General features: G+C 66.5%; 55 protein-coding genes and 6 pseudogenes (1 of these 61 cut by a window edge). 50 read left to right on the top strand and 11 right to left on the bottom strand.

What is annotated here, in order from left to right; genetic code table 11:
- Positions 1-1653 carry the 5' portion of a TonB-dependent receptor domain-containing protein gene (locus BMX36_RS17585; protein WP_218142208.1) on the bottom strand. Its footprint begins 888 nt before the window's first position, so 1653 of the gene's 2541 nt are visible here — the first part of the coding sequence; the start codon lies at positions 1651-1653; its stop codon lies beyond the left edge, outside the window.
- Between the two features lie 170 nt (positions 1654-1823).
- Here BMX36_RS17585 and BMX36_RS17580 point away from each other — a divergent pair, with 170 nt between their 5' ends.
- Entirely contained in the window at positions 1824-4049 is a 2226-nt protein-coding gene (locus tag BMX36_RS17580) for a glycoside hydrolase family 3 N-terminal domain-containing protein (protein WP_093067719.1), read from the top strand.
- Positions 4050-4071: 22 nt separating this feature from the next.
- Here the strand turns inward: BMX36_RS17580 and BMX36_RS17575 are convergent, their stop codons facing one another.
- Positions 4072-4668, bottom strand: coding sequence for a sensor histidine kinase (locus BMX36_RS17575; RefSeq protein WP_093067717.1), 597 nt, complete (start codon positions 4666-4668; stop codon positions 4072-4074).
- A gap of 134 nt (positions 4669-4802) precedes the next feature.
- Here BMX36_RS17575 and BMX36_RS17570 point away from each other — a divergent pair.
- Positions 4803-5635: pseudogene (locus BMX36_RS17570) on the top strand (IS3 family transposase); the annotation flags it as partial.
- A gap of 246 nt (positions 5636-5881) precedes the next feature.
- Here the strand turns inward: BMX36_RS17570 and BMX36_RS17565 are convergent.
- Positions 5882-7142 (bottom strand): annotated as a pseudogene (locus BMX36_RS17565) (IS110 family transposase).
- Positions 7143-7296: 154 nt separating this feature from the next.
- On the opposite strand from BMX36_RS17565, the pseudogene BMX36_RS17560 reads away from it, so the two are divergent.
- The 27 genes and pseudogenes from BMX36_RS17560 to BMX36_RS17425 form a co-directional block, all read left to right on the top strand.
- Positions 7297-7635, top strand: a pseudogene (locus BMX36_RS17560) (integrase core domain-containing protein); the annotation flags it as partial.
- A 31-nt stretch (positions 7636-7666) separates the two neighbouring features.
- Positions 7667-8140 (top strand): annotated as a pseudogene (locus tag BMX36_RS17555) (recombinase family protein); the annotation flags it as partial.
- A gap of 992 nt (positions 8141-9132) precedes the next feature.
- A pseudogene (locus tag BMX36_RS17545) lies at positions 9133-10380 on the top strand (Tn3 family transposase); the annotation flags it as partial.
- Between the two features lie 285 nt (positions 10381-10665).
- Positions 10666-10896 (top strand): hypothetical protein, encoded by a 231-nt coding sequence (locus BMX36_RS17540; protein ID WP_093067712.1) that lies wholly within the window; start codon positions 10666-10668, stop codon positions 10894-10896.
- Positions 10897-10898: 2 nt separating this feature from the next.
- A complete protein-coding gene (locus BMX36_RS17535; RefSeq protein WP_093067710.1) occupies positions 10899-11768 on the top strand; it encodes a DUF7146 domain-containing protein in 870 nt (289 codons plus the stop codon).
- A 37-nt stretch (positions 11769-11805) separates the two neighbouring features.
- Complete coding sequence (locus BMX36_RS17530) at positions 11806-16041, top strand: strawberry notch family protein (protein WP_093067707.1); 4236 nt, start codon at positions 11806-11808, stop codon at positions 16039-16041.
- A gap of 71 nt (positions 16042-16112) precedes the next feature.
- Positions 16113-16364 (top strand): type II toxin-antitoxin system Phd/YefM family antitoxin, encoded by a 252-nt coding sequence (locus tag BMX36_RS17525; protein WP_093067704.1) that lies wholly within the window; start codon positions 16113-16115, stop codon positions 16362-16364.
- Entirely contained in the window at positions 16364-16792 is a 429-nt protein-coding gene (locus tag BMX36_RS17520; RefSeq protein ID WP_093067701.1) for a type II toxin-antitoxin system VapC family toxin, read from the top strand. Before BMX36_RS17525 ends, BMX36_RS17520 begins: the two co-directional genes overlap by 1 nt.
- A 63-nt stretch (positions 16793-16855) precedes the next feature.
- Positions 16856-19042 (top strand): ParB/RepB/Spo0J family partition protein, encoded by a 2187-nt coding sequence (locus tag BMX36_RS17515; protein WP_093067697.1) that lies wholly within the window; start codon positions 16856-16858, stop codon positions 19040-19042.
- A 130-nt stretch (positions 19043-19172) separates the two neighbouring features.
- Positions 19173-20111: an ArdC family protein gene (locus BMX36_RS17510; RefSeq protein ID WP_093067695.1), complete on the top strand. Its 939-nt coding sequence runs from the start codon at positions 19173-19175 to the stop codon at positions 20109-20111.
- Positions 20112-20151: 40 nt separating this feature from the next.
- Positions 20152-20763 carry a DUF6927 domain-containing protein gene (locus BMX36_RS17505; RefSeq protein ID WP_093067692.1) on the top strand — a complete coding sequence of 204 codons (612 nt, stop codon included), beginning with the start codon at positions 20152-20154 and terminating at the stop codon, positions 20761-20763.
- A gap of 44 nt (positions 20764-20807) precedes the next feature.
- Positions 20808-21002, top strand: a complete 195-nt coding sequence (locus BMX36_RS17500; protein WP_093067689.1) for a hypothetical protein — start codon at positions 20808-20810, stop codon at positions 21000-21002.
- Entirely contained in the window at positions 20993-21559 is a 567-nt protein-coding gene (locus BMX36_RS17495) for a thermonuclease family protein (protein WP_093067687.1), read from the top strand. Before BMX36_RS17500 ends, BMX36_RS17495 begins: the two co-directional genes overlap by 10 nt.
- 49 nt (positions 21560-21608) lie before the next feature.
- Positions 21609-22256: a DUF7007 domain-containing protein gene (locus tag BMX36_RS17490; protein ID WP_093067684.1), complete on the top strand. Its 648-nt coding sequence runs from the start codon at positions 21609-21611 to the stop codon at positions 22254-22256.
- A 64-nt stretch (positions 22257-22320) separates the two neighbouring features.
- Positions 22321-22803, top strand: a complete 483-nt coding sequence (locus BMX36_RS17485; RefSeq protein ID WP_093067681.1) for a hypothetical protein — start codon at positions 22321-22323, stop codon at positions 22801-22803.
- A 59-nt stretch (positions 22804-22862) separates the two neighbouring features.
- Positions 22863-23162, top strand: a complete 300-nt coding sequence (locus BMX36_RS17480; RefSeq protein ID WP_093067678.1) for a CCDC90 family protein — start codon at positions 22863-22865, stop codon at positions 23160-23162.
- A gap of 82 nt (positions 23163-23244) precedes the next feature.
- Entirely contained in the window at positions 23245-23886 is a 642-nt protein-coding gene (locus BMX36_RS17475; RefSeq protein WP_093067675.1) for a hypothetical protein, read from the top strand.
- 13 nt (positions 23887-23899) lie between these two features.
- A complete protein-coding gene (locus tag BMX36_RS17470; protein ID WP_093067672.1) occupies positions 23900-24196 on the top strand; it encodes a hypothetical protein in 297 nt (98 codons plus the stop codon).
- A 15-nt stretch (positions 24197-24211) separates the two neighbouring features.
- Positions 24212-24523: a hypothetical protein gene (locus tag BMX36_RS17465; protein WP_093067669.1), complete on the top strand. Its 312-nt coding sequence runs from the start codon at positions 24212-24214 to the stop codon at positions 24521-24523.
- A gap of 69 nt (positions 24524-24592) precedes the next feature.
- The gene (locus tag BMX36_RS17460) at positions 24593-25096 is read left to right on the top strand and encodes a hypothetical protein (RefSeq protein WP_093067666.1); all 504 of its coding nucleotides are present in this window, start codon (positions 24593-24595) and stop codon (positions 25094-25096) included.
- 51 nt (positions 25097-25147) lie between these two features.
- Positions 25148-25846, top strand: a complete 699-nt coding sequence (locus tag BMX36_RS17455; RefSeq protein ID WP_093067663.1) for a hypothetical protein — start codon at positions 25148-25150, stop codon at positions 25844-25846.
- A 6-nt stretch (positions 25847-25852) separates the two neighbouring features.
- On the top strand, positions 25853-27145 hold the full coding sequence (locus BMX36_RS17450) for a hypothetical protein (protein ID WP_093067660.1): 1293 nt from the start codon (positions 25853-25855) through the stop codon (positions 27143-27145).
- A 71-nt stretch (positions 27146-27216) separates the two neighbouring features.
- On the top strand, positions 27217-27756 hold the full coding sequence (locus BMX36_RS17445) for a hypothetical protein (protein ID WP_093067657.1): 540 nt from the start codon (positions 27217-27219) through the stop codon (positions 27754-27756).
- Positions 27757-27845: 89 nt separating this feature from the next.
- Positions 27846-28130 (top strand): hypothetical protein, encoded by a 285-nt coding sequence (locus BMX36_RS17440; protein WP_093067655.1) that lies wholly within the window; start codon positions 27846-27848, stop codon positions 28128-28130.
- A gap of 47 nt (positions 28131-28177) precedes the next feature.
- Positions 28178-28696 (top strand): hypothetical protein, encoded by a 519-nt coding sequence (locus BMX36_RS17435; RefSeq protein WP_093067652.1) that lies wholly within the window; start codon positions 28178-28180, stop codon positions 28694-28696.
- 21 nt (positions 28697-28717) lie between these two features.
- Positions 28718-29944, top strand: coding sequence for a helicase HerA domain-containing protein (locus BMX36_RS17430; protein WP_093067649.1), 1227 nt, complete (start codon positions 28718-28720; stop codon positions 29942-29944).
- On the top strand, positions 29941-31179 hold the full coding sequence (locus BMX36_RS17425) for a hypothetical protein (protein WP_093067646.1): 1239 nt from the start codon (positions 29941-29943) through the stop codon (positions 31177-31179). The genes BMX36_RS17430 and BMX36_RS17425 overlap by 4 nt, the downstream gene beginning before the upstream one ends.
- A gap of 13 nt (positions 31180-31192) precedes the next feature.
- Here BMX36_RS17425 and BMX36_RS17420 read toward each other — a convergent pair whose 3' ends face one another.
- Entirely contained in the window at positions 31193-31615 is a 423-nt protein-coding gene (locus BMX36_RS17420) for a GNAT family N-acetyltransferase (protein WP_093067643.1), read from the bottom strand.
- Between the two features lie 106 nt (positions 31616-31721).
- Between BMX36_RS17420 and BMX36_RS17415 the strand changes: the two genes are divergently transcribed.
- Complete coding sequence (locus BMX36_RS17415; protein ID WP_093067641.1) at positions 31722-32129, top strand: response regulator; 408 nt, start codon at positions 31722-31724, stop codon at positions 32127-32129.
- A gap of 193 nt (positions 32130-32322) precedes the next feature.
- Complete coding sequence (locus tag BMX36_RS17410) at positions 32323-32517, top strand: hypothetical protein (RefSeq protein ID WP_093067828.1); 195 nt, start codon at positions 32323-32325, stop codon at positions 32515-32517.
- Here BMX36_RS17410 and BMX36_RS17405 read toward each other — a convergent pair.
- Positions 32482-32976, bottom strand: a complete 495-nt coding sequence (locus BMX36_RS17405) for a hypothetical protein (RefSeq protein WP_093067638.1) — start codon at positions 32974-32976, stop codon at positions 32482-32484. The two genes, BMX36_RS17410 and BMX36_RS17405, sit on opposite strands and share 36 nt — an antisense overlap.
- Positions 32977-33134: 158 nt before the next feature.
- Between BMX36_RS17405 and BMX36_RS17400 the strand changes: the two genes are divergently transcribed.
- On the top strand, positions 33135-33455 hold the full coding sequence (locus BMX36_RS17400) for a hypothetical protein (protein WP_093067635.1): 321 nt from the start codon (positions 33135-33137) through the stop codon (positions 33453-33455).
- Between the two features lie 46 nt (positions 33456-33501).
- Here the strand turns inward: BMX36_RS17400 and BMX36_RS17395 are convergent, their stop codons facing one another.
- Entirely contained in the window at positions 33502-34059 is a 558-nt protein-coding gene (locus BMX36_RS17395; RefSeq protein WP_093067825.1) for a Ros/MucR family transcriptional regulator, read from the bottom strand.
- Positions 34037-35041: a hypothetical protein gene (locus BMX36_RS17390; RefSeq protein ID WP_143058607.1), complete on the bottom strand. Its 1005-nt coding sequence runs from the start codon at positions 35039-35041 to the stop codon at positions 34037-34039. The genes BMX36_RS17395 and BMX36_RS17390 overlap by 23 nt, the downstream gene beginning before the upstream one ends.
- Before the next feature lie 66 nt (positions 35042-35107).
- Between BMX36_RS17390 and BMX36_RS17385 the strand changes: the two genes are divergently transcribed.
- The 5 genes from BMX36_RS17385 to BMX36_RS17365 all read left to right on the top strand — a co-directional run bounded on the left by BMX36_RS17385 (position 35108) and on the right by BMX36_RS17365 (position 39555).
- Positions 35108-35404 carry a hypothetical protein gene (locus BMX36_RS17385; protein WP_093067630.1) on the top strand — a complete coding sequence of 99 codons (297 nt, stop codon included), beginning with the start codon at positions 35108-35110 and terminating at the stop codon, positions 35402-35404.
- A gap of 747 nt (positions 35405-36151) precedes the next feature.
- Positions 36152-36670, top strand: a complete 519-nt coding sequence (locus tag BMX36_RS17380) for a DUF736 domain-containing protein (RefSeq protein ID WP_093067627.1) — start codon at positions 36152-36154, stop codon at positions 36668-36670.
- Positions 36671-36751: 81 nt separating this feature from the next.
- Positions 36752-37816 carry a DUF2493 domain-containing protein gene (locus BMX36_RS17375; protein WP_093067625.1) on the top strand — a complete coding sequence of 355 codons (1065 nt, stop codon included), beginning with the start codon at positions 36752-36754 and terminating at the stop codon, positions 37814-37816.
- Between the two features lie 619 nt (positions 37817-38435).
- The gene (locus BMX36_RS17370; RefSeq protein ID WP_093067622.1) at positions 38436-38744 is read left to right on the top strand and encodes a hypothetical protein; all 309 of its coding nucleotides are present in this window, start codon (positions 38436-38438) and stop codon (positions 38742-38744) included.
- A gap of 229 nt (positions 38745-38973) precedes the next feature.
- Positions 38974-39555 carry a hypothetical protein gene (locus BMX36_RS17365; protein WP_093067619.1) on the top strand — a complete coding sequence of 194 codons (582 nt, stop codon included), beginning with the start codon at positions 38974-38976 and terminating at the stop codon, positions 39553-39555.
- Positions 39556-39816: 261 nt separating this feature from the next.
- Here BMX36_RS17365 and BMX36_RS17360 read toward each other — a convergent pair whose 3' ends face one another.
- Positions 39817-40041 (bottom strand): hypothetical protein, encoded by a 225-nt coding sequence (locus tag BMX36_RS17360; RefSeq protein WP_093067616.1) that lies wholly within the window; start codon positions 40039-40041, stop codon positions 39817-39819.
- 554 nt (positions 40042-40595) lie between these two features.
- Here BMX36_RS17360 and BMX36_RS17350 point away from each other — a divergent pair.
- The 11 genes and pseudogenes from BMX36_RS17350 to BMX36_RS17300 form a co-directional block, all read left to right on the top strand.
- The gene (locus BMX36_RS17350) at positions 40596-40886 is read left to right on the top strand and encodes a hypothetical protein (protein WP_256210866.1); all 291 of its coding nucleotides are present in this window, start codon (positions 40596-40598) and stop codon (positions 40884-40886) included.
- On the top strand, positions 40873-43257 hold the full coding sequence (locus BMX36_RS17345) for a type IV secretion system DNA-binding domain-containing protein (protein WP_093067608.1): 2385 nt from the start codon (positions 40873-40875) through the stop codon (positions 43255-43257). The genes BMX36_RS17350 and BMX36_RS17345 overlap by 14 nt, the downstream gene beginning before the upstream one ends.
- Positions 43257-46781 (top strand): MobF family relaxase, encoded by a 3525-nt coding sequence (gene mobF, locus BMX36_RS17340; RefSeq protein WP_093067606.1) that lies wholly within the window; start codon positions 43257-43259, stop codon positions 46779-46781. Before BMX36_RS17345 ends, mobF begins: the two co-directional genes overlap by 1 nt.
- 14 nt (positions 46782-46795) lie before the next feature.
- Entirely contained in the window at positions 46796-47521 is a 726-nt protein-coding gene (locus BMX36_RS17335) for a type IV secretion protein (protein WP_256210865.1), read from the top strand.
- Positions 47518-48876, top strand: a complete 1359-nt coding sequence (locus tag BMX36_RS17330) for a hypothetical protein (RefSeq protein WP_093067603.1) — start codon at positions 47518-47520, stop codon at positions 48874-48876. The genes BMX36_RS17335 and BMX36_RS17330 overlap by 4 nt, the downstream gene beginning before the upstream one ends.
- Positions 48877-48880: 4 nt before the next feature.
- On the top strand, positions 48881-49405 hold the full coding sequence (locus BMX36_RS17325) for a DUF2726 domain-containing protein (RefSeq protein WP_093067601.1): 525 nt from the start codon (positions 48881-48883) through the stop codon (positions 49403-49405).
- Between the two features lie 4 nt (positions 49406-49409).
- Positions 49410-50267 (top strand): CsgG/HfaB family protein, encoded by an 858-nt coding sequence (locus BMX36_RS17320; RefSeq protein WP_093067598.1) that lies wholly within the window; start codon positions 49410-49412, stop codon positions 50265-50267.
- 72 nt (positions 50268-50339) lie between these two features.
- Entirely contained in the window at positions 50340-50633 is a 294-nt protein-coding gene (locus tag BMX36_RS17315) for a hypothetical protein (protein WP_093067595.1), read from the top strand.
- The gene (locus BMX36_RS17310; protein WP_093067592.1) at positions 50630-50836 is read left to right on the top strand and encodes a DUF5818 domain-containing protein; all 207 of its coding nucleotides are present in this window, start codon (positions 50630-50632) and stop codon (positions 50834-50836) included. Before BMX36_RS17315 ends, BMX36_RS17310 begins: the two co-directional genes overlap by 4 nt.
- On the top strand, positions 50833-51261 hold the full coding sequence (locus BMX36_RS17305) for a hypothetical protein (protein ID WP_218142207.1): 429 nt from the start codon (positions 50833-50835) through the stop codon (positions 51259-51261). Before BMX36_RS17310 ends, BMX36_RS17305 begins: the two co-directional genes overlap by 4 nt.
- 39 nt (positions 51262-51300) lie before the next feature.
- Positions 51301-52020: pseudogene (locus BMX36_RS17300) on the top strand (protein-disulfide reductase DsbD family protein); the annotation flags it as partial.
- Between the two features lie 5 nt (positions 52021-52025).
- On the opposite strand, the gene BMX36_RS22210 reads toward BMX36_RS17300, so the two are convergent.
- Positions 52026-52133, bottom strand: a complete 108-nt coding sequence (locus tag BMX36_RS22210; protein ID WP_256210864.1) for a hypothetical protein — start codon at positions 52131-52133, stop codon at positions 52026-52028.
- Between the two features lie 199 nt (positions 52134-52332).
- Here BMX36_RS22210 and BMX36_RS17290 point away from each other — a divergent pair, with 199 nt between their 5' ends.
- Positions 52333-52992, top strand: a complete 660-nt coding sequence (locus BMX36_RS17290) for an AAA family ATPase (RefSeq protein WP_093067584.1) — start codon at positions 52333-52335, stop codon at positions 52990-52992.
- 499 nt (positions 52993-53491) lie between these two features.
- Here the strand turns inward: BMX36_RS17290 and BMX36_RS17280 are convergent, their stop codons facing one another.
- Together BMX36_RS17280 and BMX36_RS17275 are read right to left on the bottom strand one after the other, a co-directional pair.
- On the bottom strand, positions 53492-54751 hold the full coding sequence (locus BMX36_RS17280) for a Y-family DNA polymerase (RefSeq protein WP_093067579.1): 1260 nt from the start codon (positions 54749-54751) through the stop codon (positions 53492-53494).
- 6 nt (positions 54752-54757) lie between these two features.
- Positions 54758-55204 carry a LexA family protein gene (locus BMX36_RS17275; protein WP_093067577.1) on the bottom strand — a complete coding sequence of 149 codons (447 nt, stop codon included), beginning with the start codon at positions 55202-55204 and terminating at the stop codon, positions 54758-54760.
- Positions 55205-55706: 502 nt separating this feature from the next.
- Between BMX36_RS17275 and BMX36_RS21390 the strand changes: the two genes are divergently transcribed.
- Positions 55707-56024, top strand: coding sequence for a hypothetical protein (locus tag BMX36_RS21390; protein ID WP_125962618.1), 318 nt, complete (start codon positions 55707-55709; stop codon positions 56022-56024).
- The last annotated feature ends 245 nt before the right edge of the window (positions 56025-56269 follow it).

Raw genomic sequence — 56269 nt, 5'->3', positions numbered from 1 at the left:
CACGCCGCCATCGACGCGCAGGTCGCCGAATGCGACCTCGTCGTTGACGTACAGCGAGACGGCCGAGTCCCGGCGCTCGCGGATGCCGGCACCCCAGTCGCCATAGGAGACGAGGCCGTTGTCCGACAGCGTCCCGATGACCTGGTTGTTACCGTCCAGCGCGACGATGTCGTACACGTCGCTGTTGGTGCGAACGTCGTTGACCATGCTGGCGGTCGCCGACTGATCCTGTTTCCGGATCACGTTGTAATACATGACGCCGGCGGTCAGCGAGTTCTTGAACCGGTCGTTCTCATATTCCCAGCGACCGCCGACGTTCGCGCCGAAGTCGCGGCCGTCGATATAGTCGTGGTTCAGCGTCGTGCGCTGGAGGAAGCCGTTGCCCGCCAGTGCGGCAAGCTGGGCCGTCTGGTTCGAACCGAGCACGACGCCGGTGCGCAGATTTTTGATGCCGAAGCGCGTCGCGGCCGGATAGGCGGCACGGCCGAGTGTCAGGAGGTCGTTGATCGGCGAGGTGGCACCGGGCGTCAGATAATTCTGCGCACTGGTCAGGCCGGCATTGCCCGTACCCGATCCGGGGAAGAGGCCGTTGAAGTCGTAGGAATATTTCAGGTAGCGGACATGGGCGAACAGATCGACCGTCTCGCCCACCGGCTTTTCGATGTCGAAGCGGACCTGCGCGGTCTTGGCCTTGATCCCGTCGCGATAGCGGAATTCGCGGAAGCCACTGGGATGGGCGAAGGTCGATACCGGCACCGCAATGTTGGCGAAGGAATCGCCGCCGACATTGCCGTCCTGCGTGTCGAGACCCGGAATACCGCGCACCTTGCCACCGTCGAGGCGGTACGGCATCGTCGCATAATAGGCGTTCTCGACATCGCCGCCCTTTGCCGACAGCCGGGCATAACCGCCATCGTCGAAGCGATATTCGAGCATCCCCTTCAACCGCCAGCCGGCATAGTCGAACGGGTTCTCGCGCACGCCGGGGCTCGACTGGATATAGCCGCCGACATTGAAGGCGAGCCGTTCGCTCAGCGGCTGCGAATAATAGAATTCGCCGCGCTTCATCCCGTAATTATAGGCGCTGACTCGCGCTGCGCCTTCGGCTTCGTTGAAGTTCGGGCGCTTCGAAATGAAGTTGATCGTCGCGCCGGCGCCATTGACCGTCAGCACGCCCGACGAACCGCCCTTGACCGCTTCGAGGCGATCGATGGTCAGGTCCTGGTCGAAGAAGAAGTCGGCCCCGCCGCCGCCGTACAGGATCGGCATGCCGTCCTCCTGCAACTGCACGAAGCGCTGGCCGCCGCCCTGAAGGCCGCGGACCGAATAGTTGTTCGACACCTGGCCCGCGGTCGCTTCGACGAAGATGCCGGGCACCAGTTCGAGCATGTCGGCGGTCGAGCGCGGCGCGCGACGATCGATGTCGGCGCGGTCGGCGAGCGTGATGTCGGCCGATGCGGTGATGAGCGGACGGTCGCGCGACGTGGTGCCGGTGACGACGATCACGTCCTGCTGGTCATCGGCCGTGGCCGCGTCGGTAGTCGCCGGCGCGGCGGGATCGGCCGGCTGGGTCTGTGCCCATGCGACGGTCGGCAGCAACGCGGCGCTGGCCAGCAACGCGGCACGCGCCACATTGCGGTTGAAACTCGACATCATCCTCTCCCACCCTCGAAATTCGTTGGTCCCGTCATTTCTGGGACCGGTTACATCTAGACGGGGCGGCACATGCCGGCAATCATGGTATGCCGTCGACACGATGAGAAAGTTCTGCTGTGGCGATTGCGCAACAATGGTGTCGAAGCGCCGAACTTAACCGACGGAAAATGTTGAAGACATCGCTGCTGGCGGCCGGAGGCATCCTGATCGGTGGCGCGACCCGCGTGGCGTCGCCACGGGTCGAGGCGCTGATCGCGCGCATGACACTGGCGGAAAAGGCCGGGCAGCTCAGCTGTTTCAACGACGAAATTCGCCCGGTGGGCGCGGTGTTCAATCCGGTGGTTTCGCCGCGCGGGGCAAATGCGATGCTGGCCGACATCAGGGCCGGGCAGATCGGGATGCTCTTCAACGGCTATGGCGTGGCCGGGGCGCGGCGAGCGCAGGCGGCGGCGCTGGAAAGCCGGCTGCGCATCCCGCTGCTCTTTGCCGCCGATGTCCTGCACGGATGCCGGACGATCTTTCCGATCCCGCTGGCAGAAGCGGCGGCGTTCGATCCCGACCTTTCGCGGCGCGCCGCGCGGGCCGTGGCGCAGGAGACGACCGCCAGCGGTATCCACTGGACCTTTGCGCCGATGGTCGACGTCGCGCGCGATCAGCGTTGGGGCCGGGTGGCAGAGGGGGCGGGCGAGGATGTACTGCTCAACTGTCTGCTCGCGGCGGCGCGGGTCGAGGGATTTCAGGGGCCGGACCTGACGAAGCCCGACGCGCTGCTGGCAACCCCCAAGCATTTCGTCGGCTATGGCGCGGTGCGGGGCGGCATGGAATATGCGGCAGTCGACATGAGCACGGCCGAGCTGCGCGAGACGTTCGTACCGCCGTTCGCCGCCGCCTTCACCGCCGGCGCGGGTGCGACGATGGCGTCGTTCACCGATTTCAACGGCGTGCCGGTCAGCGCGAACCGGCCGCTGCTGACCGACCTGCTGCGAGCCGAACTGGGGTTCGACGGGGTGTGCGTGTCTGATTACGATGCCGACCGCGAGCTGATCGCCCACGGCATCGCCGCCGACGAAGCCGATGCCGCCCGGCTCGCCATCCTTGCCGGGATCGACATGTCGATGCAGAGCGGGCTGTACCAGCGTCACCTGCCGGCGCTGGTCGAAGACGGGCGGGTGCCGATCGCAGCGGTGGATCAGGCGGTGCGGCGCGTGCTGACGCTGAAGGAGCGATTGGGGCTGTTCGACGATCCGTTCCGGTCGCTCGATCGCCACGCGGAGCGGCGGGAGCGGGGCAGCCGGGCGATCCGGGATATGGCGCGCACGGTCGCGACGCGATCGATCGTCCTGTTGCGCAACGATGGCGACCTGTTGCCGTTGTCCCGGCGGGGCAAGCGGCTCGCGCTGATCGGCCCGTTCGGCGCGGACCGCGCGAACCTGAACGGACCATGGTCGTTCGCGGGCGATCCGGCCGAGGGTATCGATCTGGCGACCGGGCTGCGCGCGGCGCTGACCGATCCGGCATCGCTGATCGTCGAGGCAGGGAGCGGAATTTCCGAGCCGCTACCAGGCGGGATCGAGCGGGCGGTCGCCGCCGCGCGTGCCGCCGATATCGTCCTGCTGGCGATCGGCGAAGGTGCCGACATGTCGGGCGAAGGCAATAGCCGGGTCGAGATTACCGTGCCCGTCGCGCAGCAGGCGCTGGCAGACGCGGTTGCGGCGACCGGCACGCCCGTCGTCGTGCTGCTGCGCCACGGCCGTGCGTTGGCACTGACTGGCGCGGTACGCGACGCTCCGGCCCTGCTCGCCACCTGGTTCCTCGGCGAACAGACCGGTCCAGCCGTCGCCGACATGCTGTTCGGCGCGGTCGAGCCGACCGGGCGACTGCCGGTCAGCTTCCCGCTCGCTACCGGACAGCAGCCCTGGTCCTATGACCGGCGCAGTACCGGGCGACCGGCGCCGGATGCCGACCCGAAAGCGGCCGGGCGTAGCCATTGGCGCGATGCCCCCGACCGGGCGCTATACCCGTTCGGATCGGGCATGAGCTATACTCGCTTCACCCTGTCGGACCTCCGGGTACCGGCCACGGTCGCCGCCGGGGCACCGCTGTCGGTGTCGGTGAGGGTGCGCAACGTCGGTGCCCGGACCGGATCCGCGCTCGTTCGGCTGGACGTGCACGACCGCGTGGCGAGCCGGACGCGACCGGTGCGGCAGATGAAGGCGTTCCAGCGGGTGACGCTGGCAGCAGGGAGCGAGGCGCAGGTCGAGCTTCGCATCGCGGCCGATGGGCTGGCGCTGGTAGCAAACGATGGTCGTTGGCAGGTAGAACCGGGTATGTTCGATCTGTGGGTCGATGCGGGTGAAGGAACCGAAATCGCCGGAACGTTCCGGGTAGAATAGCGCGCGGTCGCCTCCGGAACCGTCAATCCCGGACCCGGCCGGCCTCCGCCAAGGGGGCGTTCAGCGTGAACACCAAACCGGTCGGCTGAAAATCGAGCTGCGCGTCACCCTGGAAATAGGCGCGAAGCGAGCGTTCGATCATACGCGAACCGAAGCCGTGGCGGCTGGGACGCTCCACCGGCGGGCCGTCCTTCTCACGCCATTCCATGGCGAAACGGGGTTCGTCGGCGCCGGAGCCGTCCGACACCTCCCAGGTCAGCACCACCCGACCATGCTCGGCCGACAGCGCGCCATATTTGCAGGCGTTGGTCGCCAGTTCATGCAACGCCAGCGCGAACGCCATCGTCACCTGCGGCTTGAGGATAATGGCGGGACCGTGAAGGTCGAGCCGGTCGCCGACGCCATGTGGCGCAAGCGTCCGTTCGATCACCTCGTGCAGGTCGGCTTCCATCCACGACTTGGCGGTCAGGACGTCGGTCGCCTGCGACAGCGCGGTCAGCCGCGCGTCGAGCGCCTCGTTCGCCGAACGCAGGTCGGTTGCCTGCCGCAGCGTCTGCGACGCGACCGACTGGACGACGGCCATCACGTTCTTCAGCCGGTGGCTGAGTTCGTCGTTCAACAGTTCCTGCTGTCGCCGTGCCTGATGCTGGCCGCGATTGTCGCGCGTGACGGTGGCATAGCCGAGTGCGGTGATCTGCCCCCTTCTGAGTGGTCCAAAATTGATGATATTTTGGATTACGAAGGAGACAAGGAATGCCGAGCAAAAAGCATCGCCCGGAAGAGATTATCGGCAAGCTGCGTGAAGCGGAGGTTGTGCTGGCGCAGGGCGCGACGACCGCGGAGGCGTGTCGGCGGATCGCGGTCAGCGAGCAAACCTATTATCGGTGGCGTAAGGAATATGGCGGCCTGAAGACCGATCAGGCACGTCGGATGAAGGATCTGGAGAAGGAGAATGTGCGGCTTCGCCGTGCGATCTCGGACGTGACGCTAGACAAGCTGATATTGCAGGAGGCCGCCCGGGGAAACTTCTGAGCCCCGCGCGCCGAAGGCGCTGTATCGATCACATCAGAATGATGATGCCGGTGTCCGAGCGACGGGTCTGCCGCGTGCTCGGGCAACATCGATCGACACAGCGCAAGGTGCCTCGCGGGGCCGATGACGAAGCAGCTCTCACCGCGGATATCATTGCGCTGGCGCGGCAATATGGTCGTTATGGCTATCGCCGAGTGACGGCGTTGCTGCGCAATGCAGGGTGGCATGTGAACCGCAAACGGGTCGAGCGCATCTGGCGACGCGAGGGGCTCAAGGTGCCGCAAAGGCAGCCGAAGCGCGGGCGGCTCTGGTTGAACGACGGATCGTGCATCCGGCTTCGGCCGGAATATCCCGGGCACGTCTGGTCCTATGACTTCGTCGAGGGTCGCACCCACGATGGTCGCAAATACCGCATCCTGTCGATCATCGACGAGGCGAGCCGGGAGTGCATGGCGTTGCCCGTGGCGCGTAAGCTGAAGAGCGACGATGTGCTGGCGGCGCTGGCCGAACTGTTCGTCACGCGCGGTCCGCCCGCGCATATCCGGTCCGACAACGTCCTATGTTGGGAAGCAGCGGCGGGTTTCAGCCAGCAGATATCCATGCGCCGACAACCATCGGCGCGGCATGCATTCTGAGCCAGATGGCTCCCACCGTCAACGGGATCGCTCCCTGCCATAGCAAACACAGGATCCAGCGGCGCCGAGGCGGCCGTGGTCCTCACCATCCTTAAGACGAGATACGCACCCAGGTGGAAGGCCCGAACATTATCTACAGGGTCGCTCTCGCGCCCTCACGGCACATCAGAGAGGGGTCCTTCCACCTGGCATCCGACCGTTCGAGGAACGGCCGGTACTCTGTCCCCGTCTTGATGACGGCGTGAGCCACGCGCGCCATCTTGGCGGTGAGCGCCGTCATCGCCTTGCGGCGACGGTCGGCATCGTCCGCGTGCCCGGCGACATATCGTCCGAGCTTATCGCGGAAGCTATTGTCGCGCTGACGCGCGGCAACTTGAGCAGCCATCCAGAAAGTCCGGCGCAATCGTGCGTTGCCGTACTTGGACAGCTTTGTCCGGCCACGGAACGTGCCCGACTGGCAGGTTGCGAGATCGAGGCCGCAAAACTTCAGAAATTGGCGATGATGATTGAACCGGCGCAGATCACCGGCTTCCGCCAGGATGGTCAGCGCGTTGATCGGGCCGATGCCGGGAATCTTGCGCAGCAGCTGGTAATCGACATGCTCGGCCAGCCTGGCATGGGCAAGCCGCTCTATCTCGTCACGCTGCTGGATGAGACTGCGCCCCTGCGCAATGACCATACGGAACATGGTGATTGCTGCCGAATCCTCCGGGACTGGCAGAGCCACCGAAGCGCAGGCCGTTTCGTATATGTCATTGATAAGACGCGCTTTGGAAACCTTGCGGCCGATGAGAGGCCAGGCCACGGCCGAGAATGTCTCGGCGTCGAGCGCGGTGATGCTGGCAGGAGTGGGGAACCGCTCGATGAGCGCAAAAAACCAGTCGGATCTGCTGTTGCCGGCGAAGCGGGCGATCTCAGGGAAGTAGAGCGGCAAATAGTGGGTGAGGATCCGATGCCAGGTTTGCGTCTTGGCCTTGGAGATCGTTTCGTGGGTCTTCGACAGTTCCTGCAGGTCGTTGATCCCGGCCGCCAGCGGATCGACATAACGCTGCGTCGCCCCGATCCGCAGCATGTGCAGGATGACCTGGGCGTCCTTGGAATCGTTTTTGTCCCAGCCGTTGTGCAGCGCCTCGCGCGTGCGGGCGAGCGCGACCGACGAGATGAGGCGCAGCTCGAACCCCGCGGTCAGCAGTCTGTGCGCCAGCGTGCGATGGTAATTACCCGTGGCCTCGAACCCGACGACGATGGGACGGCCGATGGCAGCGAGCTGTTCGGCGAAGTCGTCATAGTCCTTCTTGGTTGCCATGACGGACAGCCGCCGGCGCCGGCCGCCTTCCGGTCGCTCGATCAGGACTTCCTGCCGGTTCTTGGACATGTCGATGGCTACCAGCACGGCGCCAGCAGGCGTAGGGGTGAGCTTGGTCATGGTCGGTCGGCCTCCAAAGTGTTGTCTCGACAACTTCACTTTAGACACCCGCTGGCCGGCCATGGCTTGCCCTGATGAACCCTGCGGCCGCTACGCGGCCTTGTCTTCATCAGGGCCATAGCGGCTCCCGAACCGGCGCTTCCCAATGTGCTATGGCCCGGAATTTATCGCGACGGCGGTGCAGGAATGGCTGGCGAAGGTCGGCGTGAAGACGCTCTACATCGCCCCCGGATCGCCATGGGAGAATGGATACTGCGAGAGCTTCAACGGGTCGCTGCGCGATGAATTGCTCAATGGCGAGATCTTCTACTCGCTCGCCGAGGCCCGGATCCTGATCGAGGCTTGGCGGCGACATTACAACACAGTCCGGCCGCACAGCTCGCTCGGGTATCGGCCACCGGCGCCAGAGGCCGTTCCATCGCCAGTGTCGCCCTCCGGTTCCGCTTCGCTCCACCTACGGCCAACACTGGCGATGGAGGCGTCAATGCACTAACAGTCCACGCGGACCACTCGGTGGGGGCCGGTCACGGGCTGAGGTGATGAAGCTGGCGCAGGCACGCCATATCGATGCGATCCTCGTTACCGAACTCAGTCGCTGGGGGCGTTCGACCCAGGACCTGCTCGATACACTCAACCGGCTGTCGGGCTGGCGCGTGTCGGTGGTCGCGATGAGCGGCATGACGTTCGAGGTCGATACGCCGCATGGGCGGATGATGGCGACGATGCTCGCAGGTATAGCCCAGTTTGAGCGCGACATGCTGAGCGAGCGGGTCCGCTCTGGCCTTGCTGCAGCGCGGGCACGTGGCCGCAAACTCGGCCGGCAACTGGGGGAGCGACCCAAGTCGGACCGCCTCGCGCCCAAAGTGTTGGCGCATATCGCCGAGGGGCGGAGCTATCGCTGGATCGCTCGCGACCTGGGACTCAGCAAGAACACGGTCGCCGGGATCGTGGCTCGCGCACGGGGTAACGTGAGCCCTGATGTCACGGTGACGACATGACCGGGGCGTCTGGACGGCTGCGTCCCGATCCCCGGCGCAAGGCGCGGTTTCGCGAAATCGCCCGAGGCATTGTCGCCAAGGATCGCTACAATCGGAAGTACGGGATCGCCGTCGACACTGCTGGCGCCATCGCGCAGGCGCTAGAGCGCGCGTACCGCGATGGAGTCCGGGACGACCCGGCCGCAGCCGTTCAAGCGCCCGAACAGGATGATGCCGGCCCGCTGGAATGGGCGTTGATCCCACCACGACCGCGAGATGCCTTCTGGAGTATCTGCCTATACACCCTGGGCCGCGATACCGATCTCCCACGTGACGGCCATCTCGCTCCGGCTATTACCGAACGCGGAACGCCCGGATGGACACTCGTGGCAGGAGGGTACACCCCTGACAGGGTGATCAGCGATAGGAGCATTGGCCCGCTTGTCCGCCTCGGCCTTATCGCGCTCGCAGTCGATTTACCGGTTCGCATGATCGTAACCGCACAGGGGAAGGAAACATGGGCTCTCTTCTGCCAGCGCGGTGGGATGTACCCTGAGGATCTCACTGACATTTGATCCATTTGATCGACATCCATCCGGCGGAATGGTGAAGGGCAGCATCCGCCCCGTTGCAGACGTTCCCAATGGTCGTCATCCCGGCGCATGCCGGGACCGTGGGCTGTCTTTAGAAGCAGCCTCACGTCCGGGCGCCCTGGCGATAGCTATCGCCTCAAGACTTGCCCACGGTCCCGGCATGCGCCGGGATGACGGATGACCGCGCCCCACCCCAAATCAGCCGTCACCCTGAACTTGTTTCAGGGTCCATCAATCCGAAAGCCCAGTTTATGATCGGCCAACCGAGATGGCGGCACGAGCCACCACGCTCCGGCACCAATCGCCCGATGGATCCTGAAACAAGTTCAGGATGACGCAAGGCGGGGGCGCGATGTCCGCTCCCCACCCCTTCTTGCCGTTTCGCTTAGGGTGTCATTTCGCCCTCAGCCGGAACCGACCCCTGCCACACGGATTACTGATGTTCTCTCACAGGTCGAGCGCTGGACGGGGTTCACACAGCACTTCGGCCATCTTTCTTCCGGGTTACCGCCAGGCGACGAACGGGCCTTTCTTGCCACGCTGATCGCCGAGGCGACCAACCTGGGTATGTCGCGAATGGCAGAAGTCTGCGGCGCAGCATCAAGGCGGGCGCTACTGCGCATGCAGACGTGGCACATGCGCGAGGAAACCTTCCGAGCCGCCCTTGCCTGTCTCACCGATGCCATCCATGCTGAACCGATCTCAGCCTGGTTCGGGGCGGGACACCGTGCTTCTGCCGATGGGCAGGCCTTTTATCTCGGTGGTGCCGGCGAGGCCGGGGGAGCGGTCAACGCGCATTACGGCCGCGACCCGGTAGTGAAGATCTACACGACGATTACCGACCGATACGCCCCTCTCCACCAAACCGTCATCGCCGGCACGGCGGGCGAGGCTATCCATGCCCTCGATGGTATCCTCGGGCACGACAGCAACGCCAATCTTACAGCTTTGCACACAGACGGCGGCGGCGTCTCCGACATCGTGTTCGCGGTGATGCATCTGCTCGGCCTCGATTTTGAGCCCCGTATTCCCCGTCTGTCGGATCGACGCCTTTACGCTTTCGAGCCCGCCGGCAGTTATGGCAAGTTGGCTCCGCTTTTTGGCCGAAAGCTCAACCGAGATATCATCGCCGGCCATTGGCCTGAGATTGCGCAGGTCATCGGCGCAATGCGTGATCGTACCGTGACCCCGTCTCTGATCCTGAAAAAGCTATCCGCCTACCGCCAGCAGAACAGCCTTGCCGCGGCCTTACGCGAGATCGGGAGGATCGAGCGGACGCTGTTCACATTGCGTTGGTTTGAGGAACCGGAACTGCGCCGGATAGTGACAGCCGAACTGAACAAGGGGGAGGCGCGCAATAGCCTGGCGCGAGCCATCGCCTTCCACCGCCTCGGGCGTTTCCGGGATCGAGGCCTCGAAAACCAACAAATCCGGGCGGCGGCGCTCAATCTTACGTCCGCCGCAATCATCCTGTTCAACTGCCGCTATCTCGGCCGCGCCGTTGACGAATTTCGGCGTCGGGGGACCCCGGTCGATCCGACCATGTTGGCCCGGCTCTCACCCTTGGGGTGGGATCACATCAACCTGACCGGAGACTATGTTTGGGCGGAAAACCTGAAACTCGATGCTGATGGCTTCATGCCGCTGCTCGCGAACCCGCTACCGTGAATCCGTGTCCGAATAATGCACAGGGGCCAGATAGATCGCGATCCAGTTGGCGATCTCGACGGGAGTGAGATGGGCCATGGGCAGCAGCACTCCTCACACAACAACGGCTTGAGAACCGGCCAATCCGACCAGCGGTTCCAACAACCTACATCATGGAAAAACATGAGTATCCCGTAAATGCCCGGAGGTTCTGGAGCGAAGGGGGCGGGGGAAGGCAGTCGCAGGAATGATCCCGCGGCAAGGCCGCCAGTGACGACGGTCGCAGCCTTCGATCGGATACCAGCCATGTACGCTTTGTATTTCCGCGACCTGAGTAGTCGCGAAAGCGTGACCATCCACAAATCGGAAAGACTTGCCATGGACGAACTTGCCGCACGCGTGCGGCTCGGATGGCTCGACACTCTCGGGCCTCGTTCACTCGACCCGGATGTGATGATTTCCCGCTACTTCGAGACAGAGCCCGCATACTATTCGATCGTGAAGATCAGCATTCGCAAACGAAACCAGGACATCTGACCATGAGCATCACCGCGCATCGACCGGAACAGCGTCTGGTCGATCTGGTCGGGGCGCTCGGCGGCACATGGCATGGCAACATCGCCATGTGCCGCTGCCCGGCGCATGCCGACACCACGCCCAGCCTGTCGCTGCGGCAGGGTGACAAGGGCATCCTCGTGACCTGCTTCGCCGGATGCAGCGCGCCCGATGTGCTGCGCGAACTCGACCGCGTGGTCCTGACCCGCCGCTACCGCGCGCCTGAACCCGCGCGCGGGCCAGCGACGCGTACCGGTAACGTCACACGGCTCTGGAACGAGGCCCGCCCGGTCACCGGCACGCTCGCCGAACGCTATCTGGCCGGCCGCTTCCTTCTGCCGGTCGCGGGCGACCTTCGCTTCCACCCGCGCTGTCCGTTCGGTCGCAAGCCGCTGACGGTCTTCAACCCTGCGCTGCTGGTCGCGGTTCGGGAGGGTACGACACTGGTCGGGGTGCAGCGCATCGCGCTCGATCCGGCTACCGCCGCCTACACCCACAAGGCCACGCTGGGGCAGCTCGGCTCGGGCGCATGGCAAGGTGGCGGGCATGGCTCCCGCATCGCGCTTGCCGAGGGTTTCGAGAGCGCGCGTGCCTATTCGATCCTGCACGGGGACATGCCATGCTGGACGTCGCTCGGCAGCCGGAGGCTCGACCTGGTCGACGTGCCCGACAGCGTGACCGACCTGACCCTGGCGGGCGACAATGACGCGCCCGGACGGCTCGCGGTTCGCAAGGCGATCCGGCGCTACGTGTCGGCGACCAGGATCGTGCGCGTCGCGTATCCGCCCCCAGGTTTCAAGGATTGGGCCGAGGTTCTGGAAGCCCGGGAGAAGGAGAGAGCGGGGGAGGGGTGAGCTGCCGGGAGGGCAGCGCCCCTGACGGAGTAACCCGATGACCGACCTCCTCGATCTTGCCACGCGGCCTGCCGTCGTCCCCGCGCACGTCGCCGCGCATGCGTTGCTGCCGCTCGTTGCCGGCGACGCGCCGGTCACGCGTCGCCACCTCAACGCCGCGATGACCGCCGCTTACGGCGGGAGCGATGCCGACGGCCACTGGACCCAGCGCGACAGCTTCGAGGTTCTCGAACATGGCGTAGCACTCCATCTCGCGTCCGCGGCGTGGTCGATGACGGGTCTTGCCGACGTCGCCCGCGCCTCGGCGCTGATGGAGCGCCTGCCGACCCAGACCGTGCGCAGCGAGGAGCAGATCGACCTCCAGCAATTCTCGACCCCCGCCGACATTGCGGCGATCGCGGTCCTGCTGGCGGCAATCGGGCCGGAGGACATCGTGCTCGAACCCAGCGCCGGCAACGGCATGCTCGCCGCCCAGCTTCCGCCCCATGCGGCGCTGCAGCTCAACGAGATCGATCCGCAACGCCGCGCCCGGCTCGCCGACATCTTTCCCGCCGCCACCATCACCGGCCATGACGGCGCGGCGCTGGTCAGCCGCCATGCCGACCTGCCCCAGCCCTCGGTCATCGTCATGAACCCGCCTTTCTCGCGCAGTGTCGGGCGCGGCGTCGACGACTTGGCGGCGGTGCGGCATCTCCAGGCGGCGCTGCGCCGGGTCCGCAAGGGCGGGCGCGTGGTCACCGTCATGCCCGACTGGTTCGCGCCCTCGGCACGGATGAGGAAGGCGTTCGACACCGTCCTGTCGGGCGTTACCGTGCGTACCTCGCTCCGGCTCGAACATTGCTACCGAAAGCACGGCACAGATATCGCGGTGCGGCTCTACGTCATCGACAAGGCTCTGGGCGACCTGCCCCCGTCCACGATCCAGCGCGCCTCGGTCGCCGAACTGATGCCCGCGCTCGCCATCCCCGAACGCCTGGCCCTTGCCGACCCGGCGCGCGCCGTTCCGCGTGCGACGGTGCCGGGCATATCGATGTTCGGTACGGCGCGCGTCACCCGTTCGGCCCCGCCGCGGCCGGTCCATGCGCCGGCGCGCAACGACGTGCTGCCGGTCGGCTATACCCCGCTCGACGCCCCCGCACCGCTCGGCGACCAGGCCGGGGTCTATCTGCCCTATCGCCCGAGTCGAATCGCTTTCGACGCGGCGGGTGAGCACCCGACCGCGCTGGTGGAATCGGTCGCGATGGGTTCGATCCCGATGCCGGTGCCCGCTTATATCCCGCATCTGCCCGAGCGCACGGTGAGCGAACGGCTGCTCTCCGCTTCGCAACTCGAAACCGTCGTCTATGCCGGCCATGCCTGGACCCGGATGCTGCCCGGGCGTTTCCGGCCCGACACGCAGGGCGTTGGCCTCGTGATCGATCCCGAGGAGGGCCGCCAGTACCGGCAAGGCTTCTTCCTCGGCGACGGCACGGGGGCGGGCAAGGGTCGCCAGGTCGCCGCCTGCGTGCTCGACCAGTGGCTGGCCGGACGGCGCCGCCATATCTGGGTCAGCAAGAACGAGCCGCTGCTCGAGGACGCGCGGCGCGACTGGACCGCGCTCGGCGGACTGTCCGGCGACGTCCAGCCCCTGTCCAACTGGAAGATCGACCAGCCCATCGCCATGGCCGAGGGCGTCCTGTTCGTAAGCTATCCGACGCTGCGCTCCGCCCGCGGCGACAGCACCCGGCTCCAGCAGATCCTCGACTGGGCCGGCCCCGACTTCGACGGCGTGATCGCCTTCGACGAGGCGCACGAGATGGGCGGGGTCGCGGGCGGCGAAGGCGCGCTCGGCAAGACCGAAGGCTCGCAGCAGGGCATCTGCGGCGTCCTCCTCCAGAACCATCTGCCGCTCGCCCGCGTCCTCTACGCCTCGGCCACCGGTGCCTCGGACGTCAACAACCTCGCCTATGCGGTGCGCCTGGGCCTGTGGGGACCCGAGACCAGCTTCGCCGATCGTACCCAGTTCATCAGCCAGATTCGCCAGGGCGGCATCGCCGCGATGGAACTGGTCGCGCGCGACCTGAAGGCGCTCGGCCTCTATATCGCGCGGGCATTGAGTTTCGCGGGCGTCGAGTATGACGTGCTGCGCCACACGCTCAGTCCGGCCCAGATCGAGGTCTACGACCAATATTGCGAAGGCTGGCAGGTCATCCACCAGAACATGGAAGCAGCACTCGCGCTCACCGGCGTCGTCGACGATCTGGACGGCGCGACGCTGAATAGCGGGGCCAAGGCATCGGCGCGCAGCCGGATCGAATCGACCAAGCAGCGCTTCTTCGGCCAGGTGCTGCTCGCGATGAAGCTGCCGACGGTCATCGCCGCGATCGAGGAGCATCTGAAAGCCGGCCAGTCGGTCGTGCTGCAACTGGTTACCACCGCCGAGGCGATCCTCGAGCGCCGGCTGTCCACGCTCTCGCCCGACGAGCGCGCCGATCTCGATATCTCGCTCAGCCCGGTCGAATATGTCGTGGATTATCTCAGCCGAGCCTTCCCGACGCAGCAGCAGGAGAATTATAGCGACGACAGCGGCAACGTCCGCGCGCGGCCGATGCGCGACGACCACGGCAACCCGGTCCATAACCCGGAGGCGCAAGCCGCGCGCGATGCGCTGATCGAGCGGCTGTGCTCGCTGCCCCCGATCGAATCCGGGCTCGACGCGGTGATCCGCCACTTCGGCACCGATGCCGTTGCCGAGGTGACCGGACGCACCCGCCGTCTCGTGACCACCATCGACGGCCGCCAGAAGGTCGAGACGCGGACCGCGCGCTCGGGTCAGGCCGACAGCGCCGCCTTCATGAACGGTGCCAAGCGCATCCTCATATTCTCCGATGCGGGCGGCACCGGGCGATCCTATCACGCGAGCCTCGACGCGGTGAACCGGGAACAGCGCGTCCACTTCCTGCTGGAGCCGGGCTGGCGCGCCGATCGCGCGATCCAGGGGCTGGGGCGCACGCACCGCACCCATCAGGCGTCCTCGCCGCTGTTCCGCCCGGTCACCACCGACTGCAAGGGCGAGCTGCGCTTCACCTCGACCATCGCGCGCCGGCTCGACAGCCTCGGCGCGCTCACCCGCGGCCAGCGCCAGACCGGCGGACAGAACCTGTTCGACCCGGCCGACAATCTCGAAAGCGACTATGCGAAGGATGCCTTGGTCACCTGGTTCCACCTCCTGAACCGGGGCAAGCTCACCAGCATCTCGTGCGATGACTTCACGACGCGTACGGGCCTCGAACTCCATGACCAGGACGGGGTGCTGAAGGACGAACTGCCGCCGATCCAGCGATGGCTCAACCGCCTGCTGGCGCTGCCGATCGCATTGCAGAACGTGATCTTCGACGAGTTTCTGACGCTGGTCGAAACCCGCGTCGCGGCCGCGCGCGAAGCAGGCACGCTCGATGTCGGCGTCGAGACGATCCAGTGCGAGCGCGCGACGCTCGTCGAGGATATCGTGCTGCGCACCGATCCGGTCAGCGGCGCGACCTCGCACCTGCTCACCATCGAGACCGAGCGCCGCAAGACGCCGATCACGCTGGACCGCGTTCTCGACTTCGCCCGTTGGGACGACAGCGCGCGCTTCGTGCGCAACGCCAAATCGGGCCGCGTCGCACTGATGAGCAAGGCGCGCGCCTGGATGGACGACGACGGGCTGCCGATCGCGCGGCTCGAACTGCAACGGCCCTGCCGGCGCGAGTATCTGCACGAGGCGGACCTCGGTGAGACCGCCTGGGAGGAGATCGGCCGCGACACCTTCACCACGCTCTGGGAAGCCGAGGTCGCCGAGGCGCTGGTGACGCCCGAGATCGAGACGGTCCGTCTCGCTACGGGCTTGCTGCTGCCGATCTGGTCGGCGCTTCCTTCCGACCATATGGCGGTCAACCGCATCGTCGATGAGCAGGGCAACAGCTGGCTCGGCCGGCTCGTGTTCGAACAGCATATCGTCCAGCTTTACGGCAAGCTGGGGCTGGCGAGCCCCGAAGAACTGCCGGTCGATGCCATCGCACGCTCGGTCCTGTCGGGGCGCAGCGTCGAGGTGACGCGGCCGTTCGCGATGACGCTCCGGCGCTCGCTGGTGAACGGCAAACCCCGCGTCGAGATCGTCGATGCGCCTTCCGCGCAGCTGCCGTGGCTGAAGTCGCTCGGCTGCTTCACCGAGATCATCTCCTACAAGACCCGCGTCTTCGTCCCCGCCAACGACGCCGAAGCCGTGCTGGCGAAGATCCTCAAGGCGGCGTGAGATGGACGGCAGGACTTCGCAACCGGACAGCGGCAGCCTATGTAGATACGTAACGACATAAGGAGGCCGACATGGCGACCACATTCTCGAGCCGCGACTTCAACCGCGAGCCGGGCCGGATCAAGCGGGCTGCGATCGACGGGCCTGTCATCATCACCGAACGCGGTGAACCGACGCTGGCGGTCATGAACTATTCCGAATATCGTCGGCTTACCGGGCAACCGAACGATATCCTGAGCGCACTTGCCCTGCCCGGCATCGGTGACATCGACCTCGATCTTTCCCGGCCCGCTTCGTTCCCGCGCGCGGCGGTGTTCGACTGATGTACCTCCTCGATACCAATGTCCTGTCGGAGATGCGCAAGTATGAGAGCGGCCGCATCGACCGTGCGGTCGCCGCATGGGTGCGCAGCGTGACGAAGGAGGACCTCTATCTGTCGGTGATGACAATCATGGAGATCGAGCTCGGCATCGCGAAGCTCGAACGACATGACGCTCCCCAGGCCGCACTGCTGCGCCGCTGGCTGCGCGAGCATGTCGAGCCGGTGTTCTCCGACGCCCTCCTGCCGCTCGACCTGTCCATCGCCCGCCGATGCGGACCGCTCCACGTCCCCGACCCGCGTCCCGAGCGCGATGCCTGGATCGCGGCGACGGCGCTCGAGCATGATCTGATCGTCGCCACCCGCAACGGCAAGGATTTCGCCGGCACCGGCGTGACGATCGTGAACCCATGGGACCATCCATTGTCCTGAAGGGGAGAGGGAAGGGGTCTGGTGTCCGTCGATTGGGCGGGCCACAGATAAGGACCCTCTCTCATGACCATTCAGAGCGTGAAGCTGGCGAAGCTGGTGCTGTCGCCGATTAACGTCCGCCAGGCGGGCGAGGATTTCATCGAGCAGCTGGCGGCGGATATCGCGGCGCGCGGGCTGATCCAGAACCTGATCGTGACGCCGGCGAAGAAGCCGCGCGGCACCTTCGCCGTGATCGCGGGCAGCCGGCGCTTCCGCGCGCTCGAACTGCTGGCACAGCGCGGCGAGGTGGATGCGGCTGTGTACGACGTGCCGGTGCTGGTGCTCTCGGGAACCGATGCGGCGCTGTCGGAAACGTCGCTCGCCGAGAACTTCCAGAAGCTGGCGATGAACCCGGCCGACGAATGCCGCGCGTTCCAGCATTTCCTCGGCACCGGCGGGGACATCGACGGCGTGGCGAAGCGCTTCGGCATCACGCGCCGGTTCGTGGAAGGCCGGCTGCGCCTTGCCGATCTCGCCGAGCCGATCTTCACCGCGCTGGCCGAGCGGCGCATCAGCCTCGACCTCGCCAAGGCCTATGCCTCGACCTCGAGCCAGGAACGCCAGCTGATGGTGTGGCAGGCCTACGGCCACTCCAGCTACCAGAGCGCTGACTCGATCCGGCGGATCATCGCCAACGAGACGATGAAGTCGAGCGAGCCGATCGCCAGGTACATCGGCGAGGACGCCTATGTCGCGGCGGGCGGCAAGGTCGAGAGCGACCTGTTCAGCGACGACGGCGACCGCTGGATCGATCCCGGCATCGCGCAGACGCTGGCGGCCGCAAAGCTCGAGGCCGAGGCGCAGCGGCTCGGCGAGGAACAGGGGCTGGCCTGGGTCCGCCCGGTCGCGGGCACCAGCACCTGGGAAGCCGCGCGCGACCTGCACCGCGTCCAGCTGCCGACGCTGCCGCTCACGCTCGAGGAAGCCGAGCGGCTCGACGTCATCGCTGACCGGCTCGAGGAGATCGAGGAGGGCATGCAGGGCATCGAGGGCGACGAGGACGAGGCCACCTATGCCGCGCTCGAGGAAGAGCATGAGACGCTGTCGGACGAGCGCCAAGCGCTCCATGAGCGTCCCCAGATCCTGCCCGACGAATTGAAACAGAAGGTCGGCACGTTCCTGCTGCTGAACCGCGACGGCACCACCGCGCTCGACACCACCTACTACAGCGAAACCCCGATCCGGGTCACCGCGGTCGAGGCAGACACGGACGAGGGTGACGACGCCGGGAGTGACGGCGACGATGGCGAGCGGCGTCCGGCCGCGACCTTCCACATCGAGGAAGGTCCGGCCAGCCCTGCCCGGGGCGGGGCATCCGCTCCGGTCGCGCCCGAGGCCGAGGCTCCGGGCGGCAAGGCGCTCAGCCAGGTGCTCTACGACCAGCTCGCGGTGCAGCGCCGCGACGTGCTCGCCGCCTCGATCCTCGCCAACCCGGCGCTGGCGCTCGACTATATGCTGTTCGCGATGATCGACGGGCGGGTGAACATGGGGTCGCACAGCGGCACCACGATCCGCGCTGGGAACCCGCAGGACCCGATGCTGGCGAAGAACGTGCCGGCCACCCGCGCGCGCGATTACCTCGCCGAGGCCTATGACGGGCTCGATGCGTCGTGGTGCGAAGGCCGGGACGCATCGAGCAGCGGGGCGGCGACGATCGCACGGTTCGAGGCGTTCCGCGCGCTTGGCGACGAGGCGAAGACCGCGTGGCTCGCCTGGATCGTGGCGGCGTCGTTCGAGGCCAAGGACGGCTATACGAGCCGGCAGAACGCGCTCCAGAACCGGCTCGCGACCATTCTCGAGATCGATGTGGCGACATGGTGGCGGCCGACGGCGGAGAACTTCTTCGACCGGGTGCCCAAGGGCGCGCTGCTGTCGCTGCTCGACGAGGTCGGCGGTCCGGCGCTGTCGGGACGTCATGCCAGCCAGAAAAAGGGCGAGATCGCTGCGAGCTGCGAGAAGCTGTTCGCCGGCGAGGCGATCGTGGAAGCCGAGGTGAAGGCCGCCGCGCTCGCCTGGGTGCCGGGCGCGATGCGCTTCCTCGACCAGGCCGACGATGCCGGCGACGACGGCGACGAAGACGGCCTCACCGACCTGATCGTCTCGGACGAGCCCGACATGGACGACGACGCCGGAGACGACATCGATATCGGTGACCTGATCGATGACGAGGACGCTGACGACGACGATCTCGATCTCGTCGCGGCCGAGTAGCGGATGAAGGCGGAACGCCGGCGACCGGGGCAGCCCGGCGCCGGCGTTGCCGTCCAGTCCGCGCCTTGGGGTGTCATTTCGCCCCGAGCCGGAACCTCCGTCCCGCCACATTCATGGGAGGATCGTCCCCATGTCCCCTTCGACGTCCCGTATGCCGACCGTCCGCGACATCGCGGGCGAGGTCACCGCCACCATCCTTGCGCGTCTCGAGGCCGGCACACTGCCATGGGCCAGAGGCTGGTCGCTGACCGGCGAGGGCGGGCGACCGCTGCGCCACGAGGGCACGCCTTATGCCGGCATCAACACGCTGTGGCTGTGGTCGATCGCCGACATGCGCGGCTATCGCAGCCGCTACTGGATGACCGCGCGACAGGCTAACGAACTCGGCGGGCGCGTCCGCCCGACAGCCATCCCTTCGATGTCGATCTACGCCTCGGCGTTCCGCAAGCCCGGGCAGCCCACGCTCACCGGTGAGAGCAGCGCCCGCTTCATTCGCTTCCTGCGTTCGTACCTGGTCTACAACGCAGACGAAATCGACGGCCTGCCGGCATATTACTACCCGCGCGACATACCCCCGACGCCGGCACTGCTGTCGCAGCGGCAGGATGCGATCGACGCCTTCTTCGCCGCGATCCCCGCCAGGGTACGCCATGGCGGCGACGAGGCATATTACTGCCCCGGCACCGACCGGATCCAGTTGCCTCGGCCCGGCAGCTTCGTCTCGGGCGATGCCTACGCATCCACGAGAGGTCATGAGACGGCGCACTGGTCCGGGTCCCCGGCACGGCTCGCGCGCACCTTCGGCAAGCGCTTCGGCGACCGCGCCTATGCGATGGAGGAGCTTACCGCCGAGCTTTGCGCCTCGATGATCTGCGCCGATCTCGGGCTGCCGACCTCGCTGCACGACAGCCATGCCAGCTACGTGTCGCACTGGATCGGCATCATGCGCGCCGACAGCTCGGCGATCTTCACCGCCGCGGCCAAGGCCGAGCAGGCGTTCGCTTATTTGCGCGGCTTCTCGGCACCCGCCGCGGGCGGAACATCGCCGCCCGTCGCGCTCGCGGCCTGACACTGCGCCCATTCACCCCGTTCATTTTAGGAGAGCCGTCATGGGATGGTTGTTCATGAGCCGCTACGCCATGGGCGGACACGAGACGCCCAAAGCCTATCTCGACGCCCAGTTCACGTACGAACGCGACCTGCCCGAAGGCGGCACCAGCGGCCTGCGCATCCTCGACAGCGCGATCGTCGGCCTCACCACTTATTATGCCGCCGCGCAGGTCACGCGTGACGGCACGGGCGGCGAGGTGTTCGCCATCGTTTGTCTCGTGCGCTGGAACGCGCGCAGCAAGGACGGAGAACATTTCGGGTACAAGGATATGGAGGAATCGATGGGGCCGTGCGAGGACGATTGTCCCGAGCGGATCCTGCGCCTGCTGACCTCCAGCGACAGCGAATCCGCGCTCCAGTGGCGCCGGCGCTGCCTCGCCAACCTGCGCCTGCGTGCACGCAAGCTGAGCGAGGGCATGCGCATCCGCCTCGCGGTGCCGCTCCACTTCACCAACGGGCACGAGGGCACCGACTTCACCGTGGTGAAGCACAGGCGCGGGATCGCCTTCCGGCCCGTCGACGGCTTCGGCCTCTACCATATCCGGGGCGTCCGGACGCTCGCATGGGAGGTGCTGCCGCAGACCCGTGTCCACAAGACGCTGTTCGCGTGAGCGCCGCATCATGCCACACCAACCGGATCGTCACGAGGATCGTCATGCCCGAGCCCCTGTCCCCCTTTCGTCGCCGCCTGTGCAGCCGTTCCAACGCGGTCCGCGTCGCGGCGCGCCTGACCGCGGCCGGCGAGCACGTTGCCGTCGTCGCCACGCCCGAGCCGCTGCAACCCTGGCGCGTGGTCGACGTCGCCGAGGCCGCAAGCCCGTGCCTGCCAAAGCTCGACCGATGCGCCTGACCGCCCTTGCCGCGCTGGTTCTGGCCGGTGCCTGCTCGGCCGCTACGCCGGCCGACACCGGTCCGGGGGAGACCCGCGCCATCACCGCGCGCGGCCGCGCACTCGACGGCGACACCGTGTCGATCGACATCCGCCTGTCGGGCGCCGACGCCTTCGAGAGTCGCCAGCTGTGTCGTGGCAATGCGGGTTGCTGGCAATGCGGCAAGGCGGCACAGGACATTGCCGCCCGCGCGCTCAAGTCCGGCGATGCCGTGATCCGGCTGACCGGAACGACCAGCTACGGTCGCCCGGTCGGCACGGTCACGATCGGGGGCCGCGATCTCGGCGAGACCATGATCGCGGCGGGGCTCGCGGTGCCGGTGACCGGCTATCTCAGAAACGACCCCGACCGCGCCTCCCGCTATGTCGCCGCTTACGATCGCGCGGTCGCGACGCGGGCCGGCGCGCATGCCGGCTATTTTATCGACCCCGCGCGCTGGCGTCGCGGCGAGCGGCTGTCGTGCGAAACCAAGGGTTCCCCACGACCACCGCGATCCTCGCGACCACCGGGGACATAGGAGCGGAGGGGGAGGGGGCCGGATGTGTCCGTATCCAAAGGAGCACCCCATGACCAGGACCTTCGCCTCTTCCCCGCGCCCCGAACATAGCCCGTGGGGACCGCTCCAGACCGCCACGCAGCGCCTCCCCGGCATCTGGCATGTCACCACCGCCAGCCATGGCGGCTTCCTGCTGTCCGACGAGCGCCAGGCCGCGGTGCCGGGCGTCCTGCGCCGCGACGACGGCGCTTACGAGGAAGACGTCGACTGGACCCGCGTCATGATCGCCTTCGAGCGCGAGTGGCGCGCGTCGCGCGATCCGCTGCTCGACCTCGAACTTCCCCTCGCGCACGACATCGCGCGCAACTGGCTGCCCGAAGCCTACGGCACCTTCACCGGCAAGGCGGTGCCCGCGCGCGACAGCCATGTCCTGCGACGCCGCGCCGCCTACGAGGCGGCGATCGGGGACTATGTCTCGACCTCCGCCTATGGCGATTGGGCCGACTGGGTGCCGGCGGGCAAGGTCGGCCTGGTGTTCCGCAAGGTCGCCGGCGTCGATGCGATGGGGTTCGCCGACTATACCGCGGATCAGATGTACGGCCTGGTCGACAAGGACCGCTACGCGACCCGTGCCGAGGTCGAGACCTTCGAGAGCCTCGGTGCCGTGCGCGTCGAGAGCATGGCCCCGATCACCAAACAGGTCGCGGCACTCGCCTGAGCGCTGCCCCTGACGCGGGTGCGGCCAAGCCTTCCACGTCCCTTCCATCCAGAGGACCGACACGATGAGCGTCTACCTCTACCTCTTTCACGGCCGCGACCGGTTCGACCAGGACATGGATGCCTGGGGCCGCGAGTGTCCGGCGATCGGGCCGCTCTCCTACGTCCACACCACCTATGGCGGCGACGTGAAACTGCGCGGCGCGCGCGAGGTCATGGAAAGGTTTTTCCCGAATACGGAAATCCATTTCCACGACGGCTACGGCGAGCACGCCATCCCGCTCGACGGCGACTGCCTGCCGCATGGCGGCACGCTCTACGGCGACTGGTCGGTGTGCGGTGCCGAGGCGCTGCGTCCGCACGGCACGGCGCATGTGACGCCGGTCTGCGATATCTGCGGCAGCGACGACCTCGTAAAGGATGCCGCGGCGGTCTGGGACCGCGAGGCGCAAGCGTGGTCGCTCGCTTCCACCTACGATTCCACCTCCTGCCAGTCGTGCCTGCGCGAGGGCGACGACGTGGAGCAATGGATCCCTGCCGCGGCCTGAGCCGGTGCCACTTTGCGCGTTCCCGGCCGTTCACCCATATGATAGAAAGATCGACGACGATGGCGACCATGTTCAACAGCATCCGCGCTTCCCGCGAACTCGAAACCGCCGGTGCGGCCAAGCCGCTCGCCGACGCGATCGCGACCATTCTCGGCGATACCATGGTGACCTCGCGCGAGGACCTGGTCACCAAGGACTATTTGAAAGCCGAAATCGCGACGGTGAATACCGAGATCGCGAAAGTCCGAACCGAGATCGCGTCCGCCAAGAACGACACGATCCGTTGGCTGATCGGCAGCCAGGTCGTGCTGATCGCGGCCCTTGGCGGCATGATGAGCCTCATGCGCGCCTTCGGCTGACGCCGAACAGCCGGGGCACTGGGAGAGGAGCGGGCGAGGGAGGGCGAGCGCGAAGGTTGCGCTCTGACCCGGAGACGCCCCCATGTTCGACGTCGCATTCCGCCATCAGCAGGCGCTCGACCCCAGCGCGCTGACCACCATCCCGACCACGATCCACGCGATCGAGAAGGCGATCGAGGATTGCCGGCACGCCGGGCTCGACGCGAACAGCGATCCCGCGATCGTGCTGCTCGCCCGTCACCTGGCCAGTATCTGCGCTACCCGCCCTGACGACACGGTGCTGCGCGGCACTTGCACCGACCGCATTGCGACGCTCCGTCGTTTTCCGCCGCTGGTCGCGCTCGCCGTGCGCGGCGTCGCCTATGACGCGGTCGCCAAGGAGCGTTTCCACATCGACGGGCGCAAGGCGCTGCGCCGGCTCGCCGCCGCGCTCGATATGCCCGACCAGAGCTACGACCTCCATTCGCTGCCCGGCGAGGTATCGATGGCGGGCGAGATCGTGCTGCACACCCGTGCGATCCATCTCGAACTGACGATCGGGCGGCTGCGCGAGGGACGCGAACTGCTCTACCGCCGCGCGGGCACGACCCGCGATCCCGCCGGACCGCGCAACCATTATGCCCCGATGCGCGAGGTGATCGCCCCCGACCGGCTCGCCGCCCGCATCCGCCGCGATCTGGATCTGGCCACGCTGCCCGCGCTGCCGGTACTGCTCAGCGCCTGACGGGAGAGCGGACATGCACATCGATCCCGCCATCATCGCCGCGCGGGCCGAGGTCGCCCGGCTGACGCGCTACATCGCCAGGCGCGAGGACTTCCTCGACGCGCTCGACTGGCACGCGTTGTCCGACGACACCGCGCGCCAGTCCGCGATGCTCGACGAATTGCTTGCCGGCGACCTCGCCGATGCGATCCTCCACCGCGACTGGCTCGAAGAGCGCGCCGGCGACGGCCATACGCAGGTGGTCGGCGTCCTGCGCTTTGAGCCGAGGCCGCGCCCGTGGCACGCTGAATGGAACACGCTTGCCGCCTGACCGGGAGAATGCCCCATGAGCTGCCACCAGTTTCCCGGCCTCGACGGCGCGTCCACCGTCGCCATCGGATGGGACAGGCCCTTGCAGACCTTCTTCGTCCATGTGCTCCGCCCGCATCCCCATCTCGCGGGCGAGGAGGAGACCGTCGCATGGCACGGCACCGCGATCGGTGAGCTTCGCAGCGCACGCGAGGCGGTGACGATCGCGTCGCGATGGGCCGACCTTCCGCACGACCTCGCCATCCACCTCGAGACCGACCGGCTGAAGACACTGGGACAGTCGGACGGCGAGGCGCAGATCGCCGCGAAGCGGCTGATGGGACACTGAGCGCCCGCGGAATCGGAAGGGGAGCGGGAGAGGGCGTGTCGATCCAGTCAGGATCGACGGAGAACCCAAATGCCCTACACCATCGACCTCGGCGCAGGCCCCCCCGAAGAGGATTGCGCCCAGCTCGGCCGCTCGCCCGACTTCGACACGCTGAACATCCTCGAGATCGAGGCCTGGCGCTGCGCCCTGATCGCCCGCCACGGTCCGCCCCCCGAAGGATGCCGCTTCAAGGTCATTCCCAACCCGCACGACTTCGGATGCTACCGCACGCTCGGCTTGCGGGTCATGTCCGAGGACGATGCGACGGTCGCCGACTATGCCGAAGCGGTCGAGGAAGGTCTCGCCACCTGGATCGAGGCGGGTTTCCGCGCGCCGGTCCGCTATGACGGCGCAGCGCCCGTCGTCGAGCACGCCGATCCCGCCGAAACCGTCATCGCCGCGCTGATGACTACCCGGCCCGCGGCCGACGGCACCTTTCCGATTCCCGGCTTCGCGGTCCTGCACACGAATCTTGTCGCCGCCTTCCCGGTCGAGGCCGCGACCGCCCGCGCGCGCATCGCCGCGCTCGCCTGACCCTGCCCCAGGCGGCTTTACCCCCGATTCATCCGGAACGGAGCAATTCCCATGGCCAACAGCTACACCAAGGCTGCCTTCCACCTGCTGGTCACCGCCGAAGAGGCCGCGATGCTGCGGCTCGCCGAACGCGCGGTCGACATTCTCGACACCAACGGCGCCGACGAGGACCTGGCGCTCGGCTATGACAGCCTCGGCACCGCCTTCCACGCCCTGTTCCCGCCCAGGGGGGCGAGCCGGTTCGAGAGCTTCCTCGACCTGTTCGACGACTGGAGCTTCCCCTATCTCGATTGCCGGATCGGTCTCGACGCGCCGGACGAGAACGGCAAGGTCATGGCGTTCTTCCACGGCGACCAGTTCGGCGTCGAGCCCGTCGCGAAGCTGATCCGCATCGCGTGTCCTTCCGCGCTCCCCTGCGGCTTCACCTGGTCGAGCGACTGCGACCGGCTGCGCGCCGGAGAATTCGGAGGCGGCGCGGTCGTCATCACCGCCGACGGCATCGACTGGCACTCGACCACCGGGATCCTCACCCGCGCGCTGCTGCGCGCTGAAGACCCCGGGGAAGGCCATGACGGCTATGTTCTCGCGGTGCGCAGCCCCGAAGACGACATCGCCTACTGGAACAACACCGACGGATTGGGCGCGCTATCGAGCGCCACGGTCTTTCGCGGCGACGAGGCCGCCGGGGTGAACCCGCTGCCGTTCGAGGATGCGGCGTGGCTGGCGCTGCCCGCGCCGCGCCACGGCTGACCGACGATGGCATCGCCCTTCGATCCGGCCTGCGCCGATCACTGGATCGCGCATGGTCGTGACCCCGCGCATGCCGCCGCCATCGCGCGCGCATGGCATGACTTCCCCGACCTCGCGCCCGACGCGCCGCTCGCCGAGCGTCAGGCGCGAGGCCGCGAGCGCATCGCCGCGATGCGCCCGATCAACGATGCCATCGCCGCCGAAGGCGCGGCGCGACAGGAAGCGACCAACTTCGCCTTCACCGATCGACAGGTCCGTGACGGTAAGGGCAGCGACCGCGACATCGCGGTCCTGCGCGGCCGCGACGATCATGGCTACAGCTGGGACCTCGCCAACCGCTACGCCGATGGCTGGTATGCCGCGCATGTCGGGTGGCCGCACCGTTACCCGGACGGCATCCCGTGTCGCGCCTCGCTGGAAGAAAAGCGTGGCGCCTATGATCTAGGCTTCACCGCGGGCGGGGGCGACCGCACCGACCTGTTCGATGCCGCCCGCCGCACGCTGGCTGCCGACATGCGCCGCGACAACCTGCCGCCCGCACCATCGGTCACGCTTGCCGGCAGGCCGCTGCCGGGGAGCTGGCCGAAGCCCGGCGACGCGCCGCGTCCGGCGCGCTGGTCGCGCCGGCTCGCGATCCTGTCGGCCGGCGACATCGGCGGTGATCCGGCATGGGACTTCCTCGGCCTGCTTCGCGCCCGCCCCGGTGCCAGGGCCGCGACGGTTATCGTGTTGACTCCCGCCGGGTTCGTCTCGGCAGATGACCCGGATCGGTCCGATGTGCCCGCCCGACACCTTGCCGATCCCGGCGAGGCCGCCCGCCAGCTCGGGCACCTCCTCGCTTATGCCGAGTTCGACGACATACTGGTCACGCTGCAGGGCCACGACCTCGACCTGCTCGACGCCATCGCGCCCGTCCTGCCGCTCGCCCGCACGATGGAGCGCACCCGCAACTCGCGGCTCCAGCAACGCACCCACCTGCGCACCTGGCTCGATCGCGGCCTCGCGGACGGCGTGACGATGGCGCAGGGCCATATCCGCTGGGGGAAGGTCATCGCCGCCTTCTACGGCAGCCTCGGCGAGTTCACCGCGCGCCATGTCGGACCCGCCCCCGGGCGCGGCCACATGGTCCGTGTCGAGACGCGATCCGGCCTTGCCACCGGCTATGCCGCTGCCGACGGCACGCCGCTGACGCCTGAGATCATCGTGTCGAGCAAGGCGAGGCTGCGGCCTGCCATGGCGACGGCGCTACGTACCTTCGCCGCGGCGACCCCGATCATGGCCGCGGCGCGCGCCGTCTGAGCCTGGCGGCCGCGGTTGCGGCCCGCCCCCACCACCAGCCCCACGATGCCCGTTACGAGGAGCGATACCCCATGCCCGACATCACCGACCTGCCCGTCATGACCCGCGCCGATGCCGTCTCGCTCGGCTTCGCCGGTTACAATGACGTGCCGCACCGCTGCGTGGACGTGCCCGATGGCGCGTTCACGATCACGGCGAAGACCAGTGAGGGACGCCGCGTCACCTTCTGTTTCATGGGCAAGAGCTACAACGGCCCGGCACGGTTCTGCGACATCCAGTTCCACGATCACGGCACCACGATCCCCAATGCCGATAACGGGGTATCACCCACCTTCAACGCCTTTGCGATCACGCGCGGCGGGCGGCACATCATCGACAGCCGCCGGCTCGCCGAGGACGAGAAACCCTCGATACTGGTCTTGCTCATGGACGAGGCCGAAGAAGAGCCCGCGCCGCTCGCGCCTGATCGCCTGCCGATGAAGGACCGCGACCTCGCCGACCTGCTGAACCGCGCAGCGGCCGTCATCACCGCTCCCGGCAGCGAGATCCGCTCGGACCGCGAGGACCTGATCGACACGCTGACCGCCGAGGCCGCTCGACGCCGTCGGTGAAGGGCCTCCCCTGCCGACCGGGAGCGGAGGGGGAGGGCAGGGGAGAGCGGACGGATTGGACCGTGCGCATCGAACCGAAAGCACGACCCATGCGCAGCATCCTCGCCTTCTACGAGATCGACCGCGAGTACGGAGGGCCTGAAGAGGGCGGGTGGTGGTACGACAGCGGCACGTTCGTGCGCGCGATCGCGCTCCACTTCGACGATGCGACCGCGCTTCGGACGCAGCGCCGCGCCAACCGGCTCCTCGAGCGCCTCCAGCGCAACCGGCCGGACGTGTCGTCGGTCCTCTACGCGGGTGGACGCTACCGTGCGTACACCTTCACCGGCCTGCCGCCCGAGCGCTTCCCGGCACGACGTCCCCGCTACGACTGACCCGCGCCGCGCCCCCGTTCCCACCCTCGAAAACGAAAGGATCGGTCATGCACCGCGTCCACTATTTCGACACCAGCGCCCATGCGTTCGACGCCTGCATCGAGGAGCGTTCCGGGCTCCGTGAGGGCGATGTCGTCGTCATCCTCGCCGAGGGCGTCGTCGGGCTCGCCTCGATTGATCCGATCGCGGTCACGCGCGAGACCGGTGCCCTGCGCCATCTGCCCGCGATGACGCGCCAGGTGCTGCTCGGCGAGATCGTCCATGACGCCACGCAGATCACCGACGCGGTCGAGACCGCACTGGTACACCGCCTGGCGGTCGAACCGCAGTATCTGTCGTTCGCCGGCAGGCGTCACCTCCTGCGCGCCGATGAGGCCGCCGTGGTGCTCAGGCTCGACGACATCCTCGCGGTCGCCGACGCCATCGACCATCGCCTGCGCGCCCTGGAAGCGCGCCTCGATGCCGTCACGCCGGACAGCTCGCAGGCGCTCTTCCTCGCGCGCGGCATCGAACAGCTCGCCGAGGCCCGCAACCGCCTCGCGGCCTATGCGCGCGATCCTCGCTGACCCGCCCGAAAGGAGGCGACGATGCTCGATACTCTCCAGACCCCTGTGACCGATCCGCCGATCGATACCCGCGATGCCACCCGTGTTCCGATCGGCCGCCACGCGACCGGCGCGCTCGAGCTCGACCTCGACCGGCTGCTGGCCGGACGCCTGCTGCTCCAGGGCGGCTCGGGTGCAGGCAAGAGCCGGACCATGCGCCGCATCGTCGAGGAGGCGTTCGACTATGTGCAGACGATCATCGTCGATCCCGAAGGCGAGTTCGACAATTTGGCCGGGCATATCGGCGCGACCACGCTGAAAGCGGCGGGGATCGCTGCCGATGGCCTTACCGCCGCGGCGCTGCGCGCCCGCCGGCATCGGCTAGCACTTCACCTCGACCTCACCGACCTCGATCCCGAACAGCGCATCGTCAAGGCGTCGGCCTTCTTCGCCGGCCTGATCGGCGCACCGCGCGAGGACTGGGACCATACCGTGCTGGTCGCCATCGACGAGGGACATCTGCTCGCCCCACATATCGCGGGCTCGGCACGCGATGCCGAGACCCGCCGCCTCGGCGTCGCGACGCTCACCGACCTGTGCTCGAGAGGCCGCAAGCGCGGGATCGCGCCGGTCATCGCCACCCAGCGGCTCGCCAAGCTGTCCGCCTCGGTCATCTCCGAACTCCAGAACGTCCTGATCGGGATCAACGTGTTCGACCGCGATATCGCGCGTGCGGCCGACATCCTCGGCTTCTCCGCGCGCGAGGCCGACCGGCTTCGCACCCTTGAACCGGGCGAGTTCTTCGCCTTCGGGCCAGCGCTCGCCGCGACCCCGGTGCTCGCGAAGATCGATCCGACGGTCACGACCCATCTGGGGCGGACGCCCGCGCTTCGCGCCGCGGCCGATATCGCCGGAGACGAGGTCCACCGGCTACTCGACCTCGATACCCTCGCCGAAGCACCCGCACCGCGCGACACGACGCTGACGCTGCGGGGCACCCGCGCGCTCGATGCCTTCCTCCTCGACGACGCGGCGCCCATCGCCGCCGCGATCTGCGGCGCGCTGCGCCGTATCGCGCCCAACGCCACCACGGCGAGCGAACTGGCCAGGCACCTTGCCGTCGACCGGCACGCCGTGGACGCCGCCCTCGACATCCTCGCGGCGCTTGCCGCCGTCGACACCATGCCGCGTGGAGAGGACCGGATGGCACGACTTCATGCGCGGCTTCGCGCGCGCGTAAGCGACGTTCCCGTGGTCGGCCTGTCATGACCGGCCACCCTGACGGCAACGACGCCCCCCTCCTTGTCGAACTGGTCGCCTGCCCGGGGCTCGTGCCCTCCGGCTCCGGCCCCCTTGCCGAAATGCGGTTCAGGGGCGAAGCCTGGACGCCGGCCGAGACCGAAACGCTGCGTTCCATGTTCGCCGCCGATGCCGCGCCCGACGACATAGCCGCCGCGCTCGGGCGTGGCCGGTACGGCGTGCGCGACCGCATCGCCCGCCTGGGGCTTCGCCGGCACAGCAGCCGGCCATGGGGCGAGATGGAGAGCGAGGAACTGATCCGTCGCTACGGGACGGATCCGACCGCCGTTATCGCCTCGGACTTCGCCCGGTCGTGCGCGGCGATCTACGCGCGCGCGGCAGTGCTCGGACTGACCGAGGGCAACCCGCCTGAATGGACGCCCTGGGAGGATGCTCAGCTCCGCGCGGGCTACGCCATGGGCGTACCCGGCGCGATGATCGCCGCCATTATCGGCCGCCCGCTCTTTGGCCTTCGGACCCGCGCGAGCACGCTGAACCTGCGTCACCCGAACCATCCGACCGGGTGGAGCGATGCCGAGATCGACCGCGCAGCGACCCTGATCGAGGAAGGGCATCGCTACGTTTCCATTCGCGCCATGATGGCGGACGAGGGCTTCCCCGTGCGCACGAGGCCCGGCTTCAACCAGATGGCGCGCGTGACCGGCATGAGCCGGGGTTGGGGGCGTGCCTGGACGCCCGAGGAGGACGAGCTTCTCGCCCGCGCCTATCGCGACGGCGCCAGTCTCACCCCGCTGCTGACCCGGCTAGGCCGCACCCGCTGCTCGATCCGCTGGCGCGCCGATCATCTGCGACTTCGCGGCACCCACGCACATCGCGACGGTTTTCGCGGCGGGCCGGTCTGGACCGAGGCCGACCTCGCCACACTACGCGAACATTACGGCAAGGTGCCGATGGACGATCTTGCCGCCTGTATGGGCCGCACCAAGGCGTCGCTGTTCACCCGCGCCAACCTCCTCGGGCTGGTCCATGGCTATCACCGTCCCTGGAGCGACGACGAGCATCGTGCGCTGGCGCTCGCCCATGCCAACGGCGTCGCACTCGCCGATCTCGTGGCGGCTCTCGGACGAGGCTACGCCGCCGTCCACAAATATGCCGCAAAGCAGGGCTTCCGGTTCGAACGCCGCCCGCGCCGCGATCCCGCACCCTCACTCACGGATATCCTGGCCCTCGGCGATCCGGAATGAACCCGCCCGGCCGTCATCCCGCAGGCCGCTCCCCGGTATCCAGGTCACGGTAGAAGAAGGCCTCGACATCGTGCCCGGCTCCCATGCCGGTAAGTTCTCCCGCCGGCGTCCAGCCCGTCGAGCGCAGCAATGCCAGCGCCGCGACATCGTCGCTCGGCGTCGAGATAAATACCCGGCCGGACAGTGCGACGCCGAGCGAGCCTACCAGCGCCCGCGCAATGCCTTGGCCACGCGCTTCGGGGCGTACTACCAGCTTGTTGATGTGATACCGCCCGAAGATCCCGCCGCTCGACCACGAGGTATAGGCGTCGATCCGGCCGTCACGCTCGAGCACCAGCATGCGGCGATCCATGATCTCGCCGATCCGCTCGCCGGGAAGGGCATCGAAACCCATCACTGCCGTGATGTCCACAGGCTCGGCCAGGCGAACGAGCATGATCCGCTCCGGATATTACCGGTCGCACGCCGCCCCTCCCCAAGCGATCGCGCAACATCTTTTCGCCGCCCACCCCTCAAATCGCTGATCCGGGAGTTACACGCCCATGACCCTTTCCACCGTGCCCTATGCGCTCGCCGTCGATGACGATCCCATGATCCTCATGGATGCCCGCGCCATCCTCGAGGACGCCGGCTATCGCTGCCACGAAGCCGATGACGGCGACGCCGCCATCGATCTTCTGTCCGCCAGGGCCGAACAGATCATGCTGCTGTTCTCGGACGTCGAGATGCCCGGCGGCATCGACGGCTTCGAGCTCGCCCGCGAAGTCTCCGCCAGATGGCCGTGGATCGATATCGTCATCGCCAGCGGCAACATCACCCCCGGACCCGGCGACATGCCCCAGAACGCCACCTTCATCTCCAAGCCGTTCAGCGCCGGACTAGTCCACGACCACCTCCGCCGCACCCTGCCCGACGGCAAGAAACCCGAACCGCTGAAGGAGAAGTCCTGACCGGCTGCGCGCGATCGGCCCGATACGAAACGGGGCGACACCCTTGCAGAGATGCCGCCCCGTTCCCTGAAGGATCCTTCCGTCTCCGGTGGATCAACCACCCGAACGCATTCGCGTCCGATCCGGTCCCGGTCGCCTCTACCCGATCTTTCCCTGACTTTCCATGAACGACCCCGCACCCGAGGATCATGCCATGTCTGTCACCACCCTCTCGCCGCGTCGCAGCCGCCTCGCCTCGTTCGAGAACGCCTATGCCGTCGCCGTCCAGCTGCGCGAAACCACCGGCACCGATCAATATGTCATCGGCACCGGCGATCCCGTCCAACCCTTCCGCGTCAGCCGGCGCAAGCCCTCACTGCCAGGGAGCGTTTACGCGATGGTCGCGTGAGGTCCGGTCGGTGCAGCCCATGATGTCGGCCGCGTTCGGACCCTCCAAGGCATCCTCGTTGGCCCAGTATGTCTGCGGCACCCCTGCCTCGCGCAGCAGGATCGACGCCCGCCCGCGCGCATAAAGCAGCCCCTTGAGCCATGTCAGATCGTCGATCGCCATGTCGATCGGCGTATCGCTCAGCAGATACCACAGCCGCATCTGGAACGGGTTCGCATCGCCGATGATCGCACCCAGCGCCTCCTTGCCCTCGCCGTGGCCGACGCCGTTCGCGATGTCCGACGCCAGTGCCTCAAACGCCTCGAGCAGCTCGCCCGTCGACAGCCACGCCAGATCGAGTTCCACCCCGATCGCGCATCCGGCCAGCACCCGCCGCTGGGGCGCGAGTTCCGTGTTGTCCAGCTGGTCCGTCAGCGCCAGCTCGAAGTCATGCTTCTTGATCGTGTCGGTCCAGTGCATAGTTCCCACTCCCGTTGGTGTGAAACCGGCTTATAGAACACCACGCGAACAAGCCCCAACGCCAGCGAATACTTCCACTTCGCGTTCGCGCGCGCGGCGCGTTGCCGATGGCGGGAGTCCGGTAGTACCTTCCTTTACACCCGAAGGAGAACATCCGCATGGACTGGAACAAAGGCGGCGAAAGTCCGCACGAACGTCTGACCGCCATCGATACCCAAGCCATTCTCGCCGCCGTCGATGCCGTCGATGCACTGCGTGAGCACTTCGGCGACCAATATCCCGCCTTGCCGCCGGTCATCCGGCTCGACCTTCTTACCCTCCACCGGCTCATGCAGGAGGCCGCGGCCGGTGCACGAGACAATATCGGTCTCTACGATCTCGCCATCGATCTCGCCGACCGCATCGACGCCATCGAAACCCACGTCGCCCAGCTACGCCGCGCCGTCGAGCCCATTGCCGCCCTTGCCCCCGACGACTGATATGGGTCAGTCTCCCGACCCCCAAGTCTTCCAACCCTAGGCAGGCCTACGCCGCCGCGATCCCCAGCCTGCCGCCGCGACGCTTCTTCGGTGCTTCCGCTGGCTCCGCCTCCGCGTCCGTCCCCACCGCTGGCATCGCCGCCTTCGGCCTGCGCCCCAGCCCGCTTTTCTTCGCCATGCTGCTGCGCGCCTCGCTATACTCCGGCGCCACCATCGGATAATCCGCCTTCAGCCCATAGCGCTCACGATACGTCTCCGGCGTCAGACCATGACCCGCCAGGTGACGACGCAGCGTCTTATACGGCTTCCCGTCGATCAGGCTGATGATCGCATCCCGGCGGGCCAGCGACTTGCGCACCGATACCGCCGGCACATACACCTCCGATGCTTCCACTTCGGACGTATCGCTCGCGCCTTGCACCGCCGCCAGCGCACCTACCGCCTCGTGCATCGTCCGCAGAAACCCCGGCACCTCCTCCGCTCCCGCCCGCGTGTTCGGATTCGACAACCACGCGATCGTCAACTCCGTCGCCAGCACCGTCGCTTCAAGTCCCGCGTCCGTCGTCACTTGCCCGGTCTCCTCACCCGCCGTCTCTTGCTTCATCACCATCCTCCATCTCCGGTTGCCGCGTCCCTGATGCCGTCTTCACCGGCCGTTGAACCAGCGGTCCGCCTTCCAACGTCACCCGATCAAAACTGAACACATGCTCGCGCGGGCTGTCCTCGCACCGCCCCACGATCCGACCCCAATGCTGCGGCCTGCCCTTCGCCAGACGAACTGTCGCTGTCACACAGATCGGACATGACGCAACATACCGCCGGAGAACATAATAAGTAACACCGTCCGAACGCTGTCGGTCGATCACCACACCATCCTCGGTACCGGAAATGTCATTCATCCCGAGAAGGATCACCCGGTCATCGAACAACTTCCCCCAGCGCCAATACATCCGGCACAATACGATTGCGAAGAATATCCCGTACATCAGATAATTGAGCGGTGAAAACGGCACCCCTACCCACGTCAATGCCCACACCGATGTCCAAGCAAGCGCCGCCAATAGCGCTAAAAATGCCCACATGACCAGCGGCAACAGGAATACCCACTTGCGATACGCCGCCCGATCCTCACCAACCCCCGGATGGTTCAACCGGCCATACCATGAAAGCTGCGGCTTCTCCTCGCTGGCCCGGTATCGCAACACTGAACCCTGAAGCCGATACGGGACCTCCCCTTCCGTACCATCCACCACGCCCAACCGATATCGGTGCGGACGTTGCCCGCCAACCTCCAGTCCCAGCAGCCGCCCGCCGAGCCCCTGGGACAGCCGGACTCGATGCCGCTCGAAAACCGTGAGCAGCTCACCGTTCTTCACCCACTTGTTCGATGCCGATCGCTCCGCGTCGCGACCCATCGCCCCGCCGATCTGCTGGCGCGTGAACCAGCCACCATCCCCTTCCATCGTCAGACAAACCAGACCCGTCAGAAACTCTCGCGCCTGACCCGCTGGAATCTCCCGCGGCAACATCTGTGCGATATCATGGAGTTCAGCGCTCCCGAACCCCGCCTCTGCAAAGCTCTGCATAGCTCTTTCGACTTCCGACCCTCCCTCGACCCCCATCCGGGCTCCACCCTCTTGAAAGAGCCCGCAATGCGCCACCCATGGTCCGACATTCTCTCCCGCATCGACGGTCCCCGTCTATGGATCACGATCGACCTCTCGACCCCAAGACCGGCCCTCGCCGTTCACTGCCTGTCTGACAGCCGCTATCTCGAAACCGTCATCCACCTTGCCTTGTTGAACGGACTGACGCCTATCGACGATCGATCCTTCGATGCCCCCCTTCCCGATCAGATCGCCGACGCCATGATCGACCTCGCCTTCCTCAATCGACACGGTACGCCCGACGAAGGATTCGTCCCCCCACGCCACTGGCTCGACCACTGACGTGAGCTCAGGGGGCCACCCCGCCCGATGGGCGGGGCCGGGCTCTAGTCGGCATAGCCGACCGGAGCCACGCTGAAGCGCGTCTCCGCCCCTTGCGGGGTCACGATCCCTTGTCCGGGGCGCAGCACCCTGATCCACGCCCCCGCTGTCCCTACGGCGTCATCCCCAGCCCGGCGTCCACTGCCGGCAGCCTGCGGCTGTGGAATCATGCGCTCACGCGCATGATGATCGTTCGTGGGGCCAATGATCCCATCGCACCCTGCGCCGTCTCCCAGTGTCTCTGCGTGCCGGACCCGTCCGACAGGGTCGGCGTCAAAGGAGAATTGCCCGCGAAGCGGGCAATGCTTTTGTTCGTTTGAAGACGCCTCAACAAGAATAACGGTTTCTACCGCTAAAGCGGCAGACACTCCGTGATTCATGTTGACCCCGCCGGCCATGCCCGGCGCTTGAGCCCCTGCGAGGACGGCTCCGGGTGCGATGAGATCACAGGCCGGGGCTGCGCCCCACCGAACATCGTTCCCGTTCATCTGAATTGCCCGCTGTCGCGGACAATGCGTCTTTGCTTGTTTATTTACGCTTGCTGGTCGCAAGCTCTTATTGTGCTCGGACTCACCGAGTACGATGACTTTGGTGTCAAGAAAACAACGCGCTTCAATACTTGGAGGGGAGGGGGTAGAAGAAAGATGCCGGAAGGGGAAAGGCCCCGCACCTGGCAAAAGGGGGATAGGCCCCCACGGAGTAAGACCCATGAACATCGGTTCCTTCAAGAGCACCAACGGCCAGCTTCTCGGTTCGATCGCTACCGCGCATATCGACCTGCCCCGGCTCGGACTTCGCCCCGTCGAAAGCGACAGCGACAAGGCCCCCGCGTTCGAGATCATGGCCCTGAACATCGCCCGTCGCTGGGTGCAGATCGGCGCTTTGTGGGAGCAGACCAGCAATTCGAGCGGCGAGGTTTTCTATCAGGGACGCTTTGACGACCCCAGCCTTGCCGCCCCGGTTCAGGTCATGCTCTTCCGCACCGACGACGAAACCGAAACCTACAACGTCGTCTGGAACCGCCCGCTCCCCCGCCGCGAGAACCTCGACGGCAGCCGTCAGGGACGCGGACGCCGCACCGTCGATGACGGTTTCGGCACCGGCAACGCCGACGCCAACGGCCAGATGGTCGAGGAAGGCGCGCACGACAACGACGCCATCCCGCCGATGACCCCCACCCGTCGCCGCAAGAACGAGACGCCCGCCGACGAGACGGTCGCCGCCTAAGACCACCGAACGGACGGGGGGAAGCGATTGCGCCGCTCCCCCCGGTCCTAAGACGCCTACCCTGCCGAAAGGAAGATTCCGATGCCGAAGCAAACGCCCTCCCGCCGCTATACCAGCCTTTCCCAGCTTGGCGAAGCCCTTGGACAGACGCCCGACGAAATCGCCGCGCAGGACCGCGCCGAGGCGATCCGCGAGCACATCGCGGACGAGACGACCACCGACCGCTTCCACGAGGCGTTTGGCGACGTCGGCGCGCTGTCGATCATGGGACCGGGCGAACCGGCACAGGAACTGGACATGCCCGAACCCGCCGAGGCGCAATTCGATTGCCGCGCGATCATGGCGACCCTGTTCGACCTGTTCGCCGACACCCGGCTTGAGACGAGCGCCCAAGCCATCGCATGGGGATTCGTCAATTCCTTCCACTACGAGGCGCAGAAACTGGCGCGCGAGGAAGACACGCTTGCCCGTGACTTGGGCGACATGGCCCGCCGCCCCGATCCGTCCGAAATCCATGCGGTCGAGATGGAGGAATTGCAGCTACGCACCCAGACCAAGATGGAACAGCGCGCCGCCATCGAATGTATGCGCGACTATGCCGCCGAATGCTATCGCGCGCACACCGGTCAACCGTGGAGCAGCGCGCGCGGCACCGTCGTTTCGTCCGCCCGCACCGCGAGCCAGATCGAGGCGAAGGACTTCCTCAAGGCGCGCGCCGACGCGATCCGCGAACAGCGCAATCCCACCGGTCCCATCGTCGTCTTTTCGGGCGGTCAGGAATGGCACGACTTCCAGATGATCTACGACCGCTTGGACGCCATCAAGGCACGCGTTCCGCACATGACGCTTTGCACGTCCGGCCAGCGCAAGGGATGCGACCTTATCGCCGCCGGATGGGCCGCGAGCCGCAAGGTTCCCTTGGTCGCGTTCGTCCCCAACGTCGCGCGCTACAACGGTGCCGCGGGCTTCCGCCGCAACGACCAGCTTGTCGCGCTCGAACCCGTCGAAGCCATCGTTTGCCAAGGCACCGGCATCCAGTCCGGCTTGCTCAACGAACTCAAAAAGGCTGGCGTCCCGACCCAAGCCTATCGTATCTCCGATCAGGGACCGGCTCCCGCCGCGACCAAGCGCGCGGCTTGGGGCTGATCCCGAGGGGCGGCGCACAAACCCCCCGGTTTCCCCCGCACCGCCCTTCACACCCGTTCCCTTGGCAGGGATGACTAGGCCAGCACCGGGACTCCCCCCGGCGCTGGCCCTTTGTCGCGGCCGTCCGTGGGGGAAACCCTACTGGTTCCCCCCACGCCAGGCGGGCGGACCCGCGGCCGCCCTGGCGCGGCCCCTGCGGGCCGCGCACGGACAACCGCACGCCCGCCCGCCTTCCCCCCTCCGGTAAGGCGCTGCCGCACCCCGACACACACGCCGCCACCAGCTCGCCGGCACCGGCACTCCGGGCGAGCGGGGTAAGCGCGGGCGCGGGCATCGAGCCCGCCCCATCGCTGCTGCCGCGAACTATCGTTGCCGAAGGAGATCAGCCCGCGCGAGGGAACCCATTTCGTGGACGGGGAAGCGCCGCGCCGGGCATCGAGCCCGGCACGGCGCTGCTGCCGCTTCCTGTCCTCACCGTCGCGATCACCATACCGATCCGGGCGCGTGGCAATCCCCGCGACGTGTCGTCGCGATCCATTGGAGAGAAGGAAGATCAGGATAGGCGGCACGGGGAGAATGGCAGGTCCGTCGCTCCCGGCCCGATCACGGAGGAACGATCATGGAGGTCCTGTTGTTCAGGGCGCTGACCCAAGCTAATATCGACCCCGATACGGCCCAGAAGGTCGTGGATGCGGTCGAGGAGCATATCGACATGGCAGTCGGACAGGCGAACCAGCGGCTCGAAGCCAAACTGGATGGGATGACCACCAGCATGGGTACGCGCTTCGAGGGTATCCGAACAAGCATGGACGGCTTCAAGGCTTCGGTCGATCAGATGCGCGTCTGGCTTATCATCGTCACCAGCATCATCGCCCTCTGCGCGCTCGCCGGAACCATCCTCGGCGTGGTAAATCAGATTACCCGCTGATAGCCTTCCCTAGGCTCCCCTCTGGGTCGTCCGGCTAGCACCGGGCGGCCCTTTCTTTTGTCAGTCGTTTGGCATGGCTTGCACCTCTTCGCTTCGCCATTGGAATCCGCCTTGTCTCCTTGCCGCAGCTACGCATCGGCAACGGTCCGAAAATGCGCGCGACGTATCGTCGCATCGGCCTTGGAGAGAAGCGGGAACGGGAGAAGCGGTTCCAACGAAGGAGGTCGAGATGACCATCACGTTCCGCATCGATGACGGCCACAATTTCCACGCCGTCCGTCCCGCCGAAATCAGTCCTCGACAGCTGGCGGCACTATGCGACTTTCTGCGCACACAGTCCGAGCGTCTCGGCCTGCCCCTGATCGATCACGAATGGGGTACGATCGATGAACCTGAGTTCGCCTTCGAGGCACGCGTCTGCCCCTTGCCGCTCGCGTCGCTGAGCGCCATTCTCGACCATGCCGATGCCGCGATCGCGGTCCTCGACGAGGCGCAGTTCACCGGCCGACGCATACGCGTCCGGCGTGAGGAAAATATCGGGCTGGTCATGATCGAGGTCGCATGGAACCATGACAGCGCGCCCTCGCTCAACGTCGCCAACGGTAATGCCTATGCGCTGCTCGAAGGCCTCGGCCTCGACGCTGAATCCTGCGGCGAAATCCCGCTTGCCGACCTCCGCCGACGCCTGACCGATCCGGTGATCCATCGCCGCCTCGGCAACGATCCGCATCTGTCGCAATACCTGCCCTCGCTGGTCGCCATGGCACGCGCCACCAGCGTCCCCGTCGAGGCGTGTCTGGCGTGGGCGTAACCGCCCCGCCGACAATCGGCTGACCCACATCCTTCTCACCCGAAAACGGGGCGCGCGGCTTCGCCAGCGCGCCCCGTTTTTTTGCCTGATACCGTTGGAGCCATCGACCGATCGCCCGGACCAGCTCGCTTGCCCATCGCATCGGCCCTGCGGCCTCGCGAGCGCTGCGCATCGCGCCGGTCCTGTCCGATAGCGACGCAGGCTGGCGACCGGCATCATGCCGAACGCCAGCCTGCGTTCCTCGACCCGGCTCGACCGACTTCAGGCTGACGCCTTCAGTCGCTTCTCGACTTCCTCGACGCCCAGCGTCTTCACCGACTTCATCAGGCCGTCGAGCCGATCGAGCGGAAGCTTCAGCAAACCCGCCTTCTCGACCCGTTCGATCGCAGCCTCCCGCACCCGTCCCTGATGAGCTTTACGACGCTCGGACAGCTTGCGCTCCTCGGCCTCGATCGCGGCCAGTTCGGCATCCAGTGATTTCGCCATTTCCTTTATCCTTCATGTTCGGCTGATCGGGCTCTGAACCCTCCCATTCTAGCCGCCACGGACCATGACGCAACGCCGCAACTTCAACTCTGTCGGAGACCCTGAAATGACCCCTGCCAGTGCCATGAAACCCCGCGTGCGAAGCACGCAATCATCCACCCCGTTCCGCCTCCCGGCGGCCACGATCCTCGCGCAAAACGGGAACCTTCCCGGGATCGACCGAGGCAGGAACCAGAGCCAGTACAGCACGGAGGATATGGGACTACAGTAGTGCACACCGTACGCACGTTGTGCTGGACATTTATTCAACGAAAACAGTGGAATGTGCGGTATTTGACTACGAACCTTTTGGGACCGGCTAGAAAGTCTCTTGGGACCGCTTAAAGAACCGGTCGGGACCGCTTGAGAATATTGGTTCATTCCAAGCGTATAGCAGGGACCTGCCGGGACCGATCCACCTGGAGGCGCTGATTACATCTTGATCGCGCTTCGAGCCTGGTGTACCAAGCTAGCGGCATTTTAGACCCCACCGGCCTCTCTGCAAGGAGGCTTGGTTGAGTATCTCCCATCAAAGAACGATGCGCTTCGACACGCGGCAATATGGCCGCATCGCGGAGCTTGCATCTAGCCAAGGTCGCTCTGTTGCGGACGTTGTTCGCGCCGCGATAGATCAGTATCTACTCGGCCAAAGCCTGCTAACCGACAGCCAGCTTCGGCTGATCCGCGTCGGCGAGTATTCGCAGCTTGCGCTCGACACGATCATCACCGAGCAGTTCCCGGATTTCCGCGACCGCATCATCAGCTCCACCGACAACCGGATGCGGCGATTCCATGGCCAGGGCTGACATCCGCAACGATGGCCGTCCGGTCCATCTGGCGCACGCCTCCGCGCGTGGCGTACGGCCTCGCAACTCGGGCAATTTCACCCGCGGCTCGCAGCTGCTCGATGCCTCCGTCCGGATGTGGCTACAGGGCGCGAAGATGCCCATCCTCATCTGGCTCGGGACCTTCCTGATCGCCTACACGATCATCCTCTCGGTCCGCCTCAACGAGAACAACTTTCAGCTGATCTCGATGCGAATCCTGTCCTCGCTCTGGGACTGGGTGGCGCTCGACAATCTCAAGAAGGTGAACCTCCGGATGCCCGACAATTCGGTGCATTCGACCGTCATGGGCTACGTGCCCTATGTCCCCGAAGTGGCCCTCGCCTGGACCAAGGCGGTGCGAGGGTTCATGGGCTCTGCGCTGCTCGCCACCTTCGTCGCGATTCCGCTGTCGATCTGGTACTTCTCCTTCTCGACCAGGCGCGGCGCCGCGATGATGGAGGACCGCCACGAACGCGGCGCCATGCTCGTGCCGCGAGACCTCCTCTTCAAGGAAATCGCCGCGTTCAATCTCGACGGGTTCACCAAGGACGCCGCCACCTTCTTCCCCGGCGTCGATCCGAAGGTCGTGCTGAAGAAGCCCTTCGCCGAGCGAAAGGCCGCCGGGATCCACCACCCCTACTCCATCGCCGGCATCCCCTACCCGCACCGGCTCGAACAATCGCACACCATGCTCATCGGCACGACCGGCTCGGGCAAGACCACCGCGCTGCGCGCGCTTCTGAAGCAGATGCGCGAGCGCCAGGACACCGCCGTCGTCTTCGACCTGACTGGCGCTTATGTGGAAGCCTTCTACGATCCCGACCGTGACACCATCCTCAACCCGCTCGACGCCCGCTGCCCGTCCTGGTCGGTGTTCGACGACTGCAAGACCCAGAGCGAACTGACCGCCGCTGCGGCCGCGCTCATTCCCTCCGACGGCGGCTCGGCCGACCCCTTCTGGGTGCTCGCCGCGCGTACCCTGTTCATCGAGATGTGCATGAAGCTCATCGAGAACGGCGAGGCGACCAACAAGGCGCTCGCCGAGAACCTGATGACCGCCGACCTCAAGCACGTCCACCGCTACCTGAAAGAGACCATCGCCGACCCGCTGACCGCCCCGGAAGCCGCCCGCATGGCCGAGGCGATCCGCGCGGTCTACAACACCAACGCCAAGGCGCTCCTGCTGCTGCCCGAGGACCAGCACCGCTTCTCGATCAAGCAGTGGATCACGTCCGAGAAAAAGCCCGGCTCGATCCTCTTCATCACCTGCTCGTACACCGATCTCGAGATGAACCGCACGCTGCTGACGCTTTGGACCAATCTCGCGGTCCACTCGCTCATGACCATGCCGCACACCCGCAGCTTGCGCACCTGGTTCTTCTTCGACGAGATCGGCGCGCTCCACCGCCTCCCGGCCATCGAACAGGGCCTGCAAACCGCCCGCAATTATGGCGGCGCGATTATCCTCGGCATCCACTCGTTCGACAAGCTCGTCCAGGTCTACGGCGAGGAGAATGCCCGCAACCTGTCCTCGCTCGCGCGCACCAAGCTGATCCTCGCCTCGGCCGACCTCGACACCGCCGAGCAATGCGCCCGCTACATCGGCAACCGCGAGATCCGCCAGATGGATGAAGGCTACAGCTACGGATACAATTCGACCCGTGACGCCTCGACGCTCACCCCGCGCACCCAGATCGAGGCGCTCGTCATTCCCGACGACATCACCAACCTCCCCGCCATGCACGGCTTCATCAAGTTTCCCGAGGGATTTCCCGCCGCTCGCATCCGCCTCGAATGGCAGCACTACCCCCGCGTCGCCGACGGCTTCGTGAAGCGCCGTCCGGCCGTGCCGGACGACGAGGCAAGACGCGGAAAGAAGGGGGGCGTGGGCAAGCGCCCGGACGAGGACGGACGGGACAGCGCCACCCAGCCCGGACAGGCGGAAGTCGAACCGCGCAATCCGAACGTGGCGATGGCGGATGCCATCCTCTCCGCGCCCACCGAAGGCCAGATCGCGGCGCAGGAACAGGTACAGCGCGAAGCCGCCCAGCGGCTCGATCCGAACGACCCGGGCGTCACCCCCGGCGCAAAGGATGCGAGGGGCGACGCACAGGGGCAACGCGACGGCAAGGTCATCATGCTTCAGGATATGCGAGACGCTCGCGCCCAGGCCTCCGGGACCCCCGCTCCCGACGCATCGCGCGGCGCTCGCGACGCCGCCCCGACCGGCCCCACTCCGCCCGCCCAGCGCGAGGATCAGACCATCGTCGAGGTACGTCAGGATTTCAGCGCCGGCGACCATCACCACCATCACCACGTCGATCGTGGTGACGATCTGAGCATGGACTGATGCACTCGATCGCCTCCGTCCGCTCCGCCTCCGGCGCGTCCAATTACTTCGCCAAGGACGACTTCACCAACGGCGACTATTACGCTTCCGAGAACGGCGAGGTCAGCCAGTGGGGCGGCAAGGGCGCCGAGGCGGCGGGGCTGTCCGGCCAGGTCGACAAGGCGACCTTCGAGCGCGCGCTGAACGGCGAGCTGCCCTCGGGCGAAAAGGTCGGCCAGGTCGAGAACCGTCGCGCCGGCTTCGACCTCACCTTCTCCGCGCCCAAGTCGGTCTCGCTGATGGCCTATGTCGCCGGCGACAAGCGCATCCTTGGACCCGATGGCGTCCAGATGCAGGCGGTGCGCCAGACCATGGCCTGGATCGAACGCAACCTCGCCGAAACCCGCAAGGACATCGGCGGCAAGAAGATCCCCGTCCAGACCGGCAACCTCCTCTACGCCCTCTTCCAGCACGACACGAGCCGCGCGCTCGATCCGCAGGCCCATGTCCACGCGATCGTCGCCAACCTGACCCGCATGGCCGATGGCAAATGGCAGTCGCTCCATGCCGACCGCATCTGGGCCAGCAACACCGTCATCGGCGCGGTCTACCATGCCTATATGCGCGCCGGCCTCGAGAAGATCGGCTACCAGGTCGAAACCGGCGGCAAGCACGGCACCTTCGAGATCACCGGCGTGCCGCAAAAGGTCATCGACGCCTTCAGCCAGCGCCGCGCCGATATCGTCGCGGCCGCCCAAAGCCTCGGGATCAAGAGCGCGCAGGGGATGCGCGAGGTGACCGCGCGCACCCGCGATCCCAAGCTCGGCCTCGACAACCGCGATACCCTGCGCCAGGACTGGATCGACAAGGCGAAGGCCCTCGGCTTCGACGGCAAGGACCTGCTGTCGGCCGCCGAGCGCGTCACCCGCGCGCACGACCATGACGCGAGCCGTAGCCCGCTCGAGCGCGGCGCGGACGCGATACGTGCCGCCGTCGCTTCCGCCCGCGAGATCGTCGGCAATTACCTCGCCACCCCCGACCCGCTGGTCGACCGCGCCGTCACCCGTCTGGCCGGCACCCCCGCCGATGCCCGCGCGCAATTCGCCGTCGCCTCGGCCGTGCGCATCCTCGCCACCCGCGAAGCCGCCTTCGACGTTCACCGCCTCGCCAAGCAGGCGCTCGATCTCGGCCTCAAGGGCGTCACCATCGATCATGTCGAGCGACGCATCGAACGTCTCGTCGCGACCGAGCGCCTGATCCCCGGTCAGGTCCGCCAGCACGACACGACGTACCGCATGGTCACCACCCCGGACTCGCTGCGCACCGAGGAGCGTATCATCGCCACGATCGACAAGGAGCGCGGCACGATTCCCTCTATCGTCGCCCCCGACCGGGCGCCGACGCTCCTGCAGGCCGCCTCGCCGCACGACCTCAACGCCGGACAGCTTGCCGCCGCCACCCTGATCGTCGCCGGCACCGACCGCATCGCCTTCGTCCAGGGCGTCGCGGGCGCGGGCAAGTCCACCGTCCTCGAAGCCGCCGCGCGGACGCTGGAGGGCGAAGGGCGCCGCCTCCACGGCCTTGCCTTCCAGAACAAGATGGTCGCCGACATGAAGGCCGGCGCCGGCATCGAGGCGCAGACGATCGCATCGTTCGTCTGGCAGGGTGAGCGCCATCTCGACTTTCCCGACACGCCCGCCGCGCAGGCGAAGCGCGACGAGATGAAGAACACCGTCCTCGTCGTCGACGAGATGTCGATGGTCTCCAACGACGATCTGCTGCGACTGTTCGAGGTCGCGGCCGCGCTCGGCGTCGAGGCGATCCGCGGCGTCGGCGACAAGCAGCAGCTGATGTCGATCAACGCCGGCAAGGCCTTCTCCGTCGTGCAGGCCGCAGGCGCCCCGGTCGCCTACATGAACGACAATCTGCGCCAGCGCACCGATGTGCTGCGCACCGTCGCCGAACTCGCCAATGTCGGCAGGGCCAGCGCCGCGGTTCGCGTGCTCGGCGACAACGTCATCGAGACGAAGGGCGGCGAGCGATCCCCCGTCGAGGTCGCCGCCGATCGTTGGCTTGCCCTTTCGCCCGAAGAGCGCAGCCTCACCGCCGTCTTCGCCTCGGGCCGCGAGACGCGCGGCGACATCAACACCCGCATCCAGGAGGGGCTGACCGCCGACGGCACGCTACGCGGCCCTGGCCTCGATGTCACCGTCCACGACCGTGTCAGCCTGACGCCCGAGGAACTGCGTTACACCCAATTCTACAAGGTCGGCCAGCAGGTCACCGTCACCGGCCATATCCCCGAACTGGGGCTGCGCCGGGGCGGCACCTACGAGGTCACCCGCGTCTTCACCAACAAGGTGGAGATGCGGCGCGGCTCGGAGAAGATCCGCTTCGCGCCGCAAAAGCTCGATCCGACCGTCACCCTCGAACGGCTCCAGATCTCCACCCTCGACAGCGTCCGCCTCCACGAGGGCGAGACGATCCGCTGGACCACCAACGACACGGAGCGGGGGATGGACAATGCCGCGCTCGCGACCGTCACCGGCATCGAGAACGGCCGCGTCACCGTCGAACTCGCCTCGAAGGATACGATCACCCTCGAACCCGGCGACCCGATGCTCTCGCGCCTGTCGCTCGCCTACGCGCTCAACATGCACATGGCGCAGGGGATCACCACCGACAAAGGGATCGGGGTGATGCTCTCCCACGAGACCAACCTCTCCAACCAGCGCCTGTTCAACGTGCTCGTCACCCGTGTGCGCGACGCGATCACGCTCGTCACCGACAATACCGACAAACTCATGCGCCAGCTCGACCGCAACCCCGGCGACAAGACTTCCTCGCTCGAAACCGTCGGCCGCCTCGTCGTCGACGGACCCGAAGCGAAGGCCCGCGCGGCCGACGACGCGCTCACCGCCGCGTTCGACAGCCTCACCGCCGGCGATACCGCCGGCCTCCCCGACAACGCACCCATCCTGCTCGCAAACCTCCCCGATCTCCCCGACCTGCCGCCGATGCCCGCCTCGACCACCGACTGGTCGAAGGTGGCGATGGAGGGGGCGGGCATGGACGTGCCAGGCATGGACGGGACGAGCATCGACGGCGCAGGCACGGACGGCGCTGGCGCGCGCGCGACGGCGGACCCGAGCCGCTCGGCCGTCGATGCAGCAGCCCCCGACCGGCCCGATACGGATCGGGCAGGCGATGGGCGTGACGCCCCGGGGATCGATCGCGTGCTGTCCTCCGCCGACCGCGATGCGCTCGCCGACCTGCCCGACCTCGCCGACCTCCCGCCCTTCCCCGCGTCCGACACCGACTGGTCGAGGACGGGCATGGAAGACCTCCTGCGCGACGAACCGCTCGATGACCTCGCGCTCGATGACACGCGCGATGCCGACGCGCGCGACCGGCGTGACGACATGCGCGGCGATGATCTCGGCCATCCGACCGAGGAGCGCGACGATCTCTCCTCGCTCCCGCCGATGCCGCCGCGCGATCCTGACCTGCCGCTGCCCGAAAAACGCCTCGGCCTCGACCTGTGAGCAAAGGACCGATCATGGGAAACATCCATCCGTTCCGCTTCCGCCGCGAGCCCGAGCCCGATGCGCCCCGGCTTTGCATCCTCGATGCCGACGACGACGCCATCGATCCTGCCCCCGTGATGGCGGCCGCCCGCGCCGGCCACGGCGATCGTCTGGCCATCTTCGGTGACATCGCCACGATCGCGGGCCTTGCCGACCAGACCAGCGACCTCCTGATCGACCCCGCGCGCGGCAACTGGGACTTCTTCGCCGATCACGTCAGCGCCTATGCCCGCGCGTCAGCCGTCGAGGCGTTCCTGCCCGACGATCCGAAGATCTGTTCAAGCTACACCGGCGCCTCGCGCTACGTCCTGCTGCGCGCGCTCGAACATGCCGGCACCCTCCCCGGCACCGGCCTCGCCACCCCGCGCGACCTGATCCGCGCGCTGCCGAGCGAAGCCGTCGCGGAAGTCGCCGGTCACGACCCGGCGAACGGCCACGCCTTGCGCTGGGCCATGACCGTGCTCGCCGGCGTACGGCAGGCGACGCACATGATCGCCGACCACGATCCGCGCCTCCCCCGGGTCTCGATCGCCCGCTGGCTCGGTGGTCCGGCCACCATCATCCTCTTCGTCGCCGTCCCCGATGCCCCAACCCGCGAGATCGCCGCCATCCGCGCCTCGCTCGACGACCATGCCATGCTCGCGCGGCTGCGCGCCGGGCACACCGACCACGATCCGGCACATCGGAGGGAAGCATGAGCGCGCTTACCGGCATTACCGTTCTCGACGGCGACGCAAGGTCGATCCCCTCCGATCTGCTCACAGCGCATGTCCGCCATGCGCGACGCGGCAACCGCCTCGTCATCCTCGATCGCGGTGACGCCATCGCGAAGCGCTTCTTCGCCAAGGGCGACGCTCATATCGATCTCGCGCTCGGCAATTACGACTTCGAGGCCGATCATCGCTCGCCGGACGATTGCGTGGCGGCCGCGTACGCCATGCTGCCTGCCCTCATGTCCGATCCGGTGCAACTGGCGGCACGCCCGATCCTGGCCGACATCCTTCACCGCTACGGTTGGCTCGATGAAGCAGCCGACGCGCTGCGCACCCTCGCCCACGCCGAGGTGCGTTCCCGGCTGGAAAACATCCCCGACGACGAGAGCGCGGCCGCGAAGCTGACGTGGTCGGTCCTCAAACGTTTACGCGAACTGTCCGATGGTCTGATCGCCGCCCCCGACCATTGCCGGTTCATGTCGGTGCGTCGGTGGATGGAGCTCGAGGCAGACGCCATCCTGTTCGTATCGCGCTACGGCTCGTACAACGTCCTCGCCCGCGCGCTCCACGCACGACTGACCGCGAGGACGCTGCACTGGTACGGCGTCGGCGAGATGGTCTTCCTGGGGCACGCCGACGGTCTCGACGACGACGCCCGTCACCAACTCGCCCTGCCACTGCCGGAAAACCCGAACCTCACGCTCACCATCGATCTCAGCGAGGTCGGAGAGGAAGACGAGGTGTCCGCATCCCGTCCGCCCGGCGAGGTCGTCTCCTTCGCGCGGTCGGGCACCGCGCAGGACGACGGTGGGCCGGACGACCTGGAGCAGGCTGATGTGATCCGTGAGACGGATCCTGTCGGCTTCGTCGACACCAGCCTCGACGACGAACTGTTCGCAAGCCCACGGCGGGCGGGCGAACCCGCTGCCCTACCGGCACCGGGCGGTGACGAGGCGCTGCGCGCGCTCACCAGGCGTGTCGCCGCGCTCGAAGCCCGGCCGACATATCACCCGGTCGAAGAAACTTTCGCACGGCTCGATATGGATCATGGCGATCGGCGACACCGCCGCATCCAGCGCGGGTTCATGCTCGCAGGCGTCGCCGCGATCGCCGGCATGGGCTGGTTTATCTTCGCCGAGCCGACCCGGTCGCCCGAACGACTCCGGCTCGAGACCGAGTGGATGGCACAGGCCGGGGACCGGCTGTCCGCCACCCACGACGCCGCCATCACCGACGGGACCGAAAGACAAGACATGCCGGTCCGGACATGGCAGACTGTGCCGGCGTCGGAGCCCGGGGGGGCCGCCGACGCCGCGAACACGGCAACACCGGGGGGTTGAGCCGATGGTAAAGATCATCGCCCTGTACGTCGCGATCGGCGCGCTGGTGCTGCTCGCCCGGATCGCCTTCGGGATGGCTGGAAGTGGACGGCCGTTCGGGCCGCCGCGCCCGGTCGCCAAACGCTTCCTCACGTCCCGCGAGGCGGCGATGCTCGACGCGCTCGAACGCGCGCTGCCGCATTGCCGCATCCACGCCCAGGTCGCGATGGGCGCGCTGCTCGCCGTCCCGGCGCTTCCCGGCCGCAAACGTCATATCGGCGACCGCAACGCCTTCTCGCAGAAGATCGTCGATTTTGTCGCGCAGGACCGCGCCACCGGCAACATCGTCGCGCTGATCGAGGTCGATGACCGGACCCACAACCCCTTACGCGATGCCCGCCGCGACGCGATGACCGCCGGTGCGGGCTACGCCACCATCCGCATCCCCGGCTCCGTTCGGCCGACATTCCACGAGGTGCGCGATCGTGTCGCCGCGCTCCTCGCGCCTCCGGGCGTCATCCTCGCGACCCCCATGACCGTTGGAAACTGACACGATGCGTACCCTGATATCCGCTTTCGGCCTCCTGGCCGTCTTGTCCGCCCCCGCGACCGCCCAGAAGCTCGGCAAGGGCGGCACCGGCGTCGACGAGGCGTCCGAGGTGCCGCGTTGCACCGCGCCGCTCGGCACCGTCGCACTGGTCGAGGAGCGCAGCGCCGCGGCTCCCGCCGACGATCTGCCACCCGCGATGCGCGCCTTCGTGCGCATGGCCGAGGCACAGAATGGCGGGGGCAGCGCCCGTGTCGATCCACTGCCGCTCCTCAAGCTGCTCGTTTCGCAGTCGGGCTGCTTCTACGTCGTAGATCGCGGCGAAGGGTTCGACGCGCTTCAGCGCGAGCGCGAGCTTGCCGCCGGTGGTTCGGTCGCGGGCGCGCGCAACACCGCCTCGCTGCGCGCGGCCGACTATATGCTGACCGCCAAGGTCATCTACAGCGACAATAACGCAGGCGGTGCCGGGGGGATTGTCGGGGGCCTGCTCCCCGGCGGGCTCGGCCTTCGGACCAAGAAGATGGAGAGCCAGACCATGCTGACGCTGGTCGAGGTCAAGACCGGGCTTCAGCAGGCCATCGCCACCGGCTCGGCGCGCAAGAAGGACCTCTCGATCCTGGGCGGCGGTATTCTCGCGAACGCCGGCATCGGTGCGCTCGGCGGCAGCTATACCTCGACCGACATCGGCAAGATCACCAGCCTTGCCCTGCTCGACGCCTTCCGCAAGCTGACGACGTCCGCGCAGGCGCGTATCGCCGTCGCGGCTCCCGCACCCGCTCCGGGCGTGGGTCAGCCGGTCGCGCCCGCCGCAGCGCCCGGTACGCCAATTGCCCCCGCGCCCGTGGTCGCGTCGGCCCGCAACTGACGGGAGAGAAGAGGGAGAGCGGATGGGACGGACTTGGGTCCGTCCCTGTCCCCCTCACCCGGATGATCCGCCATGGACCGCCAGCATGACTTCTTCCGCGAACCCGCCCTCGCCGCCGACGATGACGGCACCGACGATGGCACGACGCAGGCGCCCCCTGCCCCGCTCGCGGTGCCGTGCGGGTTCGTCGATCGCTCAGGGAAACCCTGCCGCCGTCTCGCCCACGAGACCGTCCGCATGAACGGTCGCCCCTTCCTCCACCGGGGCGGCGAGCTGCTGCACTGCGTCGCCGAATGCTTCCGCGGCACTCCCGACACGCGAGGCGACCTTGACCCGGGCGAGAGCGTCGACAGGATATCGCCATGAGCGCAATCCTCCCCCACCGGCTCGAAGGCACCGTCGAGCATAGCGCCCGCGGCCTCCTCCTGCGCGACCGCGACGGCATGTGGTGGCGCCTCGACTGCTCGGCCGATGTGCGGCCCTATCTGACCGGAACGGTCCGGATCGCCGGGGTCCGCACCCCGCAGGGGTCGATCGAGGTCTGGCATGTCGAGGCAATGCCTGCGTGAACATGATGGGCCGCGCCCGCGCGAGGTGCGAATGCTGCCGCGCCGACCTGCCGCCCTTCCCCGCCGGCTCGCGCATCGAGCCGTGCCGAACCTGCCGGCGACCCATGGTCCTGCTGCGCCCGCCCGTCGGCCCGCTCGACCCCGGCCGAGTGCGCGGCCTCTTCGACCTTGCCGGCGCTGTCACCGGCATCCTCATGATGGTGCTGATAAGCGCCTTCGTTCTGACATCCATGAGCCCGCTGCGCTTCAGCAAATGGCTGACCCTCCTCATCTTCGCGATGGGCTCGGCCCTCGCAGTCGACGGCGCGCTGTCGCTGCGCACCGGGATCGACCGGACCTGGCATCGCAGGCGGGCGGGCGTCCGGCCCGTCTCATGGGCGGTGCAAAGATCGCGGGCGCTGTCTACGCCCTCCTCATGGTCGTGATCGGAGTGACGCTGTGAGGGGCGATCCCGCGTGACGACGCTGCTCGCCTTCCTCGGCGCGGTGCTGGGCGGCCTGATCCTCAACGTCATGCCGTGCGTGTTTCCGATCCTGTCGTTGAAAGCGCTCGGGCTCGCCCGCACCGGAGCCTCGCCCGCAGCGGCGCGCCGCGAGGCGCTCGCCTATGCCGCCGGCGTCGTCATCGTCTGCCTCGCGCTCGGCGGCGCCCTGCTCGCGCTGCGCGCATCCGGCGCTGCCTTCGGATGGGCGTTCCAGCTCCAGAACCCGGTCGTCGTGGGCGCGCTCGCCGTCCTGTTCGCCGTTCTCGCCTTCAATCTCGCCGGGCTCTACGAACTGCCCACCCCCGCCTTCGCCGGCCGCGCCGGTCATGTCGGCGCGTTCGCGACCGGCGCGCTCGCCGCGTTCGTCGCCACCCCGTGCTCGGGTCCGTTCATGGGCGCCGCGCTCGGCGCCGCGATGATGCTCCCCGCTCCCGCCGCGCTCCTCGTGTTCGCCGGGCTCGGGCTCGGGATCGCATTGCCGTTCCTCGGCATCGGATACATCCCCGCACTGCGCGACCGGCTCCCCCGCCCCGGCCCTTGGATGGCCTCGCTGCGCCGCATCCTTGCCGTACCCATGTTCCTCACCGCGCTCGCCCTCCTGTGGGTGCTCGGGCGGCAGACCGGCGTCGATGCGATGGCGCTGGTCCTCGGGATTGCCCTGATCGCGACGCTGATGCTGCAATGGGTTGCACGACGGCAAATCGCTCACCTCGCCACCGGCACCTGATCGATCCGAGTGGTCCACAAAGGGCTCGTGAACGCGCACCTGGTATCATAGGTCTTCTGCCCGAACCCTCCCGAGGTAAGCCGCATCGTGTGTCGGCCGAACCAGCCGTTCAGCCCGTCGATCGCGGTCAGTAGCGCTGCAGGCGGGGATCGCGCACAGTTTTGGCGCCTTTGGGCTCGCCATGAAGAGGTGCAACCATGTAAGCACAATGGTATCCTTACATGCTTGCACGGTTTCTGCCTTGCATGTAAGCATGCAGCTATAATAGCATGAAAGGGTGCAAGCATGATTACATTATCCTTGTGCACTCAAAAAGGGGGCACCGGAAAAACAACGATAGCAACGTCCCTTGCCGTTGCGGCGCACTCGGCCGGGATGAAATCTGCGATCCTCGACCTTGATCCACAGACAAATGCGGTGGATTGGTTCGATCGTCGCAAAGGCGGTGGTCCGGACGTTGCCTCGATTCAGCCTGGTGCGATCCGCCGTTCGCTGGATGCCTATCGAGCGCTAGGCATGGATTGGGTTTTCATCGATACACCCGGCAAGATGGATAGCGCTTCCACTGAAGCGGCCAGACATTCCGATATCGTTCTCATTCCTACCCAAGCTCAGATATTTGCGATCGACACATTGGAGCCGTTGAAACGGTTGCTGGATATGGCGGGAAATCCACCCGCATTCGTTGTAATCAATCTTGTCCACCCAAATGCAGGCGGGCGGGCTAACGACGACGCCACCGCCATCGCCAGCCGATTTGGTATACCGGTAGTTCCAGTCCATCTTTCGCGTCTGAAGGCTTTCGAGGATGCGCCGGCACTCGGGCAGTCACCGCAGGAGTTGGAACCGAATGGGCGAGCCGCTCAGGAGGTGGGGAGCCTATTCTCTTTCATTCAACAACAGGCAAGCATGCTTGCAGGCAATCATGAAAGGGCTAAAGCGTGAGCCGGAAGCCTTCACTCCTCGCCACAGCCATCAATTCTTCCACAGATTTGTCTAGCTCCGGGGTTACTGGGACATCTCCACCAAGCCGCGTGCTGGATCCCGAGCAGTCGGAAGAGGGCGTAACAACGCAGACCGGAACCCGATCACGAAATGTTGGCTATGTACCGCCATCACGAGCCAACAAATCGGCTAAAACCCATTATCTCAGACCTGAATTCTGGACGACTCTCGAGGAACTTAGCTTCCGCACTCGGGACGGTCAGGGGAAACGCATACCCCAAGAGCGCCTTGTTGGCGAAGCGCTGAATCTTCTTTTCGCAAAATACAACTATCCCATCGTACGAGAGTCCGAGGAGTAACTTGGCTCATAACCATGCAATCATACAACCATGCAACCATGCCACTATGAAAATATGCCAACATGCCGTCATGTAAGGATGCAAGCATGGTTTCATGCAACTAGGAAAGCACGATTGCATGGAGGAAAAACAATCTAAACCTAGCGCGCGACGGGCACCTGATCGATCCGGGTGGTCCACGACGGGCTCTTGAACGCGCGCTTGGTGTCATACGCCTTCTGCCCGAACCCTTCGGATGCAAGCCGCATGGTGTGGCGGCCGAACCGGCCGTTCAAACCGTCGATCGCGGCCAGCAGCGCGGGCGAGCGCGGATCGGGTACGGCGAACAGGTCGGCCTGGTGCGCGGCCATCGGCTCCAGTCCTTCGAGCATCACCCCGCATTTGGTATAGACGCCGCCTGCCTCGTACATTGCATCGGCCATCCGCCCGGCCATACCGGCGATGATCCGGGGGTCGTGCGTCGCCGGCGACAGTCGCGCCACCCGCGATGCTGATGGGGCGTTCGGCTTGAAGCGGCTGCCGTGCGCGAAGGCGATGAGACGGGAGGCGGCGAGATGCTGCGCGCGGATCTTCTCGGCCGCGCGCACCGCGCGGCGCACCATCGCCTCGCGCAACGCCGCCACGTCATGTACCGGCTCGCCGAAGCAGCGGGTCACCGCCGTCGCTTTGGATGGAGGCGGTTCGGGCTCGAAGTCGGTGCACTCGATGCCGTTGAGTTCGCGCACGAGCCGCTCGAGGACGACGGTGCCGACATTGCGCGCGATCTCCGGAGGCAAGGCTGCCAGGTCCGCCGTGGTCCGCACCCCCAGCGGCCGAAGCCGCGCGCTCATGGCCCTGGCGATCCCCCACACCTCCTCGACCGGCCACTGCGCGAACATCCGCTTGCGCAGCTCCTCGTCGTGCAGGTCGACCACGCCGCGCCAGACCTTCTCCGATGCCTTGGCCAGCGCATTGGCGACCTTGCTCAGCGTCCGTGTCGGTCCCAGCCCGATGCGGATCGGCAGGCCCGTCGATCGCTGGACCGCTGCTATGATCCGGTGCGCGGCCGCCACGTCGCCCAATCCGTTCGCCAGAACCGGTAGACGGAAGAAGCTTTCATCGATAGAATAGACCTCTACCGTGCAGCTATGCTCGGCAATTACCTGATTGAACCTGCGGTTCATGTCGGCGTATAGTTCGTAACAGCTGCTTCTATACTGGATACCGTGTTCGCGAACGGTGTCGCGAATTTTGAACATCGGTGCGCCCATTTTGATGTGCAGCGCTTTCGCTTCTTCTGAACGGGCGATAGCACAGCCGTCTCCGTTCGACAGGACTATAAGCGGTTTGTTGCGCAGCGACGGGTCGAAAACCCGTTCCGACGAGCAATAGAAGTTCGCCACGTCGGCGATCGCCCACATCGTGCCTTAGCCCTGAAGGTTGCGGACGCAGGCGCGTACCACGCCCCAGACCTCGACGTTCTCGTCCGCGATCACCGGCTCATAGCGCATCCGCGCGTTGCGCGCCTCGAGCAGCGGCTTGCCGTCGCGCCAGACGATCTGGCGGATCACGAAGCCGCTATCGACCACCGCGATGACGATCCGTCCGCTGGTCGGTGTCGCGTCGCGATCGACCACCACAACGTCGTCGTCATGGATGCCGGCATCGATCATCGACTGGCCGCTGACGCGGAATACGAAGCTGGCGGCACGGTCGAGCCGCAGCAGCTCGACCAGGTCGATCGCCGTCTCCTCCCAGTCCTGCGCGGGTGACGGAAAGCCGGCACCGGCCGCGCTTACGACCTGCAAGCGCAGGGCAACGGGGACTTCGGCGATCGGTACGGGTCGGGACAAGGGAATGGCACACGCGGACATGCGCGCATGATACGCGCCTACAGAACATCTTGGGAACAGGGATTTCTGCTTTTGTTCTCATCCTACAAGCCGCATAAGTGGGGTCACGACACGAAAGTGAGTTTTGCGTACGCTAGGAGCGAACAGAACGTGTCCGTAAACCCGTTGCGCGCCGATCTTGTCCGGCAAGCCGTCAAAACCGTGCGCTGCCGGACACTCTGACGCTGACCGGCATACCAGCGTTTGACGGCGACGGCAGGAACCGCCCAAATCCTGCCGTTCAGTAAATCGTCTCGGCGTTTCGAAACCGGCCATTTGCCGTGCAGAAATATTCCCGCTTTCCCATGTACGACGGGCTGTTTTGAGAAAACTCAATCGGGAACAGATTTCGAGAAAGTAGCTCCCCTAGGCGCATCAAGAGAACGATCCTGCCCAGCTTTCTCGCTGCGCCTTCCCAATCGGGAATAGGCGGCGAGCAGACAGCATTATTGCGGAGCCGATCATACGTGTTAGGCGTGTACGCATGACCAATACATACATGGCACTGGCGCTATCGTTAGCAGGACAGTCTCTTGGCTATCCCGTTTATGTTCATGTCGAAGAGGGGGTATGCCATTTTCAAATCCAAGATATGGTCATGTCGAAAGAGCGAGAAGTTCGCGATTGGTTAAGAGAATTGCCAGATAAGCAACGGAAAATCGATTTGGTTTCAGACGACAAGCGGGCAGCTAGTTGCGTTCGTAAGGCTGAAGCGATCGTGCGGCGATCTGGGTTCTTCCATATCGCTGTGCGCCGAGGTACAATGAACGACTACCCAGATGGCTTGCGGCCGGGAAAGTAAAAGCGACATATCGAAGGCTGCCGCCGCAACGGGAGGGATAGTCACTTTCCCATTTCTCGATCCCATGCGAGACGGGATCGCTATGCTTTGGGGTGTCATTCCGCCCCCAACCGGACCCGGCTACCAGCGGCACGTTTTTCAACAGCCCCTAGGGTTTCCAAGAGATAGCACATTCATTTGTAAACAGCGGAAGAGCCGTGCCGACCGGTGTCGCCCGGCTCCTCTATTTCTAACGCCGCGGCGTC

Source organism: Sphingomonas sp. OV641, from assembly GCF_900109205.1.
GTDB lineage: Bacteria > Pseudomonadota > Alphaproteobacteria > Sphingomonadales > Sphingomonadaceae > Sphingomonas.
The sequence above is the reverse complement of the archived record's forward strand: the minus strand, read 5'-3'. Positions and strand labels throughout refer to the sequence as shown.

Excerpts from the sequence above, each read along its gene's own strand:
- BMX36_RS17580 (WP_093067719.1), top strand. The coding sequence starts at position 1,824 with ATGTTGAAGACATCGCTGCTGGCGGCCGGAGGCATCCTGATCGGTGGC.
- BMX36_RS17540 (WP_093067712.1), top strand. The coding sequence starts at position 10,666 with ATGTACGCTTTGTATTTCCGCGACCTGAGTAGTCGCGAAAGCGTGACC.
- BMX36_RS17535 (WP_093067710.1), top strand. The coding sequence starts at position 10,899 with ATGAGCATCACCGCGCATCGACCGGAACAGCGTCTGGTCGATCTGGTC.
- BMX36_RS17530 (WP_093067707.1), top strand. The coding sequence starts at position 11,806 with ATGACCGACCTCCTCGATCTTGCCACGCGGCCTGCCGTCGTCCCCGCG.
- BMX36_RS17525 (WP_093067704.1), top strand. The coding sequence starts at position 16,113 with ATGGCGACCACATTCTCGAGCCGCGACTTCAACCGCGAGCCGGGCCGG.
- BMX36_RS17520 (WP_093067701.1), top strand. The coding sequence starts at position 16,364 with ATGTACCTCCTCGATACCAATGTCCTGTCGGAGATGCGCAAGTATGAG.
- BMX36_RS17515 (WP_093067697.1), top strand. The coding sequence starts at position 16,856 with ATGACCATTCAGAGCGTGAAGCTGGCGAAGCTGGTGCTGTCGCCGATT.
- BMX36_RS17510 (WP_093067695.1), top strand. The coding sequence starts at position 19,173 with ATGTCCCCTTCGACGTCCCGTATGCCGACCGTCCGCGACATCGCGGGC.
- BMX36_RS17505 (WP_093067692.1), top strand. The coding sequence starts at position 20,152 with ATGGGATGGTTGTTCATGAGCCGCTACGCCATGGGCGGACACGAGACG.
- BMX36_RS17500 (WP_093067689.1), top strand. The coding sequence starts at position 20,808 with ATGCCCGAGCCCCTGTCCCCCTTTCGTCGCCGCCTGTGCAGCCGTTCC.
- BMX36_RS17495 (WP_093067687.1), top strand. The coding sequence starts at position 20,993 with ATGCGCCTGACCGCCCTTGCCGCGCTGGTTCTGGCCGGTGCCTGCTCG.
- BMX36_RS17490 (WP_093067684.1), top strand. The coding sequence starts at position 21,609 with ATGACCAGGACCTTCGCCTCTTCCCCGCGCCCCGAACATAGCCCGTGG.
- BMX36_RS17485 (WP_093067681.1), top strand. The coding sequence starts at position 22,321 with ATGAGCGTCTACCTCTACCTCTTTCACGGCCGCGACCGGTTCGACCAG.
- BMX36_RS17480 (WP_093067678.1), top strand. The coding sequence starts at position 22,863 with ATGGCGACCATGTTCAACAGCATCCGCGCTTCCCGCGAACTCGAAACC.
- BMX36_RS17475 (WP_093067675.1), top strand. The coding sequence starts at position 23,245 with ATGTTCGACGTCGCATTCCGCCATCAGCAGGCGCTCGACCCCAGCGCG.
- BMX36_RS17470 (WP_093067672.1), top strand. The coding sequence starts at position 23,900 with ATGCACATCGATCCCGCCATCATCGCCGCGCGGGCCGAGGTCGCCCGG.
- BMX36_RS17465 (WP_093067669.1), top strand. The coding sequence starts at position 24,212 with ATGAGCTGCCACCAGTTTCCCGGCCTCGACGGCGCGTCCACCGTCGCC.
- BMX36_RS17460 (WP_093067666.1), top strand. The coding sequence starts at position 24,593 with ATGCCCTACACCATCGACCTCGGCGCAGGCCCCCCCGAAGAGGATTGC.
- BMX36_RS17455 (WP_093067663.1), top strand. The coding sequence starts at position 25,148 with ATGGCCAACAGCTACACCAAGGCTGCCTTCCACCTGCTGGTCACCGCC.
- BMX36_RS17450 (WP_093067660.1), top strand. The coding sequence starts at position 25,853 with ATGGCATCGCCCTTCGATCCGGCCTGCGCCGATCACTGGATCGCGCAT.
- BMX36_RS17445 (WP_093067657.1), top strand. The coding sequence starts at position 27,217 with ATGCCCGACATCACCGACCTGCCCGTCATGACCCGCGCCGATGCCGTC.
- BMX36_RS17440 (WP_093067655.1), top strand. The coding sequence starts at position 27,846 with ATGCGCAGCATCCTCGCCTTCTACGAGATCGACCGCGAGTACGGAGGG.
- BMX36_RS17435 (WP_093067652.1), top strand. The coding sequence starts at position 28,178 with ATGCACCGCGTCCACTATTTCGACACCAGCGCCCATGCGTTCGACGCC.
- BMX36_RS17430 (WP_093067649.1), top strand. The coding sequence starts at position 28,718 with ATGCTCGATACTCTCCAGACCCCTGTGACCGATCCGCCGATCGATACC.
- BMX36_RS17425 (WP_093067646.1), top strand. The coding sequence starts at position 29,941 with ATGACCGGCCACCCTGACGGCAACGACGCCCCCCTCCTTGTCGAACTG.
- BMX36_RS17420 (WP_093067643.1), bottom strand. The coding sequence starts at position 31,615 with ATGCTCGTTCGCCTGGCCGAGCCTGTGGACATCACGGCAGTGATGGGT.
- BMX36_RS17415 (WP_093067641.1), top strand. The coding sequence starts at position 31,722 with ATGACCCTTTCCACCGTGCCCTATGCGCTCGCCGTCGATGACGATCCC.
- BMX36_RS17410 (WP_093067828.1), top strand. The coding sequence starts at position 32,323 with ATGTCTGTCACCACCCTCTCGCCGCGTCGCAGCCGCCTCGCCTCGTTC.
- BMX36_RS17405 (WP_093067638.1), bottom strand. The coding sequence starts at position 32,976 with ATGCACTGGACCGACACGATCAAGAAGCATGACTTCGAGCTGGCGCTG.
- BMX36_RS17400 (WP_093067635.1), top strand. The coding sequence starts at position 33,135 with ATGGACTGGAACAAAGGCGGCGAAAGTCCGCACGAACGTCTGACCGCC.
- BMX36_RS17395 (WP_093067825.1), bottom strand. The coding sequence starts at position 34,059 with ATGAAGCAAGAGACGGCGGGTGAGGAGACCGGGCAAGTGACGACGGAC.
- BMX36_RS17390 (WP_143058607.1), bottom strand. The coding sequence starts at position 35,041 with ATGCAGAGCTTTGCAGAGGCGGGGTTCGGGAGCGCTGAACTCCATGAT.
- BMX36_RS17385 (WP_093067630.1), top strand. The coding sequence starts at position 35,108 with ATGCGCCACCCATGGTCCGACATTCTCTCCCGCATCGACGGTCCCCGT.
- BMX36_RS17380 (WP_093067627.1), top strand. The coding sequence starts at position 36,152 with ATGAACATCGGTTCCTTCAAGAGCACCAACGGCCAGCTTCTCGGTTCG.
- BMX36_RS17375 (WP_093067625.1), top strand. The coding sequence starts at position 36,752 with ATGCCGAAGCAAACGCCCTCCCGCCGCTATACCAGCCTTTCCCAGCTT.
- BMX36_RS17370 (WP_093067622.1), top strand. The coding sequence starts at position 38,436 with ATGGAGGTCCTGTTGTTCAGGGCGCTGACCCAAGCTAATATCGACCCC.
- BMX36_RS17365 (WP_093067619.1), top strand. The coding sequence starts at position 38,974 with ATGACCATCACGTTCCGCATCGATGACGGCCACAATTTCCACGCCGTC.
- BMX36_RS17360 (WP_093067616.1), bottom strand. The coding sequence starts at position 40,041 with ATGGCGAAATCACTGGATGCCGAACTGGCCGCGATCGAGGCCGAGGAG.
- BMX36_RS17345 (WP_093067608.1), top strand. The coding sequence starts at position 40,873 with ATGGCCAGGGCTGACATCCGCAACGATGGCCGTCCGGTCCATCTGGCG.
- mobF (WP_093067606.1), top strand. The coding sequence starts at position 43,257 with ATGCACTCGATCGCCTCCGTCCGCTCCGCCTCCGGCGCGTCCAATTAC.
- BMX36_RS17335 (WP_256210865.1), top strand. The coding sequence starts at position 46,796 with ATGGGAAACATCCATCCGTTCCGCTTCCGCCGCGAGCCCGAGCCCGAT.
- BMX36_RS17330 (WP_093067603.1), top strand. The coding sequence starts at position 47,518 with ATGAGCGCGCTTACCGGCATTACCGTTCTCGACGGCGACGCAAGGTCG.
- BMX36_RS17325 (WP_093067601.1), top strand. The coding sequence starts at position 48,881 with ATGGTAAAGATCATCGCCCTGTACGTCGCGATCGGCGCGCTGGTGCTG.
- BMX36_RS17320 (WP_093067598.1), top strand. The coding sequence starts at position 49,410 with ATGCGTACCCTGATATCCGCTTTCGGCCTCCTGGCCGTCTTGTCCGCC.
- BMX36_RS17315 (WP_093067595.1), top strand. The coding sequence starts at position 50,340 with ATGGACCGCCAGCATGACTTCTTCCGCGAACCCGCCCTCGCCGCCGAC.
- BMX36_RS17310 (WP_093067592.1), top strand. The coding sequence starts at position 50,630 with ATGAGCGCAATCCTCCCCCACCGGCTCGAAGGCACCGTCGAGCATAGC.
- BMX36_RS22210 (WP_256210864.1), bottom strand. The coding sequence starts at position 52,133 with ATGCGGCTTACCTCGGGAGGGTTCGGGCAGAAGACCTATGATACCAGG.
- BMX36_RS17290 (WP_093067584.1), top strand. The coding sequence starts at position 52,333 with ATGATTACATTATCCTTGTGCACTCAAAAAGGGGGCACCGGAAAAACA.
- BMX36_RS17280 (WP_093067579.1), bottom strand. The coding sequence starts at position 54,751 with ATGTGGGCGATCGCCGACGTGGCGAACTTCTATTGCTCGTCGGAACGG.
- BMX36_RS17275 (WP_093067577.1), bottom strand. The coding sequence starts at position 55,204 with ATGTCCGCGTGTGCCATTCCCTTGTCCCGACCCGTACCGATCGCCGAA.
- BMX36_RS21390 (WP_125962618.1), top strand. The coding sequence starts at position 55,707 with ATGACCAATACATACATGGCACTGGCGCTATCGTTAGCAGGACAGTCT.